Consider the following 57,093-nt stretch of genomic DNA (forward strand, 5'->3'; position numbering starts at 1 on the left):
CTCCACTCCTGGGCCTTCGCCCAGCTCGGAGACTTCATCGTCTACAAGGCCAAGCGGGCCGGTGTGCCCCTGGTCTTCGTTGATCCCGCGTACACGTCGCAGACGTGCGCCGAGTGCGGCCACGTCGACAAACGCAACCGTATCGACCAGGGGCTATTCATCTGCCGAGGGTGCGGGGTCGTTGCCCACGCCGACCGGAATGCTTCCCACAACATCGCCACCCGTGGCGAGAGCGTGTGGAATGCGGGGCGTGAGTCACGCGTCCCTGCCACCCCATAACGGGGTGTCTGGACGGAGGAGTCCACCCCAGCAGCCAGCTGGGCACTACCTCCAAGCCCGGCCCTTTAGAGCCGGGTCAAGTTGACGACAGCCCGAAACGTTCTGCCAGGGCCTCCCGTTGGGCCCGTACGAAGCCGGCGCCGACGACCGCGCCGTGCCCCGGGACGTACAGCGCGTCCTCACCGCCGAGCGCCAGCAGCCGGTCGAGGGCCGCCGGCCACCGCGCCGGGCTGGCATCGGGCCCGGCCTGCGGTTCGCCGGACTCCTCGACGAGGTCGCCGCAGAAGACGATGGGGGGACCGCCGTCCCGGCCGCCCACGACCACCGCCAGATCGAACGCGCTGTGTGCCGGGCCCATGTTCACCAGGCGTACCTCCCGCTCGCCCGGCACCATCGTGAGCTGCTCGGAGACGCCGTGCCCCGGCGGAACCAGCCGCTCCGCGGCTTCCGCCGCCACGTCCGCAGCCATGCCGTGCCGCACCGCGTCCTGCCGCAACTCCTCGCGTGCGTCCGCGAGATACCCGCCGAGCCCCTGCGCCCCGTACACGTGGGCACCCTCGAACGACGCCGTGCCGAAGACGTGGTCGAAGTGGGAGTGCGTGAGCGCGGCGTGCGTCACCGGCAGTCCGAAGAGGCGGTGCAGCCCTTCGCGGATCTCCGCGCCCTCCGCGACACCCGATCCGGTGTCGACGACGAGCACTCCTGCCTTGCCGCGCACGGCACCCGCCGTCGCGTCCCAGCCGGGGAGCCTGCACCGCACGACGCCGGGTGCCAGCTCTTCCCAGGGGCCCGCTCCTGGGCGGTCTTCGCGGTCTGCGTCCCTGTGCGAGGCCATGTGACGACGTTACTGGGACGTACCCGGCAGCGCGGCACCGCGATACGGTCATTACTGACGGCTCTTGCCCATGTCGCGGGAACCGGCCGTACACTTAGCCGGTGGATCTGGCACTCCGCTGACGAGAGTGCCAGGGACGCCGGAGAGGCGCCGGGGGACGGATGGCGTCGGCGGCCCTGAGAGCAGGCCGCAAGCAGACATGAGGCCGGACGGGAGGTGCGCGATGCTGAGTGAACGCAGACTCGAGGTGCTGCGCGCGATCGTCCAGGACTATGTCGGTACCGAGGAGCCCGTGGGCTCCAAGGCCCTCACGGAGCGGCACAACCTCCAGGTGTCACCGGCCACGGTGCGCAACGACATGGCCGTCCTCGAGGACGAGGGCTACATCGCTCAGCCGCACACCAGCGCCGGGCGCATCCCGACCGACAAGGGCTACCGCCTCTTCGTCGACAAGCTCGCCGGTGTGAAGCCGCTCTCACCTCCCGAGCGCCGCGCCATCCAGAACTTCCTGGAGGGCGCCGTCGATCTCGACGACGTGGTGGGGCGCACGGTGCGGCTGCTGGCGCAGCTGACGCGGCAGGTCGCCGTCGTGCAGTACCCGTCGCTGACGAGGTCGACGGTGCGGCATGTGGAGTTGCTCTCCCTCGCGCCGGCCCGGCTGATGCTGGTGCTGATCACCGACACCGGCCGCGTCGAGCAGCGGCTGATCGACTGCCAGGCGCCCATCGGCGACTCCGCGCTGGCGGACCTGCGAGCCCGCCTCAACAGCCGCGTGGTGGGACAGCGTTTCACCGAGGTGCCCTCCCTCGTGCAGGATCTCCCGGACGCGTTCGAGGGCGACGACCGCGGCACGGTCTCCACGGTGCTGGCCACCCTGCTGGAGACGCTCGTGGAGGAGACCGAGGAACGCCTGATCATCGGCGGCACCTCCAACCTCACCCGCTTCGGCCACGACTTCCCGCTGACCATCCGGCCCGTGCTGGAGGCCCTGGAGGAGCAGGTCGTGCTGCTGAAGCTGCTCGGGGAGGCCAAGGACCCGGGCATGACCGTACGAATCGGGCATGAGAACGCCCACGAAGGACTGAGTTCCACGTCGGTGGTTTCGGTCGGCTACGGTTCGGGCGACGAAGCAGTCGCCAAGCTCGGCGTGGTCGGCCCGACCCGCATGGACTACCCCGGAACGATGGGAGCTGTACGCGCAGTGGCACGGTACGTCGGACAGATCCTCGCGGAGTCGTAAGTGGCGACGGACTACTACGCGGTCCTCGGCGTGCAGCGCGACGCCTCGCAGGACGACATCAAGAAGGCCTTCCGCAGGCTCGCGCGGGAACTCCACCCTGACGTCAATCCCGACCCGAAGACGCAGGAGCGGTTCAAGGAGATCAACACCGCCTACGAGATCCTCTCCGACCCGCAGAAGAAGCAGGTCTACGACCTCGGCGGCGACCCGGCGGCCGGTGCCGCCGGCGGAGGCGGCGGCTTCGGCGGAGCGGGCGGCTTCGGCAACTTCTCCGACATCATGGACGCCTTCTTCGGCACCGCCTCGCAGCGCGGGCCGAGGTCGCGCACGCGCCGCGGCCAGGACGCCATGATCCGGCTCGACATCGACCTGGAGGAGTCGGCCTTCGGTACGACGAAGGAGATCCAGGTCGACACGGCCGTCGTCTGCAACACCTGCAACGGCGAGGGAGCCGCGCCGGGCACCTCGGCGCAGACGTGCGACATGTGCCGCGGCAGGGGAGAGGTCTCCCAGGTCACCCGGTCCTTCCTCGGCCAGGTGATGACGTCGCGTCCGTGTCCGCAGTGCCAGGGCTTCGGCACGGTCGTGCCCAGCCCCTGCCCCGAGTGCGCCGGCGACGGGCGCATCCGCTCGCGCCGCAGCCTGACGGTCAAGATCCCCGCCGGTGTCGACAACGGCACCCGCATCCAGCTCGCGGGCGAGGGCGAGGTCGGTCCCGGCGGCGGCCCTGCCGGCGACCTGTACGTGGAGATCCACGAGACCGCGCACCCGGTCTTCCAGCGCCGCGGCGACGACCTGCACTGCACGGTCACCATCCCGATGACGGCCGCCGCCCTCGGTACGAAGGTGCCCCTGGAGACGCTGGACGGCCTGGAGGAGGTCGACATCCGGCCGGGCACACAGTCCGGGCAGTCGATCCCCCTGCACGAGCGCGGCGTCACGCATCTGCGAGGCGGCGGGCGCGGTCAGCTCATCGTCCACGTCGAGGTGACGACGCCGGCCAACCTGGAGCCCGAGCAGGAGGAGCTGCTGCGCCGGCTTGCGGAGATGCGGGGCGAGGAGCGGCCGACGGGTCAGTTCCAGCCCGGGCAGCAGGGGCTGTTCTCGCGGCTCAAGGACGCCTTCAACGGCCGCTGACACGCACCGGGCCCCGGTAGCTCCCGGGGGTCCCCGGTACGGGCCGCTTCCGTGCCCCGCCCGGACGGAAATCGTGGACGGAACTCGCGGACGGAACTCGAGCGCGGGGCCGCGGAATTCACACGGAGTCCGCAATCCCGAAGGCCCTGAGCCCGCGGGAACGTTGCCGGTTTCCTCTCCGGCCCCGCCCGGCCCGGCCCGGCCGGGCCGGAAGCTGAAGCTGCCGGGACGGAAGCTGCCGTGCCGGAGCCGGAGCCGGAGTCGGCGGTCTCCGGCGGGTCGCACGCCTCCGTCGGTCCCTTCGCCGCCCGCGGTCCCGCCCCAGGACAGGACCGGGACGGGGCGGCGGGGTGCCGCGTGACAGGATGTGCGCATGCCCTCCGCATCGATCCCGTTCTCCGATCTCACGGAGCATCCGATTGTGCAGGCCCCCATGGCGGGCGGGCCTTCGACCCCGGAGCTGGCCGCGAACGTGAGCGAGGCGGGCGGACTGGGCTTCCTCGCAGCCGGCTACAAGACGCCGGAGGCGATGTACGAGGAGATCAAGCAGCTGCGCGGGCAGACCCAACGCCTCTTCGGCGTCAATCTGTTCATGCCGCAGCCCGACAACGCCGACTCGGGGGCACTTGAGCGCTACCGCGCTCAACTAGCCGATGAGGCGGCGTGGTTCGAGACCGAACTCGGCGAGACCGATCACGCGACCGACGACGCCTACGAAGCGAAGCTCGCCATACTCTTCGACGACCCCGTGCCCGTCGTCTCGTTCACCTTCGGCTGCCCGACCCAGCCTGTTCTGGAGCGCTTCACCAAGCGCGGGACGTACACCGTCGTCACCGTCACCTCCGTCAACGAGGCGCAGACCGCGGAGTTCCTGGGGGCGGACGCCGTGTGCGTGCAGGGTGTCGAGGCGGGAGGCCACCAGAGCACCCACCGCGACGATCCGCAGGCGGACGGGACGGGCAGCGGCCTCGGGTTGCTCTCCCTGCTGGTGCAGGTCAAGGAGGCCGTGCGGCTGCCGGTCGTCGCGGCGGGGGGACTGATGCGCGGCAAGCAGATCGCGGCGGTGCTCGCCGCGGGTGCGAGCGCCGCCCAGCTCGGCACGGCGTTCCTCGTCTGCCCCGAGTCCGGCGCCGACGTCATGCACAAGCAGGCCATGACCAACCCGCTCTTCGCACGTACCGAGTTGACCCGTGCGTTCACCGGGCGGCCCGGCCGTGCGCTCGTCAACCGTTTCCTGCGCGAGCACGGCCCGTACGCGCCGGCCGCCTATCCGCAGGTGCACCACCTGACCGCCGGCGTGCGCAAGGCCGCGGCCCGCGCGAAGGACCCCCAGGGCATGGCGCTGTGGGCGGGCCAGGGGCATCGGCTCGCACGTGACCTGCCGGCCGCGCAGCTGATGGATGTGCTGGTCACGGAGCTGGCGATGGCACGCGAATGGCTCGCGAAGCAGGGCGGGCCGGCCTTGGGGTCTCCCCGGGCCGCAGGCCCAGGGGACGGCCCCGTATGAGCGCGGCCGTCTTCCTGGCCGACCCGGACCGGCTCGCGGAGGTGGCAGGGCGGGAGGGCGGCACGCTCGTGCTGGAGGGCCCCGAGGGCCGGCACGCGGTGTCGGTACGGCGGCTGCGCCCCGGTGAGGACGTCGTGCTCACGGACGGCGCGGGCACCGGCGCGTACGGCACGGTGACGGCCGTCTCCGGCAAGGACCGCCTGGAAGTGGACGTCACCTCGGTACGCGCGGAGCCCGAGCCCCGCCCCCGCATCACCGTCGTACAGGCCCTCCCGAAGGGCGACCGCGGGGAGCTCGCCGTGGAGACGATGACGGAGACGGGGGCCGATGCGATCGTGCCGTGGGCGGCGTCCCGCTGCGTGACGCAGTGGAAGGGCGAGCGCGGCCTCAAGTCCCTGGCGAAGTGGCGCTCCACGGCGCGCGAGGCCGGCAAGCAGTCGCGGCGCCTGCGCTTCCCCCAGGTCGCGGATCCGGCCACGACCGCACAGGTGGCGGAGCTGCTCCGGGAAGCGGCTCTCGGCGTCGTCCTGCACGAGGAGGGAGATCTGCCGCTGGCCACTGCCGAACTGCCCCCGGACGGCGGCATCGTGCTGGTCGTCGGGCCCGAAGGCGGCGTGTCCGCTCAGGAGTTGGCGGCGTTCGCCGACGCCGGCGCGTGGACGTGCCGGCTCGGTGCGAGCGTGCTGCGCACCTCCACGGCCGGCACTGCGGCGACGGCCCTGCTGCTGGGCCGCACCGGACGCTGGGACTGAAGGGCGCCGCCGGGCCCGGACCTGTCCCGGCATCCCGACCGGCCGCCCGGGCCCCCGGTGTGCCCCGCCGGGAGCGGTGATTCGGGAGGGTGCGGTTGCGGCGAGCACAGGTAGCATCCCCCGCATGGCTGGAGAACCGCAGGCCGACTGCCTGTTCTGCAAGATCGTCGCCGGCGAGGTCCCGGCGACGGTGGTACGGGAGTCGCAGACGACCGTCGCGTTCCGCGACATCAACCCGCAGGCGCCCACGCATGTCCTCGTGATCCCCAAGGCGCACTACCCCGACGCCGTCTCCCTCGCGGCGGCCGAGCCGCAGCTCGCCGTGGACCTGCTGCTCGAAGCGGGCGAGGTCGCCGCCGCCGAGAACATCGTCGCCGACGAGGCCGGACCGGGCACCGGATACCGCGTCGTCTTCAACACCGGTTCCGGAGCCGGGCAGACCGTCTTCCACGCGCACGCCCACGTGCTCGGCGGCCGCGGCTTCAACTGGCCGCCCGGCTGAGCCGCCGGCCGTACACAGATGTCCTCACGCGAACTGGTCGTGCTGGGCACCGCCAGCCAGGTCCCGACCCGGCAACGCAACCACAACGGCTACGTGCTGCTGTGGGACGGCCACGGCATCCTCTTCGACCCCGGGGAGGGCACCCAGCGCCAGATGCTGCGCGCCGGCGTCTCCGTACACGCCCTGAACAGGATCTGCGTAACCCACTTCCACGGTGACCACTCACTGGGACTGGCCGGTGTCATCCAGCGCATCAACCTGGACCGGCTGCCGCACACCGTGACGGCGCACTATCCCGCGAGCGGCGAGCAGTACTTCGAGCGCCTGCGCCACGCGACCGCGTACCGCGAGACCGTACGGCTGCGACAGGAACCCGTCGCCGCCACGGGCGAGTTGACGGCAGCGGCACCGGCGGACGGCTCCTCCGGCAACGGCACGGGCACCGGCACCGCGGCTGCGCCGGAAGCCCAGGGGGCCCCTCCCTTCTCGCTCTTCGCGCACCGCCTCTCGCACCCCGTCGAGGCGTACGGCTACCGGCTCACCGAGCCGGACTCGCGCCGCATGCTCCCCGAGCGGCTTGAGGCACGCGGCATCGGCGGCCCCGACATCGCCAGGCTGAAGCGCACGGGCGAACTGCGCGGCGTACGGCTGGAGGAGGTCAGCGAGCCCCGTCCGGGGCAGCGGTTCGCATTCGTGATGGACACCCGGATGTGCGACGGGGTGCTCGCCCTCGCAGAGGACTGCGACCTGCTCGTCATCGAGTCCACATTCCTGGACGAGGACGCGGCGCTCGCCGAGGAGTACGGCCACCTCACGGCCGGTCAGGCGGGCCGGGCGGCGGCGGAGGCGGGTGTGCGCAGCCTCGTCCTCACTCATTTCTCGCAGCGGTACCCGGACGCCTCACTCTTCGCGCGGCAGGCCCGTCTGGCAGGGTTCGAGGGGGAGTTGACGGTGGCGGAGGACCTGACGCGGATTCCCGTGCCGAAGAGGCGTGCCTGAGCGCGTGCTTCCACGGCGCTCCCGGAGCCCGGAGCCCGGAGCCCGGAGCCCGGAGCCCGGAGCCCCGGCCGCGTCCGGGGGCCGCATCGGGCCGCTTCCGGCCGCGTCCTCGTGCGGCCTTGACGCCGGGGGACTCACGGCCGGTGATGCCCGCCGTGCTGCGGACGCCCCGTGAGTCCGCGTCAAGTTCCTTGCTGATCCCTGATAACAACTCTGCAACGCCCGCAGTTTGTACGTACCTTCGGGACCGGTGTGGGGGCGTTCCTCTCAGAACTGGAGCATCCAATGTCCCGGAAGCGGAAGAGCAGCCTGAAGGTCAAGGCCGCCGCTGGTGTCGGAGCCGCCGTGCTCGCGGTCGGAATCGCGGCGGTGACCGTCGGCACGAGCCAGGCGGCGACGGAGAACTGCGCGGGGCTCGAACAGGCCCTCGCGAACAACGAGAACTTCATCGCCCAGCAGCAGGCGAACCCCGACGCCCAGTCGGAAGCGAGGATCGCCAACCGGCAAGCCGTCATCGACAACATCCAGCAGCGTCTCCAGGCGGCGGGCTGCCAGTGACCCGCTGAGTCCGGCCGGCCCACCGGCCGGCCGGACCCGGGCCGATCGGCACCGCGCACCCCCAAAAAGCCTCGGCGGCACAGGGCGGCTCGCCGAGTAGGGACGGCCGGCACCTCCTGCCCAGGTGCCGGCCGTTCGCCGTCCGCGAGCGGTGTGAGCGGCCCGCCCCACGACGGCGCCGCCCCGTCCGGGAGCCCTCGGGGCTCCGTGGGTCAGGAGCCCTCCGGGTTCTGCGGCCGTCCGGCCCCGGTGAGTCAGGAGCCCTCCGGCCCTTGTGGTCAGGAGCCCTGCGGGCTCTCTTCCATCAGTTCCAGGAAGCGCTTCGTGCCGACGTTGCCGCCGGAGATGATGACCCCCACCCGGGCCGGAACCGGGTCGATCCGCCCCGCGAGCAGGGCCGCCAGCCCCGTCGCCCCGCTCGGCTCGATCACGATCTTCAGCCTCTCGAAGGCGAACCGCATGGCCGCCCGGATCTCCTCGTCGCTCACCAGCTCCACGCCCGCCAGCAGGCGCCGGTTGATCGAGAAGGTCAGCTCGCCCGGTGTCGTGGCGGCCTGCCCGTCCGCGATGGTGCGCGGCACCGCGTCCAGCTCGATCCGGCTGCCCTCGGCCAGTGAGCGGCGCGTGTCGTCGCCCGCCTCCGGCTCGATGCCGAGGACGCGCAGCCGCGGATACAGTGCCCTCGCCACCGTCGCCGAGCCGGCGGCCAGTCCGCCTCCGCCCACCGGGACGAGGAGGGCGTCCAACTCCCCGGTCTCCTCGAGCAGTTCCAGCGCGGCGGTGCCCTGGCCCGCGATGATGTGCGGATGCTCGTACGGAGGCACCAGGGCCAGCTTCCGCTCCTCGGCCACGCGCCTGCCGATGACCTCCCGTACCTCGGTGTAGCGGTCGTAGGTGACGATCTCGGCGCCGTAGTCGGCCGTGGCGTCCATCTTGGAGGGCGGCGTGTCCTCGGGCATCACGATGACCGCCCTGCTGCCCAGCTCGCGGGCCGCGAGGGCGACGGCCTGCGCGTGATTGCCGGAGGAGTAGGCCGCGACGCCGTTCGCCAGCTGCTCGGAGGGCAGCTGGGAGAGTGCGTTGTAGGCGCCGCGGAACTTGAACGCCCCTATCCGCTGGAAGTTCTCGCACTTGAGGTGGACCTCCGCGCCCACCAGCCGGTCCAGGGTGCGGGAGTGGAGCACCGGCGTGCGGTGCGCGGCTCCCTTCAGCCGGCCGGCAGCGGCGCGGACGTCCTCGAGCGTCACGGGACCGCTGCCCCGGGACGCCGGGTCTTCAGCCGTCGGACTGCTGCTCATCGATGCTTCGCTCCTCCTCCGGGGCGGGCGGACTCCTGCGGCCCGTACGTGTGCGCCCCCTCGCCGCTACATCCTCGCCCGCTGCGCCCGCGAAGCCGAATGCGTTTCCGCGGAAGTCCGCCGCGGGCCTCGCCGGGCGCGGGCGCGCATGGTGTCGGCGGCAGGGGCGACACCCTTCCGCGTGGTCGACGGTTCGTCTCCCGGGCGGCACAGTTGGGCGCAACCGACAATCCGCGGTCACGACGGGGTGGCCGCGGGCCTAGTACGGAGGGTCCGGATGTCACAGGAGGTGCGCGGCGTCGTCGCGCCGGGCAAGGACGAACCGGTACGCGTGGAGACCGTCCTGGTGCCGGACCCCGGCCCCGGGGAGGCCGTGGTGAAGGTGCAGGCGTGCGGCGTCTGCCACACCGATCTGCACTACAAACAGGGCGGCATCAACGACGACTTCCCCTTCCTCCTCGGCCACGAGGCCGCGGGCGTCGTCGAGTCCGTGGGCCCAGGAACGACAGAGGTGGAGCCCGGCGACTTCGTGATCCTCAACTGGCGTGCGGTGTGCGGCCAGTGCCGGGCGTGCAGCCGCGGGCGCCCCTGGTACTGCTTCGACACGCACAACGCGTCCCAGTCGATGACGCTGGCCGGGGGCTCCGGGGGCTCCGGGGGAGGCACCAAGCTCTCCCCGGCCCTGGGCATCGGCGCGTTCGCGGAGAAGACCCTCGTGGCGGCCGGTCAGTGCACCAAGGTCGACCCGGATGTCGACCCCGCCGTCGCCGGTCTGCTCGGCTGCGGGGTGATGGCCGGGATCGGTGCCGCCGTCAACACCGGCCAGGTGGGGCGTGGTGACTCCGTCGCGGTGATCGGCTGCGGCGGAGTCGGCGACGCGGCGGTCGTCGGAGCCCGGCTCGCGGGGGCCTCCCGCGTGATCGCCGTCGACGTCGACGAACGCAAGCTGCGTCAGGCCGAGTCCATGGGCGCCACCCACACCGTCGACGCCCGAAGCGCAGACGTGGTCGAGGCGATCAGGGAACTGACCGGCGGCTTCGGCGCGGACGTCGTCATCGAGGCCGTCGGCCGCCCCGAGACCTACGAACAGGCCTTCTACGCCCGGGACTTGGCCGGCACCGTCGTGCTGGTCGGGGTGCCGACGCCGGAGATGCGCCTGGAGCTTCCGCTGCTGGACGTCTTCGGGCGCGGCGGCTCGCTGAAGTCCTCCTGGTACGGCGACTGTCTGCCCTCCCGCGACTTCCCGATGCTCATCGACCTGCACAAGCAAGGGCGCCTGCCCCTGGAGAAGTTCGTGACGGAGCGGATCGCCCTCGACGAGGTCGAAGCGGCATTCGACCGCATGCACGCCGGGGACGTACTGCGGTCCGTGGTCCTCTTCTGACCTCGGAGCCGGTGCATGAGCCGAAGCCGGAGCATGAGCCGGAGCCGGTGCATGAGCCGGAGCCGGAGCCGCGGCCGTCCGTCCGCGGGTGCGGTGTGTACGGGCGGGGTGCCGCCCGCCCGTACACCCCCGCGGGCATCCCGGCAGGACAGCGGTGCGCCATGGACGCGGGCATCGGCCGCAGTTGACGGTTCGCCGTCCACGCGCGGGGCGACGGCCGCACGGCCCGGGGAATGCTCCGGGTTTTGCCCTGGAGGTATGGGCGCTTTACCGATCGATTACCCTGGTGCGGTGATCGCCCATCCCAAGGACCGGCCCGTACACCGGTCCTGAAGCCGACGTGACGGGGGCCAAGATGCATCCGACCCACCGCCGGTCCGTGAAGCCGCCCTCGTCGGCGTCGTCGGCGCGCCGTTCCCGCACCCCCCGCCGCCGGACGTGCGCGTGCGGACGCCGAGCGCAGCAGCGCGCACGGCAGCGACGGCACAGGCCGCTGCGGCCTCCCACGTGCACGGGGGGAACGGCCCGCCCCCGCACGCCGGCCGCCGCCGGCCCGTCGCCCCACCCGGCACCCGCTCCGCATGTGACGCAGCCCCCCAGCCGTCGCGTACGAGGGCGAGCCGGACGCCGCTGCTGACCCGACCCCGGAGGTCCGACGCCCGTGCACGACACCACCGCCATGCTCATCGAGCTCGGGGCCATCATCCTGGCCCTGGGCCTGCTGGGAAGATTCGCCGGCCGCATCGGCTTCTCCCCGATCCCCCTCTACCTGCTCGCCGGGCTCGCCTTCGGCCACGGAGGTCTCCTTCCGCTGCAGGCGAGCGAGGAGTTCGTCGCCACGGGCGCCGAGATCGGGGTCATCCTGCTGCTGCTCCTTCTCGGCCTGGAGTACAGCGCCTCCGAACTGGTCACCAACCTCAAGACCCAATACCCCTCCGGCGCCGTCGACTTCGTCCTCAACGCGCTGCCGGGCGCCGCGGCCGCGCTGCTGCTGGGCTGGGGCCCGGTCGCCGCCGTGGTGCTGGCCGGCGTGACGTGGATCTCCTCGTCGGGCGTCATCGCCAAGGTCCTCGGCGACCTCGGCCGCCTGGGCAACCGCGAGACGCCCGTCGTCCTCGGCGTTCTCGTGATCGAGGACCTGGCGATGGCCGTCTATCTGCCGATCCTCACCGCGATCCTCGCCGGTGTGAGCCTCGCGGGCGGCGCGGTGACGCTGCTGATCTCGCTCGGCACCGTCGGCGCCGTGCTGTACATCGCCCTGCGGCACGGCCGCCTGATCAGCCGCGTGGTGCTCTCCGACAGCGCCGAGATGCTGCTGCTCGTCGTGCTCGGCCTCACGCTTCTCGTCGCCGGCATCGCCCAGGAACTCCAGGTCTCCGCGGCCGTCGGGGCGTTCCTCGTGGGCATCGCGCTCTCGGACGAGGTGGCCGAGGGTGCCCACAATCTGCTGACGCCGCTGCGCGACCTGTTCGCCGCGGTCTTCTTCGTCTTCTTCGGTCTGTCCACCGAGCCGTCCGACATTCCGCCCGTGCTGCTGCCCGCGCTGATCCTCGCCGTCGTCACCACCCTGACGAAGATCGCCACGGGCTGGTACGCCGCGCGCCGGGCGGGCATCAGGTCCCCGGGGCGCTGGCGGGCCGGCGGCACGCTCGTCGCGCGAGGCGAGTTCTCCATCGTCATCGCGGGCCTCGCGGCGGGGGCGGCGCCACGCATCGGCCCGCTGGCCACCGCTTACGTCCTCATCCTCGTCATCGTCGGACCGCTCACCGCCCGCTGGACCGAGCCGGCCGTCCGGCGGCTGAAGCAGCGCAACTTCTCGGCCGCCCGGGCCACGGCGGCACGGGCCACGGCGGCCTCGGCGAAGAAGCTTCCGGCGGAGAGCATCCCGACGGACAAACCCGCGGAGGACGCGGGCAAGAAACAGACCGGCTCGCGGAGTGCGGGCCCCGCGGACCCCGCGGATTCGGGCAGTTCCGCCGACGTGGTCCCGGAGTCCCGTACCGACGCCGTCGACGAGTCCGACCCGGCCAGGACCTCACGGTGACGTTCCGCGCGCACCGACCCTGAACGCAGCCCAGCAGCCCAGCAGCCCCGCAGCGCCCCGCCCCCACGCCGCCGCTTCCCGCCTCCGGAGCGCCGACGCGGGGGCGGCGGCGTGCGCGGCGTGTGCGGCGTGTGCGGGGCCGGGGCCGGACCGCAGGCCCTGTGCGCGGTATTGACCGGCGATGTTCAGCTCCATAGCCTCCATCCGCGTACGTGGACACCATCCACGTACGGAGACACCAGCCGACGGACGCGCCGGGAGCCGCTCCTTGACCGCCGACCTGACCGTCACCGACGTACGGCTCACACCCGTCCTCGTCTCCGACCCGCCCCTCCTCAACACCCAGGGCGTGCACCAGCCCTACGCGGCACGGCTGATCGTCGAGGTCGTCACCGCCGGCGGCACCACGGGCTTCGGAGAGACCTACGGCGACACCAAGTACCTGGACGTCGCCCGCCCACTGGCAGAAGCACTGCCGGGCCGCCAAGTCACCGACCTGAACGGGCTGTTCACCCTCGCCGGCAGCGTGAAGATCGACGCCGCACGCGTCGAGGGCACCGCCGACGCCGGCGGACAGCGCGGCGTGCAGACCGCCGACAAGCTGCGCCTCTCCGTCGTCTCGGCCTTCGAAGTCGCCTGCCTCGACGCCCTCGGCAAGGCCCGCGAGCTGCCCGTGCACGCGCTGCTGGGGCACAAGGTGCGCGACCGCGTGGAATACAGCGCGTACCTCTTCTACCGCTGGGCCCGGCACCCCGGCGGCCGGGGCGGGACCGACGACTGGGGCGCCGCGAGAGACCCCGCCGGAATCGTGGCCCAGGCCCGCCGCTTCGCACGCGACCACGGCTTCCGGTCCTTCAAGCTCAAGGGCGGCGTGTACGAACCCGCCGAAGAGATCGCCGCCGTCCGCGCGCTGGCCGAAGCCCTCCCGGATGCGCCGCTGCGCCTGGACCCCAACGGCGCCTGGTCCGTGCCGACTTCGCTCGACGTCGCCGAGCAACTGCGCGATGTCCTCGAGTACCTGGAGGACCCGACGACGGGAACATCCGGCATGGCTCGGGTCGCATCCCGGTCGGGAATTCCGCTCGCGACCAACATGTGCGTGACGACCTTCCCCGAGATCCCGGAAGCGTTCGCCACCGGGGCCGTACAGGTCGTGCTCAGCGACCACCACTACTGGGGCGGACTGCTCCGCACCCGCGAACTGGCCGCCGTCTGCCGCACGTTCGGCGTCGGTGTGTCCATGCACTCCAACACCCACCTGGGGATCTCGCTCGCCGCGATGACCCACGTCGCGGCGACCGTCCCGAATCTGGACCATGCCTGCGACAGTCACTACCCCTGGCAGTCGGAGGACGTCCTCTCCCGCCGGCTCACCTTCCGCGAGGGCTGCCTCGACGTCTCCGACGCACCCGGCCTCGGCGTCGAGGTGGACCGCGAGAAGCTCGCCGTCCTGCACCGCCGCTGGCTGGAGGACGACGGAACGATGCGCGACCGCGACGACGCCGCCGCCATGCGCAGGGCCGATCCCGGATGGGTGACCCCGGCCGTTCCCCGCTGGTGACACTCACCTCCGCGCACGCGCACGCGCCCGGGGACGCGGACCGCAGCCCGCGGCGCACCGCCCCGCGGGCCGCACCCGGCCCGGTCCGGCGACGCGGACAACGCGGAACGGGCCGCCGGCTGGCCCGGAGTCCGAGCGGCGCGGTACACCGGAGTCACCACTCGAAGCCGTACAGGTGCCGGAGGAGTACAAGGTGAGCACGGGCGCGCGCAACAACCATGGGGAGGAGCGGGAGCCGCAGGAGGCCGGAAACGGAACCTCCGTCCCGCCCGGCGGCGCAGGCACCCGCACACACGGCACGCTGCCCACGCACACGCACCCCTTCGACCCGCTCGCCGCCGTCCGCGCGCCCGGCGACCCGGCCTGCGACGTCTACCTGGCCGGCACCGTCTTCCTCGACATCATCTTCACCGGCCTCGACTCCGCCCCCGTCCGCGGCACCGAGACGTGGGCCCGCGGCATGGGCTCCAGCCCCGGCGGCGTCGCCAACATGGCCACCGCCCTCGCGCGGCTGGGCCTGCGCACCTCCCTCGCCGCGGCCTTCGGCGACGACATGTACGGCGACTACTGCCGCGAGGCCCTCGACAAGGGCGAAGGCATCGACCTCACCCTCTCCCACACCGTTCCCGGCTGGCACTCTCCCGTGACCGTCTCCATGGCGTACGAGGGCGAACGCACCATGATCTCCCACGGGCACGAGGCACCGCCCCGAGAGCCCATTGCCCCGCCCTCGGCACTCGGCCTGGGCGGAGCACCCATCGACCCCGAAGCCCCGGGCTGCCCGCCACCCGCACGCGCCTGCGTCACGTCCCTGGCTCCGGGCGACGGCCAGGAATGGCTCGCCACCGCCGCAGGCCGCGGCAGCCGCATCTTCGCCGACGTCGGCTGGGACGACACCGGCCGCTGGGACCTCGGCGCCCTGCCGGACCTGGAGCACTGCGAGGCCTTCCTCCCCAACGCCGAGGAGGCCATGCGCTACACGCGCACCGACTGCCCCCGCGCGGCGGCCCGCGCGCTCAGCGAGAGAGTGCCGCTCGCGGTCGTCACGCTGGGGGCGCAGGGCTCGTGCGCCGTGGACGGCCGCACGGGCGAGTCCGCGGAGGTCCCCGGCATCCCCGTGGACGCCCTCGACACCACCGGCGCGGGCGACGTCTTCGTCGCGGGCTTCGTCATGGGCTCCCTCGCGGGCTGGCCCCTCGCCGACCGGCTGGCCTTCGCCGGGCTCACGGCGGCGCTCTCCGTCCAGGAGTTCGGGGGCTCCCTCTCCGCGCCGGGCTGGGCCGAGGTCGCCGCCTGGCGGAGCCGGGCGGGCGGACACCGGTCGCGGCCCGGAGCCCACGCCGGCGCCGGTCCGTGCGAGGGCACGTACGGATTCCTGGACGCGGTCCTTGCGGGATGCCCCGGCTCCGCACCCCGTCGCCGCGCGCTCCCCACGATCGGCTTCGGCCGCACCACCGCGGCCGGATGACCCGCTCGGACGCCGCCGCACCGCACCCGGACGCGGGGCGCGAGCCCGGTCCCCGCAACGAAATCGCGTTCGGGCTTGTCAGTGCCGCGTCGTATTCTTGGAAGCCAATCGCCAGGAGAGACAGAGAGGGATGAGGAAGGCCCGGCCCGGGTCGCCCATGACGCAGACAACGACGAATCAGGCGGGATCCTCGAAGGCACCTCAGGCCACGGCCCGCTTCACCGTCCCGGCCAAGCATCCGATGGTGACGGTGCTGGGTTCCGGCGACTCCCTGCTGCGCGTGATCGAGCAGGCGTTCCCCGCCGCCGACATCCATGTACGCGGCAACGAGATCAGCGCGTCCGGCGAGGCCGCGGAGGTCGATCTCATCCAGCGGCTCTTCGACGAGATGATGCTGGTCCTGCGCACCGGCCAGCCCATGACGGAGGACGCGGTCGAGCGCTCCATCTCGATGCTCCGCGACCAGCAGGACGGCTCGGGCGCCGCCAGCGAGACCCCGGCCGAGGTGCTCACGCAGAACATCCTCTCCAACCGCGGCCGCACGATCCGCCCGAAGACGCTCAACCAGAAGCGTTACGTGGACGCGATCGACAAGCACACCGTCGTCTTCGGCATCGGCCCCGCCGGCACCGGCAAGACCTACCTCGCGATGGCAAAGGCCGTGCAGGCCCTCCAGTCCAAGCAGGTCAACCGGATCATCCTGACCAGGCCGGCGGTCGAGGCGGGCGAGCGGCTCGGCTTCCTGCCCGGCACGCTCTACGAGAAGATCGACCCCTATCTGCGTCCCCTCTACGACGCCCTTCACGACATGCTCGACCCCGACTCCATCCCGCGCCTGATGGCTGCCGGGACGATCGAGGTGGCGCCGCTGGCCTATATGCGGGGGCGCGCGCAGCCTGCCTTCACCAAGGTCATGACGCCCGACGGCTGGCGGCCGATCGGCGAACTCCAGGTGGGAGACCTGGTCACCGGGTCGAACGGTGAGCCGACCCCCGTGCTCGGGGTGTATCCGCAGGGCGAGAAGGACATCTATCGCGTCACCGCCCAGGACGGCTCCTGGACGCTGTGCTGCGGCGAACACCTGTGGACGGTCCGTACTGCTTCGGACCGCCGGCGGAACACGCCGTGGCGCGTTCTGGAGACCAAGGACATGATCGGCAACCTCCGTGCCGCGCACGCCCGCCGGTACGAACTGCCGATGCTGACCGCCCCCGCATCCTTCCCCGAGCGGGACGTGCCGATGGATCCCTACGCCATGGGGCTGCTGCTCGGGCACGGGTGTCTGACCGGGTCCACCACCCCGTCGTTCTCCACGGCGGACCCGGAACTCGCCGAGGCCCTGGAGGCATCGCTGCCCGGTGTCGCGGTGCGTCACAAGAGCGGGTCCGACTACGTGCTGAACCGGGTCAAGAGCCCGGGGGACGTCGTCACGCTGGAGAACCCGGTCACGCGTGTGATGCGGGAACTGGATCTGCTGGGCAGCCGCTCGAACACGAAGCTCGTGCCGGACGATTACTTGTACAACACGGCGGAGGTCCGCCTGGCGCTGCTCCAGGGCCTGCTCGATTCCGACGGCGGCTCCGTTGTACAGACCGACCGGACGTGCCGGGTCCAGTACACGACGACGTCGATCCTGCTCCGCGACGATGTCGTGTCGCTGGTGCAGTCCCTCGGCGGTGTGGCTCACACCCGGCGCAGGGCGGCCGCAGGGCGCTCCCCTGGACGGGCAGGCGGCAGGGACGTGTCGTACCGGTACGACGCTCACGTCGTGGACATCCGGCTCCCCGAAGGTATCGAGCCGTTCCGCCTGGCACGGAAGCGGGACAAGTACCACGCAGCAGGCGGTGGAGGCCGCCCGATGCGTTTCATCGACAGCATCGAGCCGGCGGGCCGCGAGGAAGCGGTGTGCATCCAGGTCGCGGCGGAGGACTCGCTCTACGTCACCCAGGACTACCTGCTGACGCACAACACGCTCAATGACGCCTTCATCATCCTGGACGAGGCGCAGAACACGAACCCCGAGCAGATGAAGATGTTCCTCACCAGGCTCGGGTTCGACTCGAAGATCGTCATCACCGGTGACGTGACCCAGGTCGACCTTCCGGGCGGCACGAAGAGCGGTCTGCGGCAGGTCCGGGACATCCTCGACGGCGTGGACGACGTGCACTTCAGCATCCTCGACAGCTCCGACGTGGTGCGTCACAAGCTCGTCAGCCGCATCGTCGACGCCTACGAGCGCTACGACGTGCGAAGCGGTGCGGACTCGGAGGCTCACCCCCCTGCGGGTGCCCGGGGTGCAGGCGGCAAGGGCGGGGACCGTCATGGCCACAGCCACGGAAAGCGCTGAGTCCGCCCCATGACGATCGACGTCAACAACGAATCCGGGCGGGCCGTCGACGAGCAGTCGCTGCTCGACATCGCCCGCTACGCCCTGAACCGCATGCGGATCCATCCCCTCTCGGAGCTCTCGGTGATCGTCGTCGACGCCGGCGCCATGGAGCAGCTCCATCTGCAGTGGATGGACCTGCCGGGACCGACCGACGTGATGTCGTTCCCGATGGACGAACTCCGTCCGCCCGTACGGGAAGAGGAGGAGCCGCCGCCGGGTCTTCTCGGTGACATCGTGCTGTGTCCCGAGGTCGCCGAGCGGCAGGGCGCCGACGCTCCCACGCGGCATTCCATGGATGAGGAGCTTCAGCTGCTGACCGTGCACGGTGTGCTGCATCTGCTGGGTTACGACCACGAGGAGGCTGCCGAGAAGGCCGAGATGTTCGGTCTGCAGTCGGCGATCCTGGACGGGTGGCGCGGCGAGCGCGGCCTGACCGGGCCTTCTCCCGCCCCCACGACGACATCGTGACGGCCCAGCTGATCGCAGCGGCGGTCCTGTTGCTCGTCGTCGCCTGGCTGGCCGCCTGTGCGGAGGCAGGTCTCGCCCGTACGACCAGCTACCGCGCGGAGGAGGCGGTCCGTCAGGGCAGGCGCGGTGCCGAGCGGCTGGCGGTCGTGGCCGACGACCCGACGCGGTACCTCAATCTGGCGCTGCTGGTGCGGGTCGCGTGCGAGGTCTCGGCCGGCGTGGTGGTGACGTACACGTGCCTTCGGGTCTTCGAGGAGACGTGGCAGGCGCTGGCGGTGGCCATGGGTGTGATGGTGCTGGTCAGTTATGTCGCGATCGGGGTCTCGCCGCGCACCATCGGCCGTCAGCATCCGCTCAATACGGCCACGGCCGCCTCGTACGTTCTGGTTCCGCTGGTGCGCATCCTGGGGCCGGTGCCGCAGCTGCTGATCCTCGTCGGCAACGCGCTCACGCCCGGAAAGGGGTTCCGCAAGGGCCCGTTCGCGTCCGAGGCGGAGCTGCGTGCGATGGTCGACCTGGCCGAGCAGGAGTCCCTGATCGAGGACGAGGAACGGAAGATGGTGCACTCCGTCTTCCAGCTCGGCGACACGATCGTGCGTGAAGTGATGGTTCCGCGCACGGACTTGATCACCATCGAGCGGTTCAAGACGATAAGGCAGGCGCTGACGCTTGCTCTGCGTTCCGGTTTCTCCCGCATCCCCGTGGTGGGGGAGAGCGAGGACGACATCGTGGGCGTGGTCTATCTGAAGGACCTCGCGCGGAGGGTGCACATCAGCCGCGAGGCCGAGACGGAGCTGGTCTCCACGGCGATGCGCCCGGCGGCGTTCGTGCCGGACACGAAGAACGCGGGCGATCTGCTGCGCGAGATGCAGCAGGACCGCACTCATGTGGCCGTCGTCATCGACGAGTACGGCGGCACGGCCGGCATCGTGACCATCGAGGACATCCTCGAGGAGATCGTCGGCGAGATCACCGACGAGTACGACCGTGAGCTGCCGCCGGTGGAGGAGCTGGGCGAGGGCCGCTACCGCGTCACCGCCCGCCTGGACATCGGGGACCTCGGCGAGCTTTACGACCTGGTCGGTCTCGACGACGAGGATGTGGAGACGGTCGGGGGTCTGCTCGCGAAGTCGCTCGGCCGTGTGCCCATCGCGGGCGCCACGGCGACGGTCGATGTCACCGAGGACCGCTCGGACCCGGAGCTGACGGCGCTGCGTCTGACGGCGGAGGCCCCGGCGGGGCGGCGGAACAGGATCGTCACGGTGCTGGTCGAGCCGGTCCGCTCGGCGGAGGACGCCGAGGAGCCCTCGACGGACGAACCGGCCAAGGCCTGAGGGCCGGCCCGGGTGCCGGTCTCCGCGGGCGCCCGGTCTCCCCGGCGCCCGGCCCGCCCGGCGCCGGTCCGCCCCGGCACGAGCCGCTGCTGCTCGGCCGTTCCTGAACGCCCTCCGCAGGGGCGGGGGTTCAGGGGGGCGGCACCACCGGCAGCGCCTCGCCCGGCGCGACATATGCTCGGGCGTATGAGCGACCAGAGTGACCAGGCAATGGACCCCGAGGACCGCAAGCTCCTCACCCTGGCGCGCAGCGCCCGCGCGCGCAACGGCGTTCCGGAGGGCGCGGCGGTACGTGACGAGACGGGCCGCACATACGTGGCCGGTTCTGTGGACCTGCCCTCTCTGCGGCTCAGCGCCCTCCAGACGGCAGTGGCGATGGCCGTCGCATCCGGCGCCGAGTCGCTGGAGGCCGCGGCGGTGGTCACGGAGTCGGAGCTGATTCCGGCCGCGGACCTGTCGGCCGTGCACGACCTTTCGGGCCGAGCGACCACGGTGCTGCTGGCGGGCCCCGACGGGCAGCTTCGCGCGACGGTCGCGGCGGGCTGAGACGCGGTGCGGGCCGCTCGCCGTCCCGGTGGGGCGGCGTCCCTCACCAGCGGTCAGGGGCACTCACCCGATCGGGGACAATGGTCGCCATGAACGCACCTTCCCCCTCGACCGGTTCCGCCGACGCACCGCACCGCTCCGGCTTCGCGTGCTTCGTGGGCCGTCCCAACGCGGGCAAGTCGACCCTGACAAATGCGCTGGTCGGCACGAAGGTTGCGATCACCTCCACGCGGCCGCAGACGACGAGGCACACCGTCCGCGGCATCGTGCACCGGCCGGAGGCCCAGCTCGTCCTCGTCGACACCCCCGGTCTGCACAAGCCGCGCACGCTGCTGGGGGAGCGGCTCAACGACGTGGTCCGCACGACGTGGGCGGAGGTCGACGTCATCGGTTTCTGCCTGCCCGCCGACCAGCGGGTCGGCCCCGGCGACCGCTTCATCGCGAGTGAACTGGCCGGGCTGAAGCGCACGCCGAAGGTGGCGGTGGTCACCAAGTCCGACCTGGCCGACTCCAGGACGATGACCGAGCAGCTGATCGCCGTGGACCGGCTCGGCAAGGAGTGCGGGATCGAGTGGGCCGAGATCGTCCCGGTCTCCGCCGTCGAGGACAAGCAGGTCGCCCTCCTGGCCGACCTGCTGGTTCCGATGCTCCCCGAGGGTCCGCAGCTCTACCCGGACGGGGATCTGACGGACGAGCCGGAGCAGGTGATGGTCGCCGAGCTCATCCGGGAGGCGGCGCTCGAAGGCGTACGGGACGAACTGCCGCACTCCATCGCGGTCGTGGTGGAGGAGATGCTGCCCCGCGAGGACCGGCCGGCCGACCGTCCGCTGCTGGACATCCACGCGAACATCTACCTGGAGCGGCCCAGCCAGAAGGGCATCGTCATCGGCCCGAAGGGCAAGCGGCTCAAGGAGGTCGGCACCACCTCGCGGAAGCACATCGAGAACCTGCTGGGTACGCCCGTCTATCTGGATCTGCATGTGAAGATCGCGAAGGACTGGCAGCGGGACCCGAAGCAGCTGCGCCGGCTGGGCTTCTGAGTTCCGGACGGACGGCGGCCGGTCGCGCGGTCCTCGACGGCGGCGTCCGGGGCCGGGGTCTCCTTCCCGACCCCGACGCCGGGGGAACGGCAGGGCCGCGGGGACGGCGGCAGGCCAGGCCAGGCCAGGACGGGCCAGGCCAGGTCAGGCCGGAGAGGGCAGGACGGCCTCCCCGCACTGCCACCGCCCCAGCACCACCGCCGCTCCAGCGGAGGCGGCGCCCCGTACCACCGCCGCCCCAGTCGAGGCGGCGCCTCGCACCCCCGCTCCGCGCGAGTCTCTGCCGGAGTCGGGGGGCGACCCCATGCACCGTCCCGCATGGTGATACGGGGCTCGGTGCTGTGCCCGCCCTCCGTTAGACTCGCCAATCATGCGTTTCGGGCTGCTTCTTCTTAGCTGCCGCGGCGAGGGTCTGTAGACATACGGCCGACCCCCTCCCCGCGGAGACCGGTGCTGCCACCAGTCGGCCCTTGAAGCCCGATCCCGCGGAGCCTCCTCCGCGTTCAGGAGCCCACGCATCATGACACCCTCTTCGTCTTCCTCGTCTTCCGCTTCCTCCGTCGTGCCCACGCCCATCACGGCCGCGACCGTACGGCAGAAGCCCTCCGGCATGCCGACGCACAAGTACCGCCCGTACGAGGCCGTCGACATCCCCGACCGCACCTGGCCGGACAACCGCATCACCAAGGCCCCCCGCTGGCTCTCCACCGACCTGCGTGACGGCAACCAGGCGCTGATCGACCCCATGTCCCCCGCCCGCAAGCGGCGGATGTTCGACCTGCTGGTGTCCATGGGCTACAAGGAGATCGAGGTCGGCTTCCCCGCGTCGGGCCAGACCGACTTCGACTTCGTGCGCTCCATCATCGAGGAGGACGCGATCCCCGAGGACGTGACGATCTCCGTCCTCACCCAGGCCCGCCAGGAACTGATCGAGCGCACCGTGGAGTCGCTGAAGGGCGCCCGCAACGCGACCGTCCACCTCTACAACGCGACCGCGCCCGTCTTCCGCGAGGTCGTCTTCCGCGGCACACGCGAGCAGGTCCGGCAGATCGCCGTCGACGGCACACGGCTGGTCATGGAGTACGCGGAGAAGCTGCTCGACGAGCGCACGGTCTTCGGCTACCAGTACAGCCCGGAGATCTTCACCGACACCGAGCTGGACTTCGCCCTCGAGGTCTGCGAGAGCGTCATGGACGTGTGGCAGCCCGCCGAGGGCCGCGAGATCATTCTCAACCTGCCTGCCACGGTGGAGCGTTCGACGCCCTCCACGCACGCCGACCGCTTCGAGTGGATGTCCCGCAACCTCTCGCGGCGCGAGCACGTGTGCCTGTCCGTCCACCCGCACAACGACCGGGGCACCGCCGTGGCCGCCGCCGAACTGGCGATCATGGCGGGCGCGGACCGCATCGAGGGCTGCCTGTTCGGGCAGGGCGAGCGCACCGGCAACGTCGACCTGGTCACCCTGGGCATGAACCTCTTCAGCCAGGGCGTCGACCCGCAGATCGACTTCTCCGAGATCGACGAGGTCAAGCGCGCCGCCGAGTACTGCAACCAGATGGACGTGCACTCCCGGCACCCCTATGTCGGCGACCTCGTCTACACCTCCTTCTCCGGCTCCCACCAGGACGCCATCAAGAAGGGCTTCGAGGCGATGGAGGTCCGCGCCGAGCGGGCGGGCAAGAGCGTCGACGAGCTGGAGTGGGCCGTCCCGTACCTGCCCATCGACCCCAAGGACGTGGGACGTTCGTACGAGGCCGTCATCCGCGTCAACTCCCAGTCCGGCAAGGGCGGCATCGCCTACGTGCTGAAGGGCGAGCACAGCCTGGACCTGCCCCGCCGGATGCAGGTCGAGTTCTCGAAGATCATCCAGGAGCGCACCGACAGCGAGGGCGGCGAGGTCACGCCCGCCGACATCTGGGAGATCTTCCAGCACGAGTACCTGCCCACCCCCGAGGACGCGTGGGGCCGCATCGCGCTGCGCACCGGGCAGACCACCACCACGGTGGACGGGCAGGACGAGGTCACGGTCGATGCCACCGTCGACGGTGAGGACATCGTCCTCGCCGGCAGCGGCAACGGCCCGCTGGCCGCGTTCTTCGACGCCCTGCAGGCCGTCGACGTCGATGTGCGGCTCCTGGACTACGTCGAGCACACCATGAGCGAGGGCGCCGGCGCCCAGGCCGCCGCCTACATCGAGTGCGCGATCGACGGCAAGGTGCTGTGGGGCGTGGGGATCGACGCCAACATCGTCCGCGCGTCGATCAAGGCCGTGGTCTCCGCGGTCAACCGCGCCTCCCGCTGATCGCGTTCGCGCCGGGCGGAGCCGTGCCGAAGCCGTGCCGGGCCGCCGGCCCGGCCGCGGGGCTCCGGCCCCCGGTCGGGCGTCATCGCAGCGTTCCGCGGGCCTCACCCCCTTGCGGGTGAGGCCCGCGGTGCTCTCCCGGCGCGGCCGGGGCCGCGTCCGCCGGGAATCGTCCGGAACAGGGTGCTGACGGCACACTTCCGCTGTGGTTAGCATCACGTTCACCGGCAGCGTGGCCGAATCGTGACGGAGGTAAGGCGTGGGCGACGCAACACGTTCCCGTGACCAGCGAGCACAGCGCTCTGGCCTGCGCCTGGCAGGTGTGCGCACAAGCTGGCACACCGTGGACGACGGGGACTTCTTCTGCCCCGCCTGCGGCGGCGACCGCAGCTACCGCCGCCGTGCGGGCAGACGCCGTTTCGTACTGCTGGGGGTGCCGCTGCTCTCCCGCGGCCGGGTCGCGCCCGTCCTCGAATGCGCCGCCTGCCACGGCCACTTCGGGCCCGAAGCCCTCGACCACCCCACCACCAACCGCCTCGCGCTGCTCCTGCGCGACGCCGTCCACGCCGTCGCGCTCGCCGTCCTCACCGCGGGCGGCCGCGAAAGCCGTGCCGCCCGCGAGGCAGCCGTTCACTCCGTGCGGAGCGCGGGTTACACCGGCTGCACGGAAGAGCAACTGGTGACGTTGCTGGCGGCCCTCGCCGCCGACCGCGACTCCTCGCCCAGCGTCTGCGCCGAGATCGAACTGCACGAGGCCCTGGCACCGCTCGCCCCGCACCTGGCCCCTGCGGGCCGCGAGTCCCTGCTGCTGCACGGTGCGCGCATCGCGCTGGCCGACGGCCCGTACTGCGCTGCGGAGCGCGAGGCGCTGGAGGCGGTGGGCAGGTCGCTGCGGCTTGAGGACGAGGACGTCGACCGACTGCTGGCGCAGGCGCGCACGCCGCACTGAGGAGCGCGACGGGCGGGACGCCCGCGGGGGTGTAAGTCCCGGGCGCCGGCTGCCCGTTCAGGCGACCGGGAGGGCGTGCGGCGCGGTGCCGTTCGCGACGTACACGCGGTTGCCGTCGCCCACGAGTCACGGGCGTCCCTGCGCCGCCCAACCGGGTCTCGCCACAGGCGACTTCGGGAGCCCGCCGGCGGCTTCACGGGCCGTCCGCGCGCGGCGTGCGGGAGGGCCGGTGCCCCCCGTCGCCGGGAGCGGTCGTGGGGCCGGTCAGCGGATCCGTCAGCGCGCCGAGGACAACGGGCGCGTCGACCCGTCTTGTGACGACGCGGACCCTCCGATCACCGTCCCGGCACTCGAGCACGACGGCGTCGTATTTGTAGCTGTTGGCCCAGCCGACGGGGTCCTCGGGCCGCAGCGGGCGAAGTTCCCGCACTGTCAGCGATTCCGGAAGGCTCCTGCGGGCGAAGGACCCGTCCGGGTCGGGAGTCGCGGCCGGACGTCCGTCGCCCACCACCAGGAGCCCGAAGCCGTCCACGCTGTAGGGGACGTCTCCGTGCACGGCCGCGTGCACGCACTGCTTCCCCTTCGGGGGGACCGGCACGATGCCGCCGGTGTCCGCGGCCCGGACCTCCCGCCGGGTCACCCACCACGCCACCAGGGTGGCCAGGCCCACGGCCGGCGGGATGCCGGCCGCGGTGACGGTGAACGCCTCCAGCACCCCGCCGCCGGCCCATCCCGCGAGCAGGCCGAGACAGCCCAGGAGAACGCCCGTCAAGGTCGGCACAGTGATCTGCCAGGGAGCGACCCGTCTCCTTGCCAGGTAGCGGAAGCGGTACCACAGGCCGGCCGCCAGCATGCCGAGGCCGAACGGCAGCGTCAGGAGTCCGAAGCCCGTGGGAAGCCGCCAGCCGTCGGTCGGTGACGCATCAGTCTCCTGGACGGCGTCACCGGAGCTGACAGCACGGATCTCACCCCGCCAGTAGTCGAGCACCACGTGGTCGCCCGCGTGCACGGCTTCGTACACGGGGTCGTGTCCGGCCATTTTCACGCGATGCACGTCGTCCGAACCCCGCTCCGTGACGAGGAGCCAGTACTCATGGCCCTTTCCGACGGGCTTGCTCTCCGTCCCCTCGACGGTCGCCGGAACCGAGGCCGTGCAGGAGTCCGAGCGCGTGCCGGCCGGGCAGGTGGGCGCTGTGGCGTACGCGCGTGCGTTCGCCAGTGCGCCCGGCACCATCGCGAACAGCACGGCAGAGACCACTACGAGGAACAAGCCGAGACCGATGGGCAGCCGAGCCTCCGGGGCGCGCAGCGCTCCGCGTGTCCGATCCGTCACCCCCGCAGCCTCCGCCCCCTCGGCCCCCCGGCCGCGTTTCTCCGTATTCTGCACCGTTTCTCCGCACCTGGGTACCCCGGCGGACAGCGGGCGAGGGTGCGGCTCCCGGGAGGGGCAAGTCCCGGGCGCCGGCTGTCCGTTCAGGTCACCGGGTGGGCGAGCACGGCCCGCACCGCCGGAAGCGCGGCCTGGCCGGCTTGCCACCACGGAAGCCGCCGGCGATGAACTCCACGGGGTCGCTCATGGTCCCGGCCCACGGGTCGTGGATCAAGACGGGGAGGCGATCGACTTCGTCAACGCGGTCGAACCCGCGCGGGCGTTCGCCGTACACGACGCGCAGATCAACGATCGCGGGCTCAGCAGCGTCAACGGATGGCTCGCCGAGGAGACCGACTCCGGCTACCGGTATCTGAGACCGGGCGAGTCGCTCTGAGCCGGGTTGCGGGGCCCGCCCTCAACCACCGTTCTTTACACGGCGGATGAAGGCCGACCAGGAGCGCGCGTCGAAGAGGAGGGCGGGGCCGTCGGTGGACTTGCTGTCCCGTACGGGGACGACGCCGGTGAGGTCGTCGTAGACCTCGACGCACTCACCGCCGCTGCCGTTGCTGTAGGTGCTCTTGCGCCATCGCGCGGCGCCGGGGAAATGCTCGGCGATTTCGAGGCAATTTCCGCCGTCAGGATTGCTGTAGCTGCTCTTGCGCCAGTAAGCGTCGCGCAAGTCAGCCTGGATGCCTGTCATTTCGAAAGTCCTCTGCTGCTGCCTCGATCATGGCGAGGGACGCCTTCGGTGGCAGTGCGACGGCCCTGAGCAGATCGTACGACCTCCGGTACTTCTGTACGAGGCGTGGATCATCGACGGTGTCCCCGCTGTATGTGGCTTCCGTGTAGACCATGGGCGGGGCGTCGGCGAAGGTCATGATGGTGGCTCCGCTGAGCATGAGTGGATGCACCCCGGCGTTCCACGGAAGAACCTGGGAAACGATGCGAAGGCGTCTCCCCAACTCCGCGATGTGGTCCAGCTGGTGGGCCATCGCCTGCGGGCAGAGCACGGGATGACGCAGCAACGACTCGTGAAGGACCACCCAGTACAGCGGAGTCTCGCCATCCTCGAAGAGGCTGGCCCGTGCCAGCCGGGCGTTGACCTTGAGGTCGACCCCTTCGGAAAAGCCCAGCACCTGGGTGCTCTCCAGCACCGCCCGCGCGTACGACTCCGTCTGCAACAGCCCTGGAATCAGTGTCGGACACCACTCCTCGATGGTCTCCGCCCGTTTCTCCGCCTCCAGCACCTTCTCGAAGTACCCCGCGTGCCCGCCCCGCTTCGCCTTCCTCACGTCCTCGCACCGCCGTGCGAAGAAGCCGTCCGTGCCCAGGACTTGGTCCACGTGCTGCGCCAGGTCGAGCGGCATGCGGCGCTCACCGCGTTCGATCTCGCTGAGGTGGCTGGCGCCGTAGAAGCTGCCGTCGACCAGTTTCTGCTGGGTGAGCCCGGCCTGTTCCCGTTTCCACCGCAACTCCTTGCCGTAGAAGGTCGGAAGGCTCGCCGAGCCGTCGATGTCCTTGGGGCCGGGCATGGTTCACCGCCGTCGGTACGCAGTCCTCGTTCGTTCCCTGCCGGGCCCGGCGGCTTTGCCCCGCTTCCACGGAGCCGCCCGCCCCTTCCGCACGTCGCGGCGGGGAGCCCGGACCACTGGCACGCTACGCGAATCGGCAGCATTCTGTGATGAGTTCGTCACACACCGCACAGGAAGGTGCGACCCATGCACGGCATGTACGGCGGCACGTACGGCCACGACCTCGGCTGGAGCCCCGGCCCCGGCCCCGGCGACGGTTCCGGTCCCGGCGACGACGCGGACGACGCCCACGACGCGGAGGCCGTCCAGGCCTGCGTGCGAGACCTGCGCACCGCGCTGGAGGCGCACGGCATCACGCTGCCCTCCATCGGGGTCGAGCCCGCCGCCTTCGCGAACAGGCCGTCTCTGCCGCTCGTGGCGCTGGGCAACTGCAACGTGCGGACCGCGCGTGCTCTCGCCGCCGTCCTCCGGACGGCATGGCGCGTCGAGGAACCGCGGTGACCGCCCGCGGGTGGCGTATCGACCGCATCCCCGCGAAGCCGGTGCGGCGCGCGGAGGACGGGCGCGTCAGTGTTCCGCTGTGGCTGCTGCGCGACGGCGTCCACCACTCCGACCTCGATCTGCGCCTGTCGCCGGCCGAGGCGGAGGTGCTGCGCGCGCAGCTCTCGTCGGTCCTGGACGCACAGTAAGACGGCGGCGCCGCGCCCGGGCCCTCCGCCGCAGCCGCCCCCCGGACCGTCCGCGCTGCCGTACTCCCCGAAAGGCCCTCCTGAGCACGGCATTTGAGGGCTTGAGCTATCATCCTTCTTCGAACAACTGGATGACCACTGGGTCGTCAGGTGATCGACGGGGGAGGCGGGGAGCCGTGGCCGGTGGCGCATCGGGCGGGTACGAGGTCCAGAAGAGCGGTATGGCCGGGGAGGCCCGGAAGCTCGACGACGCGGGTGACGACGTCGGCGGCATAGCCAAGGCCGTGGACAGCCAGATGTGTTACTCGGCGGATGCGCTGGGCGGTTCCGACTCCGGCCCGGCCTTCGACAACTTCGCGTCCGCATGGCAGGCCGAGGCGAAGACGCTGGAAGCCGCGTTGCACGAACTCGCGGACAAGGTCCGTGTGTCCAAGGCGAATTACCAGGGCGCCGACGGCTACGCGGTGCGCGGTCTGAACTCCGCGGGCGCGGGCGACGGGCTGACCACGGGTGCCGCACCCGGCGCACGCCCTGCCGCGCTCGGCGGCCCGGCGGTCGGCACCCGGCCCACGCCGGGCGCGCCGCCGCCAGGCCTCGCCGACTTCGACTGACGCGCCGCGCCGTAAGGCGTCGCTTCCATCTGCTTCCAGCCGAACCACCGGACGACGAACCACGGGGGCCCAAGTCATGTCCGACGCAGGGGAATCCACCACCGACCGCAGAGAGAAGATCGCCGAGCACGTGCGCTCACTCGCCGGGGCGGACAGCAAGAACGGGGTCATCGAGGCCATCGAGAAGCTGCTGGGCGTCTCGCCGCCCGTCGGCTCACCGTCGACGATCGACGCTGTGGCCAAGCGGTACAAGGACCAGGCGGACGACGCCGCGGACGTCCAGCGGCGCGTGGAGAAGGTCGCCAAGTCCGGGCTGCCGTCCGTGTGGGTGGGCAGCACGGGTGCCAAGGCGTCCGAAGTGGTCTCGGCTGCGGGGCGTTCGGCGGAGCAGATGGACGAGGCGTTCCGCAAGGCGTCCAAGGCCCTCAACGACCTGTCCGATGCGATCACCTCGGCCCGCTCGACGGACGAGTTCGGACGCGAACAGCTCCGCAAGGCGCGCAGCATGCTCGGCGGCGAGGACGGCTTCTTCGACGACATGGTCGAGAAGGACGCCGAGGAGGCGGAGCGCAAGCGGGCCCAGGACACCGCGGGCGCCGGCGGCAACTGCCTGCTGAGCGCCGCCGAGCAGGCCGACGACGCCGCGAGGACGGCCGCGCGTGAACTCAACAAGTACGCCGCCGAGGCCCGCGCCGGGCAGATGAAGACCGACGAGATCTCCGCCGCCGACCGCCTCGTCCTCGCCGACATCGCCGTCCCCGGCGGCAAGCAGGAGCAGAACGAACTGCTCACGGCCAACGACCTCGAACGCTCCGGCCGCTTCATGGAGAAGATGAGCGACCGGGACCAGGCCCGCTACGAGCGGATGCTCGCGGACGCCAAGTCCCCGCAGGAACGCGCCTACTTGGTGAAGGCGCTGGCCTCCGGCCACAGCGTGGACGAGGTCGGCGAGTTCCGCGACAAGATCCACGGCAAGGACCCCGTCTGGCTCCAGCAGCACCTCACGCCGGTGACGACCGCTGCGGACAGTCAGAAGAACGAGGGTGTGAACGCGGACGGCTCCAACACCAACACCGACTACCAGCAGTTCGGCGACGAAAGATGGTCGCAGGACGGCAACACCTGCGTTCCCTCGTCCACGGTCACGGCCCGCGCCATGGTCGACCCGGTGTACGCGCTGGAGCTGACCGGCGGCCCGTCCGGGCAGGAGGACGATCCCGACGCCTTCCGCGAGCGCCTCGGCGACGAGCAGATGCGGATGCACGAGGAGGGCGACGGGAACTACGAGCACTGGTTCTCCGACACACCGGCAGGCATGGACAACGACGGGAAGACCGAGATCGTCAACAAGGAGATCAGCCCGCACACCGGCAGCGAGTACGAGTTCCAGGAGACGCGCAGCGCCGACGCCAGACGCGATGTGCTGCCCGACATCGAGAAGGCCGTCGCCGAGGGCAAGCCCGTCCCGATCGGCGTCGAGGGGTACACCGACGGCGACCGCAGCGGCCACGCGATGATGGTGATCGGCCAGGAGGGCGACATGCTCCAGATCTACAACCCGTGGGGGCAGACGACCTGGGTCAGCGAGGACGACTTCGTGAACGGCCACATGGACAAGGCCTCCGACTCCCGCATGCCGGACGCCTACGCCGTCCACGTCCCGGCCGGCTGAGCCGGCCGAGCCCGACTGGGAAGTGAGCATCATGCGCAGGCACTTGACCCGGCTCGCACCGCCCGTCCTGCTGGCGGCGGCGTTGACCGGTTGCGGCCTCACCGGGCCCGAGACCTACGAACCCGGCGAGAAGAACATCGAGGTGGACGAGGGGGAGGAGTTCGAGCTGTCCGTCCCGGTCGCCACGGCGATGGGGGAGTGGTGGCATCTGACCTCCCCGAAGCCCGACGCGGCGGTCGTCGAACCCGTCGGCAAGGACGAGGAACTGGACGGGGACGACGACGATTCGGCCGGCGGCAGCAAGGGAACGGACCGCTTCACGTTCAAGGCCGTCGGCAAGGGCACCACGAAGATCCGCCTCATCCAGTGCCCGCGCGGCGCCTGCGCCGGCGGGGGCAGCAAGGGCGGCGCCGTCACCCCGTCGCCCGTCCCCAGCGGCAGCCCCACCCCGGCCGAGAAGTACCGCGCCACCATCCACACCTACACCGTGACGGTGAAGCAGCCATGAACACACCGGTGACGCCGCCTCCCGGCCGCAGCGACGACGACCTCGCGCGGTCGGACATCCCGGCGATGCTGCGGTACGGGCTCTCCTTCGCCGGACCGCACCGCACCGCGCTCTTCGGCGACGGCGCGGTGGGCGCCGCTGTCCTCCTCGACCGGCGCGGCATCCGGCCGCGGGCGGTCGCCTTCCTGGCCGAGATCGTCCGCAGCGGCGGGACGCGGTACGCGGCCGGGCTCACCGAGCCCGTGCCGGGCGAGGAGGCGTCGGCCGTGGTGCGCTCCTGGCTGGAGTCCGCGGCGGACGTGGCGAGCGGCGTCGGCGGGGACGAGGACGTCGCGCGATGGCTGGAGGCCGTGGCCGAGCTGCTCGGCCTCCGCCTCGCCGCCCGCACCACCCGGTAGCAGGGGGCGGCGCCGCCTTCCGGTCACGGGCGGCGGTGCGGCAACCGCCCCCGGCGACCGGGACCGCCCCCCGCCCGCGCCGTACGGGATACTGGCGCCATGAGTCTGTTCCGCGACGACGGCATCGTGCTGCGCACCCAGAAGCTGGGCGAGGCGGACCGGATCATCACGCTGCTCACGCGCGGGCACGGCCGGGTGCGGGCGGTCGCCCGCGGGGTGCGGCGCACGAAATCCAAGTTCGGGGCGCGGCTGGAGCCCTTCAGCCACGTCGATGTGCAGTTCTTCGCCCGCGGCAGTGAACTGATCGGCCGCGGGCTGCCGTTGTGCACCCAGACGGAGACCATCGCCCCGTACGGGCAGGCCATCGTCTCCGACTACACGCGCTACACCGCCGGCACGGCCATGCTGGAGACCGCCGAGCGCTTCACCGACCACGAGGGCGAACCCAACGTGCAGCAGTACCTGCTGCTGGTGGGCGGGCTGCGCACGCTTGCCGCCGGGGACCACACGCCAGGGCTGGTGCTGGACGCCTTCCTGCTGCGGTCACTGGCCATGGGCGGCTACGCGCCCAGCTTCGACGACTGCGCCAAGTGCGGACTGCACGGCCCCAACCGCTTCTTCTCCGTCGCCTCCGGCGGCGTGGTGTGCGGCGACTGCCGGGTGCCCGGCAGCGTCGTACCGTCGCCGGAGACGCTGCGGCTGCTCGGCGCGCTGCTGACCGGCGACTGGGAGACGGCCGACGCGTGCGAGGCCAGGCACGCCCGGGAGGGCACCGGACTCGTCTCGGCCTATCTGCACTGGCACATGGAGCGCGGGCTGCGTTCGCTGCGCTACGTCGACCGCACCCGGGGCGGCCGGGGCGGTGCTCCCGGCCCGCCGGACGCGCGGGCGCAGGCGGAACCGGAGGCCAGGCCCTCCTGACCGGCGGCGGCGTACAGGCGTCGGCTACGCTCGCCTCGTCCTCGCGCCTCCCGCACCGATCCGTCCCATCCTGGAGCTGAACGACCATGGCACGCCGCGCAATGCTGCACAGGCAGCGTCGCGAGTACGTCACACCCGAGCCGCACCCCTCCGGTGAACGCCCGCCGCAGATCCCGCCGGAGCTCGTCCCCGGCCATGTGGCGTGCGTCATGGACGGAAACGGCCGGTGGGCCAAGCAGCGGGGGCTGCCGCGCACCGAGGGGCACAAGGTCGGCGAGGGCGTCGTGCTCGACGTCCTCAAGGGCTGCCTGGAGATGGGCGTGAAGAACCTCTCCCTGTACGCCTTCTCCACGGAGAACTGGAAGCGGTCTCCCGAAGAGGTGCGCTTCCTGATGAACTTCAACCGGGACGTCATCCGCCGCCGCCGCGACGAGATGGACGACCTGGGCATCCGCATCCGCTGGGTGGGACGGATGCCGAAGCTGTGGAAGTCCGTGGTGAAGGAGTTGCAGGTCGCGCAGGAGCAGACCGTCGACAACGACGCGATGACGCTGTACTTCTGCGTCAACTACGGGGGCCGCGCGGAGATCGCGGATGCGGCCCAGGCCCTCGCCGAGGACGTGCGGGCGGGGAAGCTCGACCCGGCGAAGGTGAACGAGAAGACCTTCGCCAGGTACCTCTACTACCCGGACATGCCGGACGTGGACCTCTTCCTGCGTCCCTCCGGCGAGCAGCGCACGTCCAACTACCTGATCTGGCAGAGCGCTTACGCCGAGATGGTCTACCAGGACGTGCTGTGGCCGGACTTCGACCGCCGCGACCTGTGGCGGGCCTGCCTCGAATACGCCAAGCGCGACCGGCGCTTCGGCGGCGCGCGGGGGAACGGCGGCGGAAAGCAGACCTGACAGGCGGCCTCATCCGCCGTGCCGTGGCCCGGAGTTCCCCGGGCGCGTGCCCGGCCCGGCGCCCGGCGCTCCTTGCGGCGCGCTCCCACAGGGCGCTCGGGCGGGCACGGAGCGCCGCCCCGATCGCCTCCCCCGGGCGGCGGCCGCTCCTGGGCAACAGTGCCGTGCGCCGTGCGGGAACGGACGATGTTCCGGCCACGCCCGAACGGTCCGTACCGGCCACCGACATCGGGCCCGACGGAGGGTAGCGGTCCGATAGCGGTCCGCCGGCTCGGTGCCGGGCTGCTGGGGCCGTCGTCACCCGGTGGACGGCAGTGGTGGCCGGTCCGCGGGGGCGTCGTTCATCCGGCGCGCGGAGGCGCCGTTCATCCGATGCGCGGGGGCGCCGTTCACCCGGCGCGCGGGGGCGCCGTTCATCTGGCGGCGGCGCAGTCCCCGCACGTACCGAAGATCTCGACGGTGTGGCCCACGTCGACGAAGCCGTGCTCCTCGGCGATGGAGTCGGCCCACTTCTCCACCGCGGGGCCCTCGACCTCGACGGCCTTGCCGCAGTGACGGCACACGAGGTGGTGATGGTGGTCGTCGCTGTGGCAGCGGCGGTAGACCGACTCGCCCTCGTCGGTGCGCAGGACGTCGACCTCGCCGGCGTCGGCGAGGGACTGGAGCGTGCGGTAGACCGTCGTCAGCCCGACCGAGTCCCCGCGGTGCTTGAGCATGTCGTGAAGCTCCTGCGCGCTGCGGAACTCCTCGACCTCGGCCAGAGCCGCCGAGACGGCGGCTCGCTGCCGCGTCGACCGGCCGCGGACTGGGGGACCTGCGGTGGTCACGCTGTCTCCTTCGCTCGTCTCGCTCGCTACGGGCCCGGCTCACCGGCCTGGCTCGAAGGACTCGCCCACGGGTCTCGCTCGTGGGGCCCCTGCCCGGTCATTGTGCCAGGAACCGGCGAGGCGGAGTCCTCACGCCCGGGAACCGGCGGCTGCGCTGTGCCTTCGGCCTTCGTCCCCTCCGCGGCGGGGACGGGGCTGCCCTGCCGGGCGCTCTCGGGGCGTGCGGAGCCGCCCTCGGTCCCCGCCGCCGCGTCGCCGCGGCCGTCGCCGGAGGCGGTGCCCTCCCTGCCGTGTCCGTCGCCGGGGAGGGCTCTGCGCTTGGCGAGCGGCGCCGCCAGGGTGGTGACCAGCGCGAAGAGGACGATCGCCAGGACGACGATGCTGGCGCCGGGCGGCACGTCCGCGTAGTACGAGGCACTCGTCCCGGACACCGTCACCGCCACCCCCATGACCACGGCCAGGCCGAGTGTGCCGGCGAAGCCGCGGGTCAGCTGCTGGGCGGTGGCGACCGGAATCACCATCAGCGCGCTCACCAGCAGCAGCCCCACCACCCGCATGGCGACGGTGACCGTCACCGCCGCGGTCACGGCCAGCAGCAGGTTCAGCACCCGTACCGGCAGCCCCGTCACGCGTGCGAACTCCTCGTCCTGGCAGACGGCGAAGAGCTGCCGGCGCAGCCCCAGCGAGCCGGCCAGGACGAAGGCCGACAGCCACACGATGGCCGTCACGTCGGAGTCCGAGACCGTGGTGATCGAACCGAAGAGGTACGTGGTGAGGTTGGCGTTGGACCCGCCGGGCGCCAGGTTGATGATCAGGACGCCGCCGGCGATGCCGCCGTAGAAGAGCATCGCGAGGGCCAGGTCGCCGCGTGCCTTGCCGTACCAGCGGATCAGTTCCATCGTCACCGCGCCGAGCGAGGAGACGAGAACCGCCATCCACACGGGGTTGGTGTTCAGCAGGAAGCCGAGGGCGACGCCCGTGAGCGCGACGTGTCCGATGCCGTCGCCCATGATCGCCTGGCGCCGCTGCACGAGGTAGATGCCCACGGCCGGGGCGGCGATGCCGACCAGCAGCGCGGCGAGCAGGGCGCGCTGCATGAAGGGGTAGTGCAGCAACTCGGTCATACGTGGGCCCCTGGTTCGGTTTCGCTCACGGACAGTCCGGTCTCGACGGCGGTGGCCGCCCAGGCGCCCGCGGTGTCGTGGGGGTGGCAGGCGATGTCGTGGAGGCGGTCCGGGTTCGCGACGAGTTCGACGCGCCCCTCCCGCAGCAGCACCGCGCGGTCGATCAGCGGCGCGAAGGGCCCCAGTTCGTGCAGGACGAGCAGCACGGACGTGCCGCGGCGGACCTGTTCGCGCAGCGCCGCCGCCAGAACGTCCTGGCCGGGCAGGTCCACGCCCGCGAGCGGCTCGTCCATGATCAGCAGGTCGGGTTCGGCGGCGAGGGCCCGCGCGATGAGCACGCGCTGGTGCTGCCCGCCGGAGAGTGCGTTGACGGAGTCCCTGGCCCGGTCGGTGAGCCCCACGATCTCCAGGGCCCGGCCGACGGCGGCCTTGTCGGTGCGGCTCAGCGGGCGCAGCTTCGTACGGGCGAGGCGGCCGGAGGAGACGACCTCCCGCACTGTGGCGGGAACGCCCGCGGCGGCCGTGGAGCGCTGCGGCACGTAGCCGATGCGGCGCCAGTCGCGGAAACGGGCGAAGGGCGTGCCGAACAGCTCCAGTTCGCCGCCGGAGAGCGGCACCTGGCCGATGACGGTGCGGATCGTCGTCGATTTGCCCGAACCGTTGGAGCCGAGCAGGGCCACGACCTCGCCGCGGCCGACGGTCAGGTCGATGCCGCGCAGCACGGTCCGCGCCCCCAGGGAGGCGGTCGCGGCCCGGAGGGACATCACTGGCTGGGACTCGGCCGTGGGGCCGGCCAGGGGATCGGCCATGGGGCCCTTCCTCGGTGTCGGCAGGGTGGTCGGTGCTGTGGCTCGGTGCCGGGGGTACTCGGAGGCGGTTCCGGGGCCGGGCGTCGGGTGCGGGGGAGCGGTACGGATGTGAGGCGGCCCGGCGGGACCCGCGACGGCGTCCGTCAGTCGGCGCCGAGGGCGGTCCGCAGCGAGAAGAGGTTCCGGTGCATGACCGAGAAGTAGTCCTCGTTCTTCTTCACGCTCTCCAGGGGGGAGAGCACCGCTGTCTTGAGTCTCAGATCGCGGGCGAGCGTTTTGGCCGTCTTGTCGCTGGCGCTCGACTCGAAGAAGACGGTGTCGACGTCGTCGGCCTTGGCGATCTTGTGCAGCTGCTTCATGCGGGCGCCGGAGGGCTCGGACTCGGGGTCGATGCCGGAGACGGCGGCCTGGTGCAGCCCGTACCGATCGGCGAGATAGCCGAAGGCCGCGTGGGTGGTGATGAAGGTGTCGGTCTTCTTGCCGGCCAGACCCTTCTTGAACTCCTTGTCGAGCGAGTGCAGTCGCTCGACGAGAGTCTCGGTGTTCTTCGCGTAGTCCTTCTTGTGGTCCGGGTCGGCCTCCGCGAGTTCCTTGCCCACGCCCTCGGCGATCTTCGCGAAGCGGAGGGGATCGAGCCAGAGGTGCGGGTCCCCGCCGTTCCCGGCGCCCGCGGAGTCGTGGTCGTGGCCGTGGTCGTCGTGCTTGCCGTGGTCCTCGCCGTGCACGTCCGTGCTGTGCTTCTCCATCGGCGCGTACGTGGAGGCATCGGCCACGTGCTCCGGCTCGGCCTGCTGCACGCCCTCGTCGACGGCGGGCTGGAGCCCCTTGAGGTAGACGACGAGAGAGGCGTCGCTCAGGCGGCCGGCCTGCTGGGGGCTGAGTTCCAGGTCGTGCGGTTCGGTGCCGGGCTTGGTGAGGGATTCGACCTCGACGTGTTCGCCGCCTATCTGCTGGGCGACGAACTGGAGGGGGTAGAAGGACGTGACGACGTCCACTTTCCCGTTCTTCTCGCCGTCGGCCGCCGCGTCACCCGTGCAGGAGGTGAGGGCGAGCCCGCCGACGCTGAAGGCGGTTGCGGCGGCGAGGAATCGTATCAGCCGACAAGAAGCGTTCATGACACTCATTTTCAACCTACTTGGAAACGGTTGTCAAATGGGTCGGTGGGGGGAGGGGTGGCCGGCTCTCGGCGGACCGATTGCCGTGCCGACAGTGCGGACCGATTTGATCCGCCCCCCTCATGGCTCGGTAACCTGAAGTATTCCGTCCGCCGTTGATGAAGAGAGCACTGTGGCCGCCGACAAGATCGACACCATCGTCAGCCTGAGCAAGCGCCGTGGCTTCGTCTACCCGTGCAGTGAGATCTACGGCGGCTCGCGTGCCGCCTGGGACTACGGTCCGCTCGGTGTGGAGCTGAAGGAGAACATCAAGCGCCAGTGGTGGCGAGCCATGGTCACCTCGCGCGACGACATCGTCGGCATCGACTCGTCCGTGATCCTGGCGCCGCAGGTGTGGGAGGCCTCGGGTCACGTCGCCACCTTCACCGACCCGCTGACCGAGTGCACCTCCTGCCACAAGCGCTTCCGCGCGGACCACCTCGAGGAGGCCTACGAGGCGAAGCACGGGCGGCTCCCGGCGCAGGGCCTCGCCGACATCAACTGCCCCCACTGCGGCAACAAGGGCGGCTTCACCGAGCCCAAGCAGTTCTCCGGGCTCCTCTCCACGCACCTCGGCCCGACACAGGACGCCGGCTCCGTCGCGTACCTGCGGCCCGAGACCGCGCAGGGCATCTTCACCAACTTCGCGGCCGTGCAGCAGACTTCGCGCAAGAAGCCGCCGTTCGGCATCGCGCAGACCGGCAAGTCGTTCCGCAACGAGATCACGCCGGGCAACTTCATCTTCCGCACCCGCGAGTTCGAGCAGATGGAGATGGAGTTCTTCGTCAAGCCGGGCGAGGACGAGAAGTGGCACGAGTACTGGATGGAGCAGCGCTGGTCCTGGTACACGGGCCTCGGGCTGAGCGAAGAGAACATGCGCTGGTACGAGCACCCGGAGGAGAAGCTCTCCCACTACTCCAAGCGCACCGCCGACATCGAGTACCGCTTCAACTTCGGCGGCAACGAGTTCTCCGAGCTCGAAGGCGTCGCGAACCGCACCGACTTCGACCTCACGGCGCACTCCAAGGCTTCCGGGCAGGACCTGTCCTACTTCGACCAGGAGGCCGGCGAGCGCTGGGTGCCGTACGTCATCGAGCCTGCGGCCGGTGTCAACCGCGCGATGCTCGCGTTCATGCTCGACGCCTACATCGAGGACGAGGCGCCCAACGCCAAGGGCAAGCTGGAGAAGCGCAACGTCATGCGGCTCGACCCGCGGCTCGCGCCCGTCAAGGTGGCCGTGCTCCCGCTCTCGCGCAACGAGAAGCTGTCGCCGAAGGCGCGCGGCCTCGCCGAGGCGCTGCGCAAGAACTGGAACATCGAGTTCGATGACGCGGGCGCCATCGGCCGCCGCTACCGCCGCCAGGACGAGATCGGCACGCCCTTCTGCGTCACCGTCGACTTCGACACCCTCGACGACAACGCCGTCACGGTTCGCGAGCGCGACACCATGAAGCAGGACCGCGTCTCGCTGGACCAGATCGAGGGCTACCTGGCGGGTCGTCTGCTGGGCTGCTGAGCCGTACCGGAGTGCAGGGGGCCGGTTCCGCCAGGGGTGCGGAACCGGCCCTCGCCGTCCGTCAGTCGCCCTCCGGCTGCCCGGCCTCTTCCCCGGCGGGCGGGCCGAAACCGCCGGTGTCCAGCTCGCAGTCGAACGGGGCGGGGATGTGGAGCGACTTCCCGAACGGCACCGTCGTGTGCGAGGTGTAGCCCTTCTCCGTGGGCGCCCAGAAGACGGTGGCCGACTCCTCCTCCATGTCCAGCAGCAGATACACGGGCACACCGGCCCGCCCGTAGACGCGAACCTTGTCGTCCCGGTCGGCGTCGCGCGTCGACGGAGACGTGAGCTCGGCGACGAGAGTCAGCGCCTCACCGTCGATGTATCGCTTCCTGGTGTGGAAGGCATCTTGTGCCGCCACGTAGAGATCGGGCCCGTAAGCCCGTTCCTCGGAGGGGAATGTGAAGAGGAACGGGGCGATTTCGACGATGTGCCCCTCGGGAGCGTGTGCCTCCAACTGGGTCCGGGCGGACCGCATGACGGGCATGTAGAACCCTCGCGACCACGGTGACATGACGATGTTTCCCCCGATGATCTCTGCCCGGTAGCCGTCGGGCACGTCCATGCTCAGCAGCGTCCGGCACATCGCCTCGAATCCGGGCGGGCCGTCGGGGGTCTCTATGGGCGTCGATGGCGTCGGTCGCTCAAGCATGACGGTCATGATGCGCCTTTCCTGCCGGGTGATCCATTCGTCACCCAGAGTATTCGCCGCGTCTGACAGCGCCGGGTCGCTCAGCCCAGAAGCGCGGTCAGGCGTCTCGCTTGCCGCTCGGCCGTGCCGGGAGGGTTCCGGGGGCGCTCCCGCGCCGCGTCGAAGGAGAGCAGGAACAGCCACACGAGGGCGAGGAGACGTCGGCAGTCCCGCAACCGCGCGGACTCCTGCGCCGTCAGTGCGAACCGGCCGAGGAAGGCGCGGACGTCCAGCGGCTGCTCCGCCCAGGAACCCACGTGCTCGGTGATCTCCGCGAGTTCGAACACCCGGTCGCTGCGGCCCGAGTCCTCGAAGTCGACGATCCGGACGCGCGTCCCGTCCCACAGATGGTTGGCGAGGTTGCCGTCCCCCGCTCCGAAAACGCCCGTACGCCGGGCGGGGCGTCCGGGACGCGCGACCGGTCCAGCCACCGCAGCCCGAGGAGCATCGCGGCGTCCACCTCGTCGCGTGCCGGAACGCGCACCCGCGGTTGCCAGGAGCGCAGGTGGGCCGTCAGATCCCGTGCGAGACCCGGCCTCGCAGGGACACCGGCGAGGGCGGCGGGCGGCAGGGCGGAGTGGAGCGTCCGTACTGCTTCCGCCAGGGCGTCGAGCACCGCCTCGCCGTGCGGCCGTCCTCGCAACGGCTCACCCGGGAGACGGGACATCGTGATCACCGGTTCCTGCGTGCCGAGTTCGGCCGCGAGCGGCGTGGGCGCGAGCCCGGGTGCGTGGCCGGCCAGCAACCGCAGCGCGCGCCACTCCCGTCGGCCTCCCTCGCCGTTGCCGGGACGGAAGCGCTTCGTGACCCGGCGGGGGCCGAGCTCGATGGTGTGGGTGCCGTGCGGGCCGCCGGTGCTCAACGGGGGCGGCTCAGGCGCGCAGGCCGCGCAGGATCAGGGCGCGCACGGTCGCGAACGCCTCGTCGATGCCCGGGCGCGACCACTCCGGGGCGTACGCGGGGTCGTGGAAGCGTCCCGTCGCGTGGAAGACCGCACGAGCGGTCGCGGCGGCGGACCCTGCCGCCTCCGCGGCGAAGACGCCCTGCGCGCGGCCGTCCTCGATGATGCGGGTGAGCTGGCCGACCAGGTCGTCGATGTGCCGGTCCACGACCGTGCTCATTTCACCGGTGAGCACCGAGTAAGTGGCGAAGAGCTCGGGGTCGTCGCCCGCCTTGTGGCGCTTCGCCTCGAAGAGGCCGGTCAGCCAGCGGTCCAGGCGCTCTTCCGCCGGGCCGGTCCCGGTGACGAGGGGGGCCAGCCGCTCACTGGTGCGGTCCAGCCAGCGCTGTGTCACGGCCTCCCGCAGTGCGGCCTTGGTGCGGAAGTGCCGGTAGACGCTCCCGTGGCTGACTCCGAGGGCGCGAGCCACGTCGACGACCGTGGCCTTGGTGGGGCCGTAGCGGCGCAGCACCTCCTCGGTGGCCTCGAGAACGCGCTCCGGCGTCAGCGCTTCCGAGACCATGCTGCCCCCTGCTTCTCGCTGGCTATCGCTGTTTCTCGCTGTCGAGGTGCGCCATCTGGTTCGCCGAGTACCGCTCGCCGGCCGCGGCACCGGCGGGCACCGCCCGCTCGATGGCGTCGAGATCGTCCCGGTCGAGAGTAACCTCGACCGCCGCCAGCGACTCCGCCAGGCGCTCACGGGTGCGGGCGCCGATCAGCGGGACGATGTCGTCACCGCGTGAGAGCACCCAGGCGATCGCGGTCTGGGCGACGGTGATCCCCTTGCCGTCGGCGATACGGCGCAGAGCTTCGACGAGGGCGAGGTTGTGGTCGAGGTTCTCGCCTGAGAAGCGGGGGCTCATGCCGCGGAAGTCTCCCGGGGCGAGTTCCCGTTCGCGTGACCAGTTGCCGCTGATGAGGCCTCTGGAGAGGACGCCGTAGGCGGTGACGCCGATGCCGAGCTCGCGGCAGACGGGAAGGATCTCCTCCTCGATGCCGCGCGAGATCAGCGAGTACTCGATCTGGAGGTCGCTGACGGGGGCGACCGAGGCGGCCCTGCGGACGGTGTCGGCGCCGACCTCGGAGAGTCCGATGTGCCGCACATGGCCCGCCTCCACCAGCTCCGCGACGGCGCCGACGGTCTCCTCGACCGGGACGGCGGGGTCGAGGCGTGCCATGCGGTAGATGCCGATGTGGTCCGTGCCGAGGCGCTGGAGCGAGTAGGCGGCGAAGTTCTTGACCGCTTCCGGTCGCCCGTCGTAGCCGGTGAACCCGCCCTCCACCGTGCGCAGGGCCCCGAACTTCACGCTGGTCAGGGCCTGTTCGCGGTGGGCGCTCGGTGCGGTGCGGAGGGCTTCGTCGATGAGCAGTTCATTGTGGCCCATTCCGTAGAAGTCGCCGGTGTCCAGCAGGGTCACGCCCGCTTCGAGCGCGGCGTGGATGGTCGCGACGGACTCGGCCCTGTCGGTGTGGCCGTAGAGGGCGGACATGCCCATGCAGCCGAGGCCGAGGGCGGAGGTGCGGGGGCCGTTGGTGCCGAGGGTGCGGGTCTGCATGCTGCGCTCCTTGGGGTGCTGCCGGATCTGCCGGTACCGAGAATGACAAATGGGCTGACAGATTTCAATATCTGTTAGTCCATCTCTTCTCATGGCGCCCGGAGGTCCTCGGCCGTCCCCGGGCTCCCGCATCTGCGCACCGCCCCTCGTACGGGCGGTGCGCAGATGCGGGAGAATGGGAGACCGCGCGAACGCGCGACACCTCGCCGCCGCCCACGCGAGCGGTACCCGGCCCCGGCCGGTCCGGCCCCGCAACCCCGTACGTCTCGGAGGACGCCGACGTCATGACGCCGCCGCTCCACATCGGTCCCCACGTCGTCCAGCCGCCCGTGGTGCTGGCGCCGATGGCCGGGATCACGAACGCGCCCTTCCGCACGCTGTGCCGGGAATTCGCCGAAGGCGGCCGGGAGCACGAGGGCCGTCCCCCGGAGGATCGCGGCAGCGGCAGCAGGGGTCTCTTCGTCAGCGAGATGATCACGACGCGGGCCCTCGTCGAGCGCAACGCGAAGACCATGCAGCTCGTGCGGTTCGACAACAGCGAGAGGCCGCGTTCGATCCAGTTGTACGGGGTGGACCCGGTGACGGTCGGCAAGGCGGTCCGGATGATCGCGGACGAGGACCTCGCGGACCACATCGACCTCAACTTCGGCTGCCCGGTGCCCAAGGTGACCCGCAAGGGCGGCGGTTCGGCACTCCCGTTCAAGCGGCCGCTGCTGCGCGCGATCCTGCACGAGGCCGTCGGCAACGCGGGCGCGCTCCCCGTCACGATGAAGATGCGCAAGGGCATCGACGACGACCATCTGACGTACCTGGACGCCGGGCGCATCGCCGTCGACGAGGGGGTGACGGCGATAGCTCTGCACGGCCGCACCGCCGCCCAGCACTACGGCGGCACCGCCGACTGGGACGCGATCGCCCGGCTCAAGGAGGCCGTGCCCGAGATCCCCGTGCTGGGCAACGGAGACATCTGGTCCGCGGACGACGCGATGCGGATGGTGCGCGAGACCGGCTGCGACGGCGTGGTCGTCGGACGCGGCTGCCTGGGGCGGCCGTGGCTGTTCGGCGATCTCGTCGCGGCGTTCGCGGGCGAGGGCCCCGAGGCGTATGCGCGGCCGTCCTTCGGCGAGGTGGCGCGCGTGATGCTGCGGCACGCGACGCTGCTGGGGGAGTGGCTGGGCGACGAGGCGCGCGGCGTGATCGATTTCCGCAAGCACGTGGCCTGGTACACGAAGGGGTTCCCGGTCGGCTCGCAGGCCCGGCAGCGGCTGGCGGTCGCCGCCTCGCAGGCGGAGCTGGCGGAGCTGCTCGACGGCCTCGACGCGGACCAGCCGTGGCCGCACGACGCCGACGGCCCGCGGGGCCGCACCCACGGGCGTAACAAGGTCGTGCTGCCCGACGGCTGGCTCGACGACCCGTACGACTGCGCCGGAGGCGTGGGCGCCGACGCCGAACTGGACACGTCGGGCGGCTGAACTACCTCGTCACAGGGCTTGGTGAAGACCAATCGGACTTTTATCCGGAACGGCTAACCAGGCTCCCGTTCGGCCCGCACGGCTGGGAGACTTGCCGCTCGTGAAGGCCATCGTCTACGAGGAGTTCGGGCAGCACCCGGCGCTCCGCTCGGTACCCGACCCCACGCCGGCCCCGGGTGGTGTGGTGATCGAAGTCGACGCCACGGGACTGTGCCGCAGCGACTGGCACGCGTGGCGCGGCCACGATCCCGATGTGAAGCTGCCGCACGTGGGGGGTCACGAGTTCACGGGGACGGTCGTCGCGGCGGGCTCCGGTTCGGCGCTGCCCTGGGTGGGGCGGCGAGTGACCGTGCCCTTCGTGTGCGGCTGCGGCACGTGCGCGCAGTGCGTCACGGGGAACCAGCAGGTCTGCGAGCAGCAGACGCAGCCCGGGTTCAGCCACTGGGGGGCCTTCGCCCAGTACGTCGCAATCGACAACGCCGACGGCAACCTCGTGCCGATCCCCGACTCGATCAAGTCGCCCGCGGCGGCCGCTCTCGGCTGCCGCTTCGGCACGGCCTTCCGGGCCGTCGTCCGGCAGGGCCGGGTCACCGCCGGCGAGTGGGTCGCCGTGCACGGCTGCGGCGGCGTCGGGCTGTCCGCGGTGATGATCGCCGTGGCGAACGGCGCGCGGGTCGTGGCGGTGGACATCTCCGCGGCGGCGCTGAAGGTCGCCCGTGACCTCGGCGCCGAGGCGACCGTGGACGTCTCAGACGTGGACGACGCCGGAGCGGCTGTCATCGAACGCACCCTGGGCGGGGCGCACTTGTCGCTGGACTGTCTCGGCGACCCGCGCACCTGCCGCGCGTCCGTGCGGAGTCTGCGGCGGCGGGGGCGTCATGTTCAGGTCGGCCTGCTGCCGCCCGACGACGGCTCCCCGGCGATCCCGATGGACCGGATCGTCGCCCACGAGCTGGAGTTGCTCGGCAGCCACGGCCTCCAGGCGCACGAGTACCCCGCCCTGCTGGGGCTCGTCGAATCCGACGTGCTCCATCCCGAGCTGCTGGTGCGGCGGACCATCGACCTCTCCGAGGCCCCGGCCGCGCTGGTCGAGATGGACATCCCGGTGCCCGCGACCCCTGGCGTGACGGTCATCAAGCCGGAGTCCCCGAAGTCCTGAACCGGGCGGTGCCGCCGCACGCCGCCGCCCGGGCCCTCCGGTGGGCGGCGGCCCGGTGGGCGGCGTCCCGGTTCAGCGGTGCCGGAAGTGGCCGCCCATGTTGTGGATCACGCGCTGCAGTGCTCTGAGGGTGCGCACACACACCTCGCCGGGGATGTCCGCGTGGATGTGCCCGCGCAACCGGCGTGAGGTCGACGGGGACGGCGGGCTGCGGGACGGGGAACCGGGCCGGAACCGGGACCGGACCGGGACCGCGGGGCCTGTGGGTCAGTCTCCGGCGGACTGGCCGCTCTCCAGCCGGAAGCCGACCTTCATGCAGACCTGGTAATGCTCGATCTGCCCGTTCTCGATCTGGCCGCGCACCTGTGTGACCTCGAACCAGTCCAGGTGGCGCAGGGTTTCCGAAGCTCGGCTGATCCCGTTGCGGATCGCGGTGTCGACGCCCTCGTGGGACGTGCCGACGATCTCGGTCATCCGGTAGGTGTGCTCGCTCACACGGACCTCCGCTGGCTCGTTTGCCTTGTTCGTCCCTTTCCGGTGCCCGGATCCGTCCGGAATACGCCGACGAGGCCGGGCCGGTGCGCAGACGGAGGACCGCCCCCGGCCGCAGGGGGGACGGCGGCCGGGGGCGGCGGGTGAGGGATGCCCGGGGTGTCAGGTGCCCGGAGCGCCCCCCACGGCTGTGAGCAGGGCGAGCGGCGTGGCAGCCGCCCACGCCTGCGGGGAACAGGCATGCGGATACGGGACCGGAGCAGGGTGGTCGGTGCGGCCGTAGCCGGCGAGTACCTCGGGCAGGCGGTAGTTCTGCCGGGCCGCGGCCTCGACCATTCCGGCGGCGAGGGTGCGGGCCTCCTCGTGCAGCCCGTAGCGGGCGAGCCCGAGAGCAATGACGGCGTTGTCCTGCGGCCAGATGCTGCCCCGGTGGTAGGAGAGCGGATGGTACGGGGCCTGACCGGCCGCCAGGGTGCGCACGCCCCAGCCGGAGAAGAAGTCCTCCTCCATCAGCCGCCGGCCCACCTGTTCGCCCGCCTCCTGGCCGAGGATTCCCGACCAGAGCAGATGGCCCGCGTTGGAGGCGAGGGCGTCGGCGCGTGTGCCCTCGTCGTCGAGGGCGAGCAGCGGGAAGTTCTCCTCCGCCATCCAGAAGTCCGACTCGAAGCGCTCCCGCAGAGCTGCGGCCGCCTTCGACAGCCGTTCCGCGTACGCCTCGTCCTGCCAGACCGTACGGGCCAGCTCCGCGGTGCGGCGCAGCGCGTCGTAGGCGTAGCCCTGGGCCTCGGCGACCATGACCGCCCCGCTGGGACGTGTGCCGTCCGTGGTGCACACGGCTCCCGGGGAGTCCTTCCAGTTCTGGTTGGCGAGGCCGCCCTGGTGCGCGTGGTAGGCGAGATAGCCGTGCTCGTCCAGGCCGCCGTGGGTGAACATCCAGTCCACTGCGGCGCGCGCGTGCATCTCCAGGCGGCGGGCGAGGGGCGGCTGTCGAGGGCCTGCTGCCTGCCCCGGGCCCTGCCGCCCGTGCTGCCCCTCGTCGTCCCCGGCGTCCCCCTCCCGCGAGAGTTCGCTGTACGCGCCGAGGAGGATCAGGAAGAGCGGCGTGGCGTCGACCGAGCCGTAGTAGCGCCCGTAGGGGACCTGGCCGAAGTGGGCCAGTTCGCCGTGGCGCACCTCGTGCACGATCTTTCCCGGCTGGGCGAGGCGTTCGGGCTCCTCCTCGCGCGCCTGGGTGGCGGCGAGCGCGAGCAGCGTGGGCTCCGCCAGCTGCGGGCGGTAGGGGAGCGCGAAGAGGGAGGTGAGCAGCGAGTCCCGGCCGAAGAGGGTCAGGAACCAGGGAACTCCCGCGCCCGGTATGAGCAGTTCCTCGCCGTCGGGGCCGCGCGCGGCCACCCGCAGCCCTGCCAGGTCGACCAGTCCCTGCTCGCAGGCGCGGGCCAGCTCCGGCCAGTCGGTCAGGCGGGAAGGAACGGGTTCCGCCGAAGTGAACTCGTCCGTACGTGCCTTGAGCCACGAGCCGACGGCGGCCGGGTCGCCGTGCGGGGTGCCGGCTGATTCGCGGCGGTCCGTGGCTCCGTGTGGATGGGCGGTGACGGTGAGCGTCAACTCCGCGGTGCCGTGCGGTGCCAGCTCCAGCTGCCAGCACAACTGCCGTGCGGAGCTGCCGGTTTCCTCGACGGCAAGGGGCGGGGGCGCGGCGGTGACGGTGGTACGGGAGTGCCACTCGCCGCGCCGGTATCCGAACTCGACGCCGTCCGGGTGCACTTCGTGGGTGCGTACCGTGTGCGGCTTGTCGTACCAGCGGTGGTCCGAGCGCAGCTCGAACTGGTCGGCGAAGTCGGCGTCGGCGGTGAGGGTCAGCCGCGCCGACGTGGCTTCGCCCAGGTTGCTCGTGAGCCGGATGCGTTCCGTGAACTCGCCGCTGACGACGGCCTGTTCCCGGAAGACCGTGTAGGCGGGGGGTTCCTCACGGGTGCCGTGCGGGGTGAGGACGGCGGTGCCGTTGCTGTCGGACGCGGGCACCAGCACAGCTGGGGAGGCGCCGTCGACGGTGAGCTGCCAGCGGCTCAGGTGGCGGGCGTCACGTACGAACAGGCCCTCGGGAACGGTCCCTTCGGACTGGGCGCTGGGCAGCGTCCAGCCGGGCGGGCCGCCGACGTCGCCGGACGGGCCCAGTACGGCGAAGGTGCCTTCGTGCACGAGCAGACGGGGCTCGGTCGCATTCACAGACTCAGGGTCCTTCCTCGGACTCGGATGACTCGGCTGCGGACTCTGCCCCGCTCATTGACGTGAATCCGCCGGGTTGAACCCCCGGTTCGGACACCTGGCCTGAATCCGGTGCTTTCAGAAGGTCGAGGGCGAGAGCCGCGGTCCAGCTGAAGTCGCGGGCCCCACGGCCCGCACCCGTGTACGGGTCGAGGTACTCGGCGAAGCGGGACTCCGCGGCGGCACCCAGCACGTCGGCGCGCAGCGCGTCGGCGAGTTCCGTCTCGCCGCGGTCGCGCAGCCCCCGCTCCAGCAGCCAGTTGACGTTGAACCAGGCGGGTCCGCGCCAGTAGCGGTACGGATCGAAGGCGGGTCCGCACAGGTCGTAACTCGGCAGCAGCCGCACCCGCGTGCCGAGCCCGAAGTGCTCACCGGTGACGGTGTCCAGCAGCCCGGACGTGATGTGACCGGGCAGACCGGGGACGATCAGGGGCAGCAGACCCGTCGCGCCCCGCGCGTCGAGCAGCACGCCGGAGGAAGCGGACGAGCCGGAAGCGGCCCCCGGGGCGCCGTCCCCGTCCCGCAGGTCCCTGCACAGGAACTGGCCGGCCTCCGGCGACCACAGCCGCCGTACCAGGGCGTCCGTCAGTGCGGCGGCGCGCTCGCCGTGGGGCGCCGGGTCGCAGCCGACTTCACGGGCGATGGCCGCCAGCGCGTGCTCGGAGGCGATGAGGAGGGCGTTGAAGGAGGGGTCCTCGACCGCGAACCCGTGCGGTGCCTCCGCGTCCCGGTAGCCGTGGTCCCGGTAGCCGGCGGCGAGGGCGACGTAGCGTCCGTAGTCCCGGTCGGTGGGCCGGTCGTCGGCGGCGCCGTGCCGGAGGTCGGCCCGCCGGAAGGTGTCCGGGGCGGCGGGTTCGACACGGGAGAGCGGGCCGTCCCAGCACGGACTGTTGTCCATGCCGGACTCCCACGGGTGGACGACGGCGGCCAGCCCGCCCCCGCCGAGGTCGCGCTCCTCGGTGAGGTAGCGGTGCCAGGCCGCCAGCCGCGGCCGGACCCGCTCCAGGAACCCGCGGCGCCTCGAGGCGGCCGGGTCGGCCTGATGCACCAGCCAGGCGGCGAGGGCGTGCACGGCGGGCTGGACGATCCCGGAGGTCTCCAGTCCGCGCGGCGCGCCCGCACCGCCGGCGTCGGCTGCGCCCGCCGTGGAGGAGCGCCAGAAGTCGGGCCCGGGGAAGTAGGCGTCAGCCGGCACACGGGAGTTGAAGACGATGTGCGGTATCCGCCCGTCCTCCCACTGGCCTCCGAGCAGCGTCTCCAGTTCGCGCTGGGCACGGACCGGTGAGAGATGGCGCAGCCCGATCGCGACGAACGCCGAGTCCCAGCTCCACTGGTGCGGATACAGGCCGTGCGAGGGCACCGTCGAGGAGCCCTTCCAGTTGCCCAGCAGGACGCGGAGGGCCCCGCGGCGCAGCGATGCGCGTTCCGTGCGGCCCGGAAAGCGCTGCGGCGGCAGGGAGTTGGCGTCACCGGGGGCCGTCCCGCGCGAGGCGGGCGTTCCCGCCGATCCCTGTGCGGTCCCCGGGGCGGAGGCGGGTGCGGTGGCGTTCACGCGGCGGCCCGCTCGAGGAACGACGGTACGGAACGCACGGCTTCGGCCGGGTCGCCGTTCAGCCGGCACTCGACGGCCAGTTCGCCCTCGTAGCCCGCGGCGTCCAGCGCCCCGAGCCAGGCGGGCCAGTCCAGGTGCCCCGCGCCCGGCTGGAGGCGGTTGGAGTCGCTGACCTGGGCGTGCTCGATGTAGGGGGCGGCTGCGAGGATCGCCGCGGGCGGGTCCGTCTCCTCGATGTTCATGTGGAAGCTGTCGATGCCCACGCGCACCGAGTCCAGTCCGGTCTCGCGTACCAGCTCCACTGCCTGACCGAGCCTGTTGACCATGTGGTCCTCGTAGCGGTTGAGCGGTTCGAGGAAGAGGGCGACCCCTTCGCGGCGGGCGTGCTCGCCGAGTTCCGTGAGACCTTCGAGCAGCACCTCGCGGTCCTCGTCCTCGCTGCGCGGCGGCTCGAACGGCGGCAGGCGGCGGGAGAACATCCCGTACGAGGCGGGCGTCATCGCGCCGCGGCCGCCCAGTTCGCCGATGACGGAGAGCTGGGACTTCATCTGCCGCACGGCGTCGCGCCGCAGTTCGTCGTCGAAGGCGCCGGAGAAGTGCCGCATCTCGACGCACACCGTCGGCATGACGACTCCGTCCGCGAGGGCCTTGCGCAGTTCCGGCAGCCGCTCCCGGAAGTGGTGACCGCCCTTGCCGCGCAGCTCGATCGCGCCGTAGCCCGCGGACTGTGCGAAATCCCACTTCCGCTGGAGGGTTTCGCCCGGCAGCAGATGCTCCTGGCAGGCGGTTGTGAACATGGTCGGGCCTTTCGCGAGGTGCGCTCGGGGGGATGTGCTCGGGGCGGGTGGGGATGCGCCGGGTCGGCCTCGTGCCCGTCCCGCCGGTCCGTTGTCCGGGGGCCCGGGGGCCCGGATGCCCGGGGGGCCGGGGTCCGGGCGACACCGCGACGGGCCGGGGGCGGGTTCGGGGCGGGTTCGGTACAGGTCTCAGAACTCGAGGACGAGCTGGAGGGCGTCGGCGGGGCGTTCGTCCAGCAGCGCGTAGGCGTCACTCGTGCGCAGCCGCACGTGCCCGGACGGCAGCGGCGCACGTTCGTGTTCGGCGATGTCCACCTGCCGCGGTCCGGTGAACTGGACGACTCGCTCCACAAGGCACTCCGAGGGTTCTGGCTCTGACGTGGACTTCCGAGGTTCCGTAGAAGGTACATCAGGATTATGTCTTGTTAGAAGACAGAAATGGTGCTGGGATGCCTGTCTGTGAAGCGGAAGCCAGGTGCGGGCGAGGCAGGCATGGCGGGTATGCCGATGTGGGGGCGGCGGCGCCGGAAGAAGGAGGGGGAGCCAACACGCCGTGGCCGCCCTGGTCTTGTCGCCGGCCGCCATGCTGCTCGCGGGATGCTCTGCGCACTCACGGACGGGCCCCGGCGGGCCGGACGACAGGATCACGGTGTGGACGCTGGAGAACCTGCCGGCGCGCATGGCGGCCGAGAACGAGCCCGCGGCGCTCGACGGCTGCTCGCGCCTGCCGGCGATCCGCAAGGTCGTACTGCCGCTCGCCACACCGTCGTTGATGGCCACGGCCCTCTGCATCTTCATGATCGCGTGGAACGAGTTCCTCTTCGCGCTGCTCTTCCTCGCCGCGACACCCGAGAACTGGACGGTCTCCCTCGGTCTCCAGCAGCCGGCCAACGGCATCGAGGTGTCCTAGGCCCTGTCTGACAAATCCCGTCTGGGCTGCGATGCCTGGCACGCACTCCCCCAGCCTTCGGCCGGGGGCGCCCCCACGCTGCGTTGTCGATCGTCGGCGCAGCCCGCTGCGCTCTCCTCCTCCGCCTTGCGACCGCACGCACCAGACACCGCAACCCACGTCCTGACGGACGTACGACGCTATTTGTCAGTCAGGGCCTAGACCGTGCTGATGGCAGGATCGGTCGTACCGACCGTTCCCGTGGTCCTGCTCTTCCTCGCCGCGGAACGGCTGCTGACGGAGGGCCTCATCAGCGGGGCCGACAAGAGCTGAGGAGCAGATGACCGGGAACCAGGCCAGCGCGGGACACCTGTTGCAGCTCATCCGGGAGGGCCGCGCCACCACGCGCGGCGCGCTGCAACGGGCCACCGGGCTCTCCCGGTCCACCGTGGGGCACCGGCTCGACCAGCTGTTCGCGGCGGGCTGGCTGCGGGAGGGCGAGGCGACGCCCGTCGAGGGCGCGGGGGGCGGACGGCCTTCCACGCGGCTGGAGTTCGACGCGGAGCACGCCGTCGTCCTCGCCGCCGACCTCGGCACGCACCGCACGAGCGCCGCCGTCGTCGACCTCGCGGGCACCGTGCTGGCCGAGCGCTCCGGCGAGATGCTGATCACGGCAGGGCCCGACCACGTACTGGACACGCTGGCGCAGTGGTTCGCCGGGCTGCTGAAGGAGACCGGCACCCCCCACGGGCGGGTGTGCGGCATCGGACTGTCCGTGCCGGGCCCCGTCGACTGGGCCTCGGGCCTGGTCGTCCAGCCGCCCATCATGCCGGGCTGGGACGGGTTCCCGATCCGCGGCAGGCTCCAGGAGGCGTGGAGGCGGCACATCGCCACCGACGTGCCTGCCGTGCCCGTACTCGTCGACAACGACGCCAACCTGATGGCCTACGCGGAACAGCGCGCCGGCTACCGGGACTGCGCCGCGTTCCTGCTGGTGAAGGTCTCCACCGGCATCGGCGCGGGCGTCGTCGTGGACGGACGGCTCTACCGCGGCATCGACGGCGGTGCCGGCGACATCGGCCACATCCGCCTGCACGACTGCCCGGACGCGCTGTGCATGTGCGGCTCGTACGGCTGTCTGGCCTCCGTCGCCAGCGGAGGGGCACTGGCGGCACAGCTCTCGGACGCCGGAGTCGCGACCGCTTCCGCTTCGGACGTGCGCGACCACCTCGCCGCGGGGCAGCCGGACGCGGTGCGGCTCGCGCGGGAGGCGGGACGCAGGGTGGGCGCGGTTCTCGTCACCGTCGTCACGCTGCTCAATCCGGGGGTGCTCATGATCGCCGGGGATCTGGCGGGAACGCCGTTCGTCACGGGCGTGCGCGAGTTGCTGTACCAGCGGGCCATGCCGCGCACGACGGCACACCTCGAAGTCGTCACCTCACGGCTGGGGGAGCGGGCCGGGCTGCTCGGGGCCGCCGCGAGCGTCGTCGAGGACCTCTACTCGCCGGAGCGGGCCGATGCCCGTCTCGCCGCCCTCGGCGGCTGACCTGCCGGGAGCCGCCCGCGGCAGACCCCGGCGGTTCGCACCTGCTGCCTCACCCGTACGGAAGGAACGCCCGTGACCGAGCCCTGGACCGGCGACCCGGTACGCGTCGGCCTCGTCGGCGCAGGCCCCTGGGCCCGCGGCATGCACGCCCGGATGCTCGCGGCAGGCCCGGAGACGGAACTGGTCGGTGTGTGGGCGCGCAGGCCCGAGGCCGCGGCGCAGGTCGCCGAGCCGTACGGTGCCGCCGTCGCGTCCTCCTTCGCCGGACTCCTCGACATGTGTGAGGCGGTGGCGTTCGCCGTACCGCCCTCGGTGCAGGCCGGGCTGGCGCCGTCCGCGGCGCGGGCGGGCCGGGCGCTGCTGCTGGAGAAGCCGCTGGGCCCCGACCTCGCGTCGGCCCGCGCGCTGGCGGACGTCATAGCGGACAGCGGTGTCGTCTCCCAGCTCGTGCTGAGCAAGCGGTATCACCCGCGCACCCGTGAATTCCTCGCCCGCGCACGCCGGTTGGAGGTCACCGGTGCCCGTTCGTGCTTCATCCACGGGGCCTTCCTCGACGGCGAGATGGCGACCGGCTGGCGCCTGGAGCACGGCGCGCTGCTCGACCTGGGCCCGCACGTGCTGGACCTGCTCGACCTCGCGGTCGGTCCCGTCGTCTCCGTGCGTGCCTCGGGGGATTCGCGGCGGTGGATCGAACTCACCTGCGAGCACGAGAACGGCGCCGTCAGTCAGGCGTCGCTGTCGGGTGCGGTGCGGCTCCCGCGGGCGCGCACCCGCGTGGAGCTCTACTGCGAGGAGGAGGAACTGGTCTACGACACCGCGGAGTTGGACATGGACGAGTGCTGGGCGGTGCTGCGGCGCGAGTTCGCCGAGGCCGTACGGGAGAAGCGTTCCGGAGACCTCGACGCGCGGCGCGGGCTCCGTCTCCAGGAGCTGCTGGAGGAGGCGCGGCTGTCGGCCGCCCGAGCGAGGCGGGGAGCGAGCGCGACCCCGCTCGGCACGTCCGCATCGTGAGATGTGGCGACCCCGGGCGGTCCCCCTCGGGCGTGATTCTCGCCACCTTGATCGGGGTCGCGCTCACATGAGCGCTCAACTGTGCGGTCCAGGCCTCCAAGGAGCGGGCCGTGACTTTACTCGGCCTAGATTCATTCCCCGAAGAGCCTCTTGACGGAGAGTGATGGGAGGGCCGCGGCGGCGTCGCGTACCGGAGTTGTGGATTCGACTTGTGGAGTCCCCCTTTGCGGCCGTACGAGGCGACCGCCGCCTTCGATCCTCTCCGTCCGGGTGGTTACGGCCCTTTGGCGTACCGCTGAACGTACGTCTGTGCCTTCGATCTGGGTACGCTCCCCGCCATCAGGGCCAGACGTCCACGAGGGGTCGAGTTCCGTGCCGGATCAGGATGCAGCGCAGAAGTTCGTCTACGACTTCACGGAGGGCAACAAGGATCTCAAGGACCTCCTCGGTGGCAAGGGGGCCAATCTCGCCGAGATGACCAACCTCGGCCTCCCCGTGCCGCCCGGGTTCACGATCACCACCGAGGCCTGCAAGGTCTACCTCGACAGCGGTGAGGAACCCGGCGAGCTGCGGGACGAAGTCACCGCCCATCTCGAGGCGCTGGAGCGGAAGATGGGCAAGCGGCTCGGCCAGGCCGACGACCCGCTGCTGGTCTCCGTACGGTCCGGGGCGAAGTTCTCCATGCCCGGGATGATGGACACCGTCCTCAACATCGGGCTCTCCGACGACTCCGTCCAGGGGCTCGCCGCGCAGTCCGGCGACGAACGCTTCGCCTGGGACTCCTACCGCCGCCTCATCCAGATGTTCGGCGACACCGTCCTCGGCATGGACGGTGAGGTCTTCTCCGAGGCCGTCGAGCAGGCCAAGAGCCTCAAGGGCGTGACCAGCGACATCGACCTGGACACGGCGGACATGCAGACCCTGGCGGAAAAGTTCAAGCACCTGGTGCTCAAGGAGACCGGGCGGGACTTCCCGCAGGACCCGCGCGAGCAGATGGACCTCGCCGTCAAGGCGGTCTTCGAGTCGTGGAACGGCGAACGCGCCAAGCTCTACCGCCGTCAGGAGCGCATCCCGCAGGACCTGGGAACGGCCGTGAACGTCTGCTCGATGGTCTTCGGCAACCTCGGCCCGGACTCGGGTACCGGCGTCGCCTTCACCCGCGACCCCGCGACCGGCCAGCAGGGCGTCTACGGCGACTACCTGCAGAACGCCCAGGGCGAGGACGTCGTCGCCGGCATCCGCAACACGGTGCAGCTCGCCGAGCTGGAACAGCTGGACAAGCCCTCGTACGACCAGCTGATGCAGATCATGGAGACCCTGGAGACGCACTACAGGGATCTGTGCGACATCGAATTCACCATCGAGCGCGGCAAGTTGTGGATGCTGCAGACCCGCGTCGGCAAGCGCACGGCAGCCGCTGCCTTCCGCATCGCCACCCAGCTGCTCGACCAGGGCCTCATCGACGAGGCCGAGGCGCTCCAGCGGGTCAACGGCAACCAGCTCGCGCAGCTGATGTTCCCCCGCTTCGACAGCGACGGCGGGGTCCGGGACGCCGACGAGATCGGCTGGGGCATCGCCGCCTCCCCTGGCGCGGCCGTCGGCAAGGCGGTCTTCGACTCCTACACGGCGATCAAGTGGTCCCGGTCCGGTGAGAAGGTCATCCTCATCCGCCGCGAGACCAACCCCGACGACCTGGACGGCATGCTCGCCGCCGAGGGCATCCTCACCTCCCGCGGCGGCAAGACCTCGCACGCGGCGGTCGTCGCCCGCGGCATGGGCAAGACCTGTGTGTGCGGCGCCGAGGAGCTGGAGGTCGACACCAAGCGGCGCCGGATGAAGACCCCCGGCGGGATGATCGTCGAGGAGGGCGACGTCGTCTCGATCGACGGCTCCACCGGCAAGGTCTACGCCGGTGAGGTGCCGGTCGTGCCCTCGCCGGTCGTCGAGTACTTCGAGGGCCGCATGCACGCCGGCGCCGACGACGCGGACGAACTGGTCAAGGCAGTCCACCGGATCATGGCGTACGCGGACCGGGTGCGCCGCCTGCGCGTACGCGCCAACGCCGACAACGCCGAGGACGGCGCACGCGCAAGGCGCTTCGGAGCCCAGGGCATCGGCCTGTGCCGCACCGAGCACATGTTCCTCGGCGAGCGGCGCGGACTGGTGGAGCGCCTCATCCTCGCGGAGTCCGACGAGGAGCGGGAGGAAGCACTGGAGGGTCTGCTGCCGCTCCAGCAGGGCGACTTCGTCGAGCTGATGGAGGCCATGGACGGACTTCCCGTGACCGTGAGGCTGCTCGACCCGCCGCTGCACGAGTTCCTGCCGGACATCACGGAACTGTCGGTGCGTGTGGCGCTCGCCGAGTCCCGCAAGGACGCCAACGAGAACGATCTGCGGCTGCTTCAGGCCGTGCACCGGCTGCACGAGCAGAACCCGATGCTGGGGCTGCGCGGTGTGCGGCTGGGCCTGGTCGTGCCGGGACTGTTCACGATGCAGGTGCGGGCGATCGCCGAGGCCGCGGCCGAGCGCAAGGCCGCGGGCGGCGACCCGCGTGCGGAGATCATGATTCCGCTCGTGGGCACCGTGCAGGAGCTGGAGATCGTCCGGGAGGAGGCGGAGGCCGTCATCGCGGAGGTCGAGGAGCGGCACGACGTGGAGCTGAACCTCACTCTCGGCACGATGATCGAACTGCCGCGCGCCGCACTGACGGCCGGCCAGATCGCCGAGCGCGCGGACTTCTTCTCCTTCGGCACCAACGACCTCACCCAGACCGTGTGGGCCTTCAGCCGTGACGACGTGGAAGCCAGCTTCTTCACCGCCTACCTGGAGAAGGGGATCTTCGGCGTCTCCCCGTTCGAGACGATCGACAGGGAGGGCGTGGGCGCGCTCGTACGCCTCGCGGTCGAGGCGGGCCGCGCCACGCGTCCGGACCTCAAGCTCGGGGTGTGCGGCGAGCACGGCGGCGACCCCGACTCGGTGCACTTCTTCCACGAGGCGGGACTGGACTACGTCTCCTGCTCGCCGTTCCGCATTCCCGTCGCACGTCTGGAGGCGGGCCGGGCGGCCGCGGCCGAGTGATCGCGGCTCCGGCCCGCGCCCCGGCAAGGACCGGTACGTGCCGGCTCCGGTTCGATCCGGTCCGGATTGCGTGAGCGGGGCGGGCCGGTCTTCCCGGACGGCTCCGTGCCCGCGCACCCTCACCGGCGGCGGGGCGGCCCGGGAACCGAGGGGGCGGCACCTGTGCGGAGGTGCCGCCCCTTTCTCGGTGGCCCGTGCCGGACGTAGTTGCGTCTGCGCTGCGTCTCGGGCCCAGGTCCTGGTTCTGCCGCCGGATGGCACGGGCGGCCGCACGCCATAGCCTCCCTTCATGACGACAGCCGACTCCCGCTCCGGCGGGCCCCGCAGCCCGGAGCAGCGCAAGCGTGAGGCGCTGGAACGGCTCGCGCGGGACAACGACACCTGGGTCGCCACCGCCGACGCGCACGGCGAACCGTGCCTCGTGCCGCTCGCCTTCTGGTGGGATGGCGAGGCGGTGTGGCTGGCCACCCGCGACACCAACCCGACGGGACGCAACCTGGCCGACACGGGACGGGTCCGGCTCTCCTTCGGCCACACCCGTGACGTGGTGCTGATCCACGGCACCGCCCGCATGGTGACCCGCGACGGGCTTCCGGCCGAGGTGGGCGACGCCTTCGCCGCCAAGGACGGCTGGGACCCACGCGAGGACCACCCGTCGTACGTCTTCTTTCAGATCATCCCGCAGGTGGTGCAGGATTGGGGAACGCGGGCGGAGATGAAGGGGCGGACCCTCATGCGCGACGGCGAGTGGCTCCTCCAGGCATGCCGGGTACCGCGGTTGGAGGGATCTGCTCATGATTGAGGAGACCGGCTGGCCGGAGGGCCTGGCCGTCGGCGCCACCAGGACCGGGCGCCGCTGCAACCGGTACCAGGAGTCCGTGGCCTTCTACCGTGACGTCGTCGGACTTCCGCTGGTGCACTCGTCCGGGACGGGACCGGACGGCTTCGGCTGCGCGATCTTCGGCCTGCCGGGGAC

Annotated in this window: 51 protein-coding genes and 6 pseudogenes (1 of these 57 only partly in view); 38 read left to right on the top strand and 19 right to left on the bottom strand. The window is 71.5% G+C overall.

The window, feature by feature from the left end; translation table 11 throughout:
- Positions 1-279, top strand: a 279-nt coding sequence (locus tag H180DRAFT_RS16805; protein WP_139151401.1) for a zinc ribbon domain-containing protein, incomplete at its 5' end; no start/stop codon positions are given.
- 76 nt (positions 280-355) lie between these two features.
- Here H180DRAFT_RS16805 and H180DRAFT_RS16810 read toward each other — a convergent pair.
- Positions 356-1,114 carry an MBL fold metallo-hydrolase gene (locus H180DRAFT_RS16810; protein ID WP_055486905.1) on the bottom strand — a complete coding sequence of 253 codons (759 nt, stop codon included), beginning with the start codon at positions 1,112-1,114 and terminating at the stop codon, positions 356-358.
- 223 nt (positions 1,115-1,337) lie between these two features.
- On the opposite strand from H180DRAFT_RS16810, the gene hrcA reads away from it, so the two are divergent.
- The 7 genes from hrcA to H180DRAFT_RS16845 all read left to right on the top strand — a co-directional run bounded on the left by hrcA (position 1,338) and on the right by H180DRAFT_RS16845 (position 7,809).
- A complete protein-coding gene (gene hrcA, locus H180DRAFT_RS16815; protein ID WP_055486906.1) occupies positions 1,338-2,354 on the top strand; it encodes a heat-inducible transcriptional repressor HrcA in 1,017 nt (338 codons plus the stop codon).
- Positions 2,355-3,491, top strand: a complete 1,137-nt coding sequence (dnaJ, locus tag H180DRAFT_RS16820) for a molecular chaperone DnaJ (RefSeq protein ID WP_055486907.1) — start codon at positions 2,355-2,357, stop codon at positions 3,489-3,491.
- Between the two features lie 373 nt (positions 3,492-3,864).
- Positions 3,865-4,998 carry a nitronate monooxygenase gene (locus H180DRAFT_RS16825; RefSeq protein ID WP_055486908.1) on the top strand — a complete coding sequence of 378 codons (1,134 nt, stop codon included), beginning with the start codon at positions 3,865-3,867 and terminating at the stop codon, positions 4,996-4,998.
- Positions 4,995-5,750, top strand: coding sequence for a 16S rRNA (uracil(1498)-N(3))-methyltransferase (locus H180DRAFT_RS16830; RefSeq protein WP_055486909.1), 756 nt, complete (start codon positions 4,995-4,997; stop codon positions 5,748-5,750). The genes H180DRAFT_RS16825 and H180DRAFT_RS16830 overlap by 4 nt, the downstream gene beginning before the upstream one ends.
- Before the next feature lie 124 nt (positions 5,751-5,874).
- Complete coding sequence (locus H180DRAFT_RS16835; RefSeq protein WP_055486910.1) at positions 5,875-6,252, top strand: histidine triad nucleotide-binding protein; 378 nt, start codon at positions 5,875-5,877, stop codon at positions 6,250-6,252.
- An 18-nt stretch (positions 6,253-6,270) separates the two neighbouring features.
- Complete coding sequence (locus tag H180DRAFT_RS16840) at positions 6,271-7,251, top strand: ribonuclease Z (protein WP_055486911.1); 981 nt, start codon at positions 6,271-6,273, stop codon at positions 7,249-7,251.
- 285 nt (positions 7,252-7,536) lie between these two features.
- Positions 7,537-7,809 carry a hypothetical protein gene (locus H180DRAFT_RS16845; RefSeq protein ID WP_055486912.1) on the top strand — a complete coding sequence of 91 codons (273 nt, stop codon included), beginning with the start codon at positions 7,537-7,539 and terminating at the stop codon, positions 7,807-7,809.
- A gap of 278 nt (positions 7,810-8,087) precedes the next feature.
- Here the strand turns inward: H180DRAFT_RS16845 and H180DRAFT_RS16850 are convergent, their stop codons facing one another.
- Positions 8,088-9,107 carry a pyridoxal-phosphate dependent enzyme gene (locus tag H180DRAFT_RS16850; protein ID WP_055486913.1) on the bottom strand — a complete coding sequence of 340 codons (1,020 nt, stop codon included), beginning with the start codon at positions 9,105-9,107 and terminating at the stop codon, positions 8,088-8,090.
- A gap of 277 nt (positions 9,108-9,384) precedes the next feature.
- Between H180DRAFT_RS16850 and H180DRAFT_RS16855 the strand changes: the two genes are divergently transcribed.
- The 11 genes from H180DRAFT_RS16855 (at position 9,385) to H180DRAFT_RS16905 (ending at position 24,592) form a co-directional block, all read left to right on the top strand.
- Positions 9,385-10,491, top strand: coding sequence for an S-(hydroxymethyl)mycothiol dehydrogenase (locus tag H180DRAFT_RS16855; protein WP_055486914.1), 1,107 nt, complete (start codon positions 9,385-9,387; stop codon positions 10,489-10,491).
- Between the two features lie 661 nt (positions 10,492-11,152).
- On the top strand, positions 11,153-12,535 hold the full coding sequence (locus H180DRAFT_RS16860) for a cation:proton antiporter (protein WP_079100169.1): 1,383 nt from the start codon (positions 11,153-11,155) through the stop codon (positions 12,533-12,535).
- Between the two features lie 268 nt (positions 12,536-12,803).
- Entirely contained in the window at positions 12,804-14,096 is a 1,293-nt protein-coding gene (locus H180DRAFT_RS16865; RefSeq protein WP_055486915.1) for a glucarate dehydratase family protein, read from the top strand.
- A gap of 301 nt (positions 14,097-14,397) precedes the next feature.
- Positions 14,398-15,564: a carbohydrate kinase family protein gene (locus tag H180DRAFT_RS16870; protein ID WP_055487066.1), complete on the top strand. Its 1,167-nt coding sequence runs from the start codon at positions 14,398-14,400 to the stop codon at positions 15,562-15,564.
- A gap of 157 nt (positions 15,565-15,721) precedes the next feature.
- Entirely contained in the window at positions 15,722-17,911 is a 2,190-nt protein-coding gene (locus H180DRAFT_RS16875) for a PhoH family protein (protein WP_074466849.1), read from the top strand.
- Between the two features lie 9 nt (positions 17,912-17,920).
- Positions 17,921-18,421 carry an rRNA maturation RNase YbeY gene (ybeY, locus tag H180DRAFT_RS16880; RefSeq protein ID WP_055486916.1) on the top strand — a complete coding sequence of 167 codons (501 nt, stop codon included), beginning with the start codon at positions 17,921-17,923 and terminating at the stop codon, positions 18,419-18,421.
- Positions 18,418-19,755, top strand: coding sequence for a hemolysin family protein (locus tag H180DRAFT_RS16885; protein ID WP_055486917.1), 1,338 nt, complete (start codon positions 18,418-18,420; stop codon positions 19,753-19,755). The genes ybeY and H180DRAFT_RS16885 overlap by 4 nt, the downstream gene beginning before the upstream one ends.
- Positions 19,756-19,941: 186 nt before the next feature.
- Complete coding sequence (locus H180DRAFT_RS16890) at positions 19,942-20,301, top strand: cytidine/deoxycytidylate deaminase family protein (RefSeq protein ID WP_055486918.1); 360 nt, start codon at positions 19,942-19,944, stop codon at positions 20,299-20,301.
- An 89-nt stretch (positions 20,302-20,390) separates the two neighbouring features.
- Entirely contained in the window at positions 20,391-21,341 is a 951-nt protein-coding gene (era, locus tag H180DRAFT_RS16895; protein WP_055486919.1) for a GTPase Era, read from the top strand.
- A gap of 520 nt (positions 21,342-21,861) precedes the next feature.
- On the top strand, positions 21,862-23,643 hold the full coding sequence (leuA, locus tag H180DRAFT_RS16900; RefSeq protein WP_055486920.1) for a 2-isopropylmalate synthase: 1,782 nt from the start codon (positions 21,862-21,864) through the stop codon (positions 23,641-23,643).
- Positions 23,644-23,902: 259 nt separating this feature from the next.
- Positions 23,903-24,592 (top strand): TerB family tellurite resistance protein, encoded by a 690-nt coding sequence (locus H180DRAFT_RS16905; RefSeq protein ID WP_055486921.1) that lies wholly within the window; start codon positions 23,903-23,905, stop codon positions 24,590-24,592.
- 193 nt (positions 24,593-24,785) lie between these two features.
- Here H180DRAFT_RS16905 and H180DRAFT_RS16910 read toward each other — a convergent pair whose 3' ends face one another.
- Entirely contained in the window at positions 24,786-25,925 is a 1,140-nt protein-coding gene (locus H180DRAFT_RS16910; protein WP_074466850.1) for a hypothetical protein, read from the bottom strand.
- A 236-nt stretch (positions 25,926-26,161) separates the two neighbouring features.
- On the opposite strand from H180DRAFT_RS16910, the pseudogene H180DRAFT_RS16915 reads away from it, so the two are divergent.
- Positions 26,162-26,358: pseudogene (locus H180DRAFT_RS16915) on the top strand (MBL fold metallo-hydrolase); the annotation flags it as partial.
- A 21-nt stretch (positions 26,359-26,379) separates the two neighbouring features.
- Here H180DRAFT_RS16915 and H180DRAFT_RS16920 read toward each other — a convergent pair.
- Both H180DRAFT_RS16920 and H180DRAFT_RS16925 read right to left on the bottom strand, forming a co-directional pair.
- Positions 26,380-26,664, bottom strand: a complete 285-nt coding sequence (locus tag H180DRAFT_RS16920) for a DUF397 domain-containing protein (RefSeq protein ID WP_055486922.1) — start codon at positions 26,662-26,664, stop codon at positions 26,380-26,382.
- A complete protein-coding gene (locus tag H180DRAFT_RS16925; protein WP_055486923.1) occupies positions 26,645-27,496 on the bottom strand; it encodes a helix-turn-helix domain-containing protein in 852 nt (283 codons plus the stop codon). The genes H180DRAFT_RS16920 and H180DRAFT_RS16925 overlap by 20 nt, the downstream gene beginning before the upstream one ends.
- Positions 27,497-27,811: 315 nt before the next feature.
- On the opposite strand from H180DRAFT_RS16925, the gene H180DRAFT_RS16930 reads away from it, so the two are divergent.
- The 8 genes and pseudogenes from H180DRAFT_RS16930 (at position 27,812) to H180DRAFT_RS16965 (ending at position 33,200) form a co-directional block, all read left to right on the top strand.
- Positions 27,812-27,997 (top strand): hypothetical protein, encoded by a 186-nt coding sequence (locus H180DRAFT_RS16930; RefSeq protein WP_055487068.1) that lies wholly within the window; start codon positions 27,812-27,814, stop codon positions 27,995-27,997.
- Entirely contained in the window at positions 27,994-28,185 is a 192-nt protein-coding gene (locus H180DRAFT_RS16935; protein WP_055486924.1) for a hypothetical protein, read from the top strand. The genes H180DRAFT_RS16930 and H180DRAFT_RS16935 overlap by 4 nt, the downstream gene beginning before the upstream one ends.
- A 176-nt stretch (positions 28,186-28,361) precedes the next feature.
- Complete coding sequence (locus H180DRAFT_RS16940; RefSeq protein ID WP_055486925.1) at positions 28,362-28,796, top strand: WXG100 family type VII secretion target; 435 nt, start codon at positions 28,362-28,364, stop codon at positions 28,794-28,796.
- A 76-nt stretch (positions 28,797-28,872) separates the two neighbouring features.
- Positions 28,873-30,468, top strand: coding sequence for a hypothetical protein (locus H180DRAFT_RS16945; protein ID WP_055486926.1), 1,596 nt, complete (start codon positions 28,873-28,875; stop codon positions 30,466-30,468).
- Between the two features lie 31 nt (positions 30,469-30,499).
- The gene (locus H180DRAFT_RS16950) at positions 30,500-30,976 is read left to right on the top strand and encodes a protease inhibitor I42 family protein (RefSeq protein ID WP_139151403.1); all 477 of its coding nucleotides are present in this window, start codon (positions 30,500-30,502) and stop codon (positions 30,974-30,976) included.
- Entirely contained in the window at positions 30,973-31,374 is a 402-nt protein-coding gene (locus H180DRAFT_RS16955) for a hypothetical protein (RefSeq protein WP_055486928.1), read from the top strand. Before H180DRAFT_RS16950 ends, H180DRAFT_RS16955 begins: the two co-directional genes overlap by 4 nt.
- 99 nt (positions 31,375-31,473) lie before the next feature.
- Positions 31,474-32,217 (top strand): annotated as a pseudogene (gene recO, locus H180DRAFT_RS16960) (DNA repair protein RecO); the annotation flags it as partial.
- A gap of 164 nt (positions 32,218-32,381) precedes the next feature.
- Positions 32,382-33,200, top strand: coding sequence for an isoprenyl transferase (locus H180DRAFT_RS16965; protein WP_055486929.1), 819 nt, complete (start codon positions 32,382-32,384; stop codon positions 33,198-33,200).
- Between the two features lie 413 nt (positions 33,201-33,613).
- Here H180DRAFT_RS16965 and H180DRAFT_RS16970 read toward each other — a convergent pair whose 3' ends face one another.
- From H180DRAFT_RS16970 to H180DRAFT_RS16985, 4 genes and pseudogenes are all read right to left on the bottom strand, one after another.
- Positions 33,614-34,027, bottom strand: a complete 414-nt coding sequence (locus tag H180DRAFT_RS16970) for a Fur family transcriptional regulator (protein WP_055486930.1) — start codon at positions 34,025-34,027, stop codon at positions 33,614-33,616.
- A 308-nt stretch (positions 34,028-34,335) separates the two neighbouring features.
- Positions 34,336-35,151 (bottom strand): annotated as a pseudogene (locus tag H180DRAFT_RS16975) (metal ABC transporter permease); the annotation flags it as partial.
- Positions 35,148-35,960: a metal ABC transporter ATP-binding protein gene (locus tag H180DRAFT_RS16980; protein WP_055486931.1), complete on the bottom strand. Its 813-nt coding sequence runs from the start codon at positions 35,958-35,960 to the stop codon at positions 35,148-35,150. The gene H180DRAFT_RS16980 and the pseudogene H180DRAFT_RS16975, both read right to left, overlap by 4 nt.
- Positions 35,961-36,103: 143 nt before the next feature.
- A complete protein-coding gene (locus tag H180DRAFT_RS16985; RefSeq protein WP_055486932.1) occupies positions 36,104-37,075 on the bottom strand; it encodes a metal ABC transporter substrate-binding protein in 972 nt (323 codons plus the stop codon).
- Between the two features lie 172 nt (positions 37,076-37,247).
- On the opposite strand from H180DRAFT_RS16985, the gene H180DRAFT_RS16990 reads away from it, so the two are divergent.
- Entirely contained in the window at positions 37,248-38,630 is a 1,383-nt protein-coding gene (locus H180DRAFT_RS16990; RefSeq protein WP_055486933.1) for a glycine--tRNA ligase, read from the top strand.
- Positions 38,631-38,691: 61 nt separating this feature from the next.
- Here H180DRAFT_RS16990 and H180DRAFT_RS16995 read toward each other — a convergent pair whose 3' ends face one another.
- From H180DRAFT_RS16995 to H180DRAFT_RS17010, 5 genes and pseudogenes are all read right to left on the bottom strand, one after another.
- Complete coding sequence (locus H180DRAFT_RS16995; RefSeq protein ID WP_368073131.1) at positions 38,692-39,321, bottom strand: Uma2 family endonuclease; 630 nt, start codon at positions 39,319-39,321, stop codon at positions 38,692-38,694.
- A gap of 80 nt (positions 39,322-39,401) precedes the next feature.
- On the bottom strand, positions 39,402-39,791 hold the full coding sequence (locus tag H180DRAFT_RS30480) for a protein kinase family protein (RefSeq protein WP_254666052.1): 390 nt from the start codon (positions 39,789-39,791) through the stop codon (positions 39,402-39,404).
- 20 nt (positions 39,792-39,811) lie between these two features.
- Positions 39,812-40,222, bottom strand: a pseudogene (locus H180DRAFT_RS30960) (phosphotransferase); the annotation flags it as partial.
- Positions 40,223-40,232: 10 nt separating this feature from the next.
- A complete protein-coding gene (locus tag H180DRAFT_RS17005) occupies positions 40,233-40,823 on the bottom strand; it encodes a TetR/AcrR family transcriptional regulator (RefSeq protein ID WP_055486935.1) in 591 nt (196 codons plus the stop codon).
- A gap of 22 nt (positions 40,824-40,845) precedes the next feature.
- Positions 40,846-41,856 (bottom strand): aldo/keto reductase, encoded by a 1,011-nt coding sequence (locus H180DRAFT_RS17010; protein ID WP_055486936.1) that lies wholly within the window; start codon positions 41,854-41,856, stop codon positions 40,846-40,848.
- A gap of 284 nt (positions 41,857-42,140) precedes the next feature.
- Here H180DRAFT_RS17010 and dusB point away from each other — a divergent pair, with 284 nt between their 5' ends.
- Together dusB and H180DRAFT_RS17020 are read left to right on the top strand one after the other, a co-directional pair.
- Entirely contained in the window at positions 42,141-43,328 is a 1,188-nt protein-coding gene (gene dusB / locus H180DRAFT_RS17015; RefSeq protein ID WP_055486937.1) for a tRNA dihydrouridine synthase DusB, read from the top strand.
- 100 nt (positions 43,329-43,428) lie between these two features.
- Positions 43,429-44,487: a zinc-dependent alcohol dehydrogenase family protein gene (locus tag H180DRAFT_RS17020; protein WP_055486938.1), complete on the top strand. Its 1,059-nt coding sequence runs from the start codon at positions 43,429-43,431 to the stop codon at positions 44,485-44,487.
- A gap of 267 nt (positions 44,488-44,754) precedes the next feature.
- Here the strand turns inward: H180DRAFT_RS17020 and H180DRAFT_RS17025 are convergent, their stop codons facing one another.
- From H180DRAFT_RS17025 to H180DRAFT_RS29860, 5 genes are all read right to left on the bottom strand, one after another.
- A complete protein-coding gene (locus H180DRAFT_RS17025; RefSeq protein WP_055486939.1) occupies positions 44,755-44,982 on the bottom strand; it encodes a dodecin in 228 nt (75 codons plus the stop codon).
- A gap of 159 nt (positions 44,983-45,141) precedes the next feature.
- Positions 45,142-47,205: an amylo-alpha-1,6-glucosidase gene (locus H180DRAFT_RS17030; RefSeq protein ID WP_254666053.1), complete on the bottom strand. Its 2,064-nt coding sequence runs from the start codon at positions 47,203-47,205 to the stop codon at positions 45,142-45,144.
- A 4-nt stretch (positions 47,206-47,209) separates the two neighbouring features.
- Positions 47,210-48,658 carry an MGH1-like glycoside hydrolase domain-containing protein gene (locus H180DRAFT_RS17035; protein WP_254666059.1) on the bottom strand — a complete coding sequence of 483 codons (1,449 nt, stop codon included), beginning with the start codon at positions 48,656-48,658 and terminating at the stop codon, positions 47,210-47,212.
- Between the two features lie 134 nt (positions 48,659-48,792).
- Positions 48,793-49,593 carry a sugar phosphate isomerase/epimerase family protein gene (locus H180DRAFT_RS17040; protein ID WP_055486940.1) on the bottom strand — a complete coding sequence of 267 codons (801 nt, stop codon included), beginning with the start codon at positions 49,591-49,593 and terminating at the stop codon, positions 48,793-48,795.
- Positions 49,594-49,782: 189 nt separating this feature from the next.
- Positions 49,783-49,944 carry a hypothetical protein gene (locus H180DRAFT_RS29860; protein ID WP_159033583.1) on the bottom strand — a complete coding sequence of 54 codons (162 nt, stop codon included), beginning with the start codon at positions 49,942-49,944 and terminating at the stop codon, positions 49,783-49,785.
- Positions 49,945-50,236: 292 nt separating this feature from the next.
- Between H180DRAFT_RS29860 and H180DRAFT_RS28640 the strand changes: the two are divergent.
- The 7 genes and pseudogenes from H180DRAFT_RS28640 to H180DRAFT_RS17070 form a co-directional block, all read left to right on the top strand.
- Positions 50,237-50,500: pseudogene (locus H180DRAFT_RS28640) on the top strand (ABC transporter permease subunit); the annotation flags it as partial.
- Between the two features lie 204 nt (positions 50,501-50,704).
- Positions 50,705-50,815, top strand: a pseudogene (locus tag H180DRAFT_RS29165) (carbohydrate ABC transporter permease); the annotation flags it as partial.
- Positions 50,816-50,822: 7 nt separating this feature from the next.
- Positions 50,823-52,028 carry an ROK family transcriptional regulator gene (locus H180DRAFT_RS17050; protein WP_055486942.1) on the top strand — a complete coding sequence of 402 codons (1,206 nt, stop codon included), beginning with the start codon at positions 50,823-50,825 and terminating at the stop codon, positions 52,026-52,028.
- 72 nt (positions 52,029-52,100) lie between these two features.
- Positions 52,101-53,039: a Gfo/Idh/MocA family protein gene (locus H180DRAFT_RS17055; RefSeq protein WP_055486943.1), complete on the top strand. Its 939-nt coding sequence runs from the start codon at positions 52,101-52,103 to the stop codon at positions 53,037-53,039.
- Between the two features lie 372 nt (positions 53,040-53,411).
- Positions 53,412-56,117, top strand: coding sequence for a pyruvate, phosphate dikinase (gene ppdK / locus H180DRAFT_RS17060; protein ID WP_055486944.1), 2,706 nt, complete (start codon positions 53,412-53,414; stop codon positions 56,115-56,117).
- 289 nt (positions 56,118-56,406) lie between these two features.
- Positions 56,407-56,919, top strand: a complete 513-nt coding sequence (locus tag H180DRAFT_RS17065; RefSeq protein WP_055486945.1) for a pyridoxamine 5'-phosphate oxidase family protein — start codon at positions 56,407-56,409, stop codon at positions 56,917-56,919.
- Positions 56,912-57,093: the start of a VOC family protein gene (locus tag H180DRAFT_RS17070; protein ID WP_055486946.1), read on the top strand. It continues 286 nt past the right edge of the window; 182 of the gene's 468 nt are visible here — the first part of the coding sequence; it begins with the start codon at positions 56,912-56,914; its stop codon lies beyond the right edge, outside the window. Before H180DRAFT_RS17065 ends, H180DRAFT_RS17070 begins: the two co-directional genes overlap by 8 nt.

Origin of the sequence: Streptomyces sp. WMMB 322 (assembly GCF_900090145.1) — a bacterium.
GTDB lineage: Bacteria > Actinomycetota > Actinomycetes > Streptomycetales > Streptomycetaceae > Streptomyces.

Excerpts from the sequence above, each read along its gene's own strand:
- H180DRAFT_RS16810 (WP_055486905.1), bottom strand. The coding sequence starts at position 1,114 with ATGGCCTCGCACAGGGACGCAGACCGCGAAGACCGCCCAGGAGCGGGC.
- hrcA (WP_055486906.1), top strand. The coding sequence starts at position 1,338 with ATGCTGAGTGAACGCAGACTCGAGGTGCTGCGCGCGATCGTCCAGGAC.
- H180DRAFT_RS16825 (WP_055486908.1), top strand. The coding sequence starts at position 3,865 with ATGCCCTCCGCATCGATCCCGTTCTCCGATCTCACGGAGCATCCGATT.
- H180DRAFT_RS16830 (WP_055486909.1), top strand. The coding sequence starts at position 4,995 with ATGAGCGCGGCCGTCTTCCTGGCCGACCCGGACCGGCTCGCGGAGGTG.
- H180DRAFT_RS16835 (WP_055486910.1), top strand. The coding sequence starts at position 5,875 with ATGGCTGGAGAACCGCAGGCCGACTGCCTGTTCTGCAAGATCGTCGCC.
- H180DRAFT_RS16840 (WP_055486911.1), top strand. The coding sequence starts at position 6,271 with ATGTCCTCACGCGAACTGGTCGTGCTGGGCACCGCCAGCCAGGTCCCG.
- H180DRAFT_RS16845 (WP_055486912.1), top strand. The coding sequence starts at position 7,537 with ATGTCCCGGAAGCGGAAGAGCAGCCTGAAGGTCAAGGCCGCCGCTGGT.
- H180DRAFT_RS16850 (WP_055486913.1), bottom strand. The coding sequence starts at position 9,107 with ATGAGCAGCAGTCCGACGGCTGAAGACCCGGCGTCCCGGGGCAGCGGT.
- H180DRAFT_RS16855 (WP_055486914.1), top strand. The coding sequence starts at position 9,385 with ATGTCACAGGAGGTGCGCGGCGTCGTCGCGCCGGGCAAGGACGAACCG.
- H180DRAFT_RS16875 (WP_074466849.1), top strand. The coding sequence starts at position 15,722 with ATGACGCAGACAACGACGAATCAGGCGGGATCCTCGAAGGCACCTCAG.
- ybeY (WP_055486916.1), top strand. The coding sequence starts at position 17,921 with ATGACGATCGACGTCAACAACGAATCCGGGCGGGCCGTCGACGAGCAG.
- H180DRAFT_RS16890 (WP_055486918.1), top strand. The coding sequence starts at position 19,942 with ATGAGCGACCAGAGTGACCAGGCAATGGACCCCGAGGACCGCAAGCTC.
- era (WP_055486919.1), top strand. The coding sequence starts at position 20,391 with ATGAACGCACCTTCCCCCTCGACCGGTTCCGCCGACGCACCGCACCGC.
- leuA (WP_055486920.1), top strand. The coding sequence starts at position 21,862 with ATGACACCCTCTTCGTCTTCCTCGTCTTCCGCTTCCTCCGTCGTGCCC.
- H180DRAFT_RS16920 (WP_055486922.1), bottom strand. The coding sequence starts at position 26,664 with ATGACAGGCATCCAGGCTGACTTGCGCGACGCTTACTGGCGCAAGAGC.
- H180DRAFT_RS16925 (WP_055486923.1), bottom strand. The coding sequence starts at position 27,496 with ATGCCCGGCCCCAAGGACATCGACGGCTCGGCGAGCCTTCCGACCTTC.
- H180DRAFT_RS16945 (WP_055486926.1), top strand. The coding sequence starts at position 28,873 with ATGTCCGACGCAGGGGAATCCACCACCGACCGCAGAGAGAAGATCGCC.
- H180DRAFT_RS16950 (WP_139151403.1), top strand. The coding sequence starts at position 30,500 with ATGCGCAGGCACTTGACCCGGCTCGCACCGCCCGTCCTGCTGGCGGCG.
- H180DRAFT_RS16955 (WP_055486928.1), top strand. The coding sequence starts at position 30,973 with ATGAACACACCGGTGACGCCGCCTCCCGGCCGCAGCGACGACGACCTC.
- H180DRAFT_RS16965 (WP_055486929.1), top strand. The coding sequence starts at position 32,382 with ATGGCACGCCGCGCAATGCTGCACAGGCAGCGTCGCGAGTACGTCACA.
- H180DRAFT_RS16980 (WP_055486931.1), bottom strand. The coding sequence starts at position 35,960 with ATGGCCGATCCCCTGGCCGGCCCCACGGCCGAGTCCCAGCCAGTGATG.
- H180DRAFT_RS16985 (WP_055486932.1), bottom strand. The coding sequence starts at position 37,075 with ATGAACGCTTCTTGTCGGCTGATACGATTCCTCGCCGCCGCAACCGCC.
- H180DRAFT_RS16995 (WP_368073131.1), bottom strand. The coding sequence starts at position 39,321 with ATGCTTGAGCGACCGACGCCATCGACGCCCATAGAGACCCCCGACGGC.
- H180DRAFT_RS17005 (WP_055486935.1), bottom strand. The coding sequence starts at position 40,823 with ATGGTCTCGGAAGCGCTGACGCCGGAGCGCGTTCTCGAGGCCACCGAG.
- H180DRAFT_RS17010 (WP_055486936.1), bottom strand. The coding sequence starts at position 41,856 with ATGCAGACCCGCACCCTCGGCACCAACGGCCCCCGCACCTCCGCCCTC.
- dusB (WP_055486937.1), top strand. The coding sequence starts at position 42,141 with ATGACGCCGCCGCTCCACATCGGTCCCCACGTCGTCCAGCCGCCCGTG.
- H180DRAFT_RS17040 (WP_055486940.1), bottom strand. The coding sequence starts at position 49,593 with ATGTTCACAACCGCCTGCCAGGAGCATCTGCTGCCGGGCGAAACCCTC.
- H180DRAFT_RS17050 (WP_055486942.1), top strand. The coding sequence starts at position 50,823 with ATGACCGGGAACCAGGCCAGCGCGGGACACCTGTTGCAGCTCATCCGG.
- H180DRAFT_RS17065 (WP_055486945.1), top strand. The coding sequence starts at position 56,407 with ATGACGACAGCCGACTCCCGCTCCGGCGGGCCCCGCAGCCCGGAGCAG.